55 protein-coding genes, 1 tRNA gene and 1 pseudogene (2 of these 57 only partly in view) are annotated in these 57,671 nt (G+C 34.4%); 12 read left to right on the top strand and 45 right to left on the bottom strand.

Annotated elements, in window-relative coordinates; genetic code table 11:
- Together SJY30_RS06065 and SJY30_RS06060 are read right to left on the bottom strand one after the other, a co-directional pair.
- A protein-coding gene (locus SJY30_RS06065; RefSeq protein ID WP_396634689.1) for a glycosyltransferase family 2 protein crosses the window boundary here: on the bottom strand, nucleotides 1-386 show its beginning. The gene continues 616 nt to the left of window position 1, outside the view; 386 of the gene's 1,002 nt are visible here — the first part of the coding sequence; it begins with the start codon at nucleotides 384-386; its stop codon lies off the left edge, out of view.
- 12 nt (nucleotides 387-398) lie between these two features.
- Nucleotides 399-845 carry a type I restriction enzyme HsdR N-terminal domain-containing protein gene (locus SJY30_RS06060; protein WP_396634688.1) on the bottom strand — a complete coding sequence of 149 codons (447 nt, stop codon included), beginning with the start codon at nucleotides 843-845 and terminating at the stop codon, nucleotides 399-401.
- A 26-nt stretch (nucleotides 846-871) separates the two neighbouring features.
- Between SJY30_RS06060 and holA the strand changes: the two genes are divergently transcribed.
- On the top strand, nucleotides 872-1,873 hold the full coding sequence (holA, locus tag SJY30_RS06055) for a DNA polymerase III subunit delta (protein WP_396634687.1): 1,002 nt from the start codon (nucleotides 872-874) through the stop codon (nucleotides 1,871-1,873).
- Between the two features lie 98 nt (nucleotides 1,874-1,971).
- Here the strand turns inward: holA and SJY30_RS06050 are convergent, their stop codons facing one another.
- From SJY30_RS06050 to SJY30_RS06015, 8 genes are all read right to left on the bottom strand, one after another.
- The gene (locus SJY30_RS06050; protein WP_396634686.1) at nucleotides 1,972-2,349 is read right to left on the bottom strand and encodes a DoxX family protein; all 378 of its coding nucleotides are present in this window, start codon (nucleotides 2,347-2,349) and stop codon (nucleotides 1,972-1,974) included.
- 237 nt (nucleotides 2,350-2,586) lie between these two features.
- Nucleotides 2,587-4,998, bottom strand: a complete 2,412-nt coding sequence (locus tag SJY30_RS06045; RefSeq protein WP_396634685.1) for a thiamine pyrophosphate-dependent enzyme — start codon at nucleotides 4,996-4,998, stop codon at nucleotides 2,587-2,589.
- Nucleotides 4,999-5,154: 156 nt separating this feature from the next.
- On the bottom strand, nucleotides 5,155-8,004 hold the full coding sequence (locus tag SJY30_RS06040; protein WP_396634684.1) for a M1 family aminopeptidase: 2,850 nt from the start codon (nucleotides 8,002-8,004) through the stop codon (nucleotides 5,155-5,157).
- An 8-nt stretch (nucleotides 8,005-8,012) separates the two neighbouring features.
- Entirely contained in the window at nucleotides 8,013-8,699 is a 687-nt protein-coding gene (locus SJY30_RS06035; RefSeq protein ID WP_396634683.1) for a TIGR00730 family Rossman fold protein, read from the bottom strand.
- 42 nt (nucleotides 8,700-8,741) lie between these two features.
- The gene (gene uvrA / locus SJY30_RS06030) at nucleotides 8,742-11,573 is read right to left on the bottom strand and encodes an excinuclease ABC subunit UvrA (protein WP_396634682.1); all 2,832 of its coding nucleotides are present in this window, start codon (nucleotides 11,571-11,573) and stop codon (nucleotides 8,742-8,744) included.
- Nucleotides 11,574-11,688: 115 nt separating this feature from the next.
- The gene (locus tag SJY30_RS06025; RefSeq protein ID WP_396634681.1) at nucleotides 11,689-12,525 is read right to left on the bottom strand and encodes a universal stress protein; all 837 of its coding nucleotides are present in this window, start codon (nucleotides 12,523-12,525) and stop codon (nucleotides 11,689-11,691) included.
- Between the two features lie 68 nt (nucleotides 12,526-12,593).
- Complete coding sequence (locus SJY30_RS06020) at nucleotides 12,594-13,646, bottom strand: response regulator (RefSeq protein ID WP_396634680.1); 1,053 nt, start codon at nucleotides 13,644-13,646, stop codon at nucleotides 12,594-12,596.
- 3 nt (nucleotides 13,647-13,649) lie between these two features.
- Nucleotides 13,650-15,161: a PAS domain S-box protein gene (locus SJY30_RS06015; RefSeq protein ID WP_396634679.1), complete on the bottom strand. Its 1,512-nt coding sequence runs from the start codon at nucleotides 15,159-15,161 to the stop codon at nucleotides 13,650-13,652.
- 94 nt (nucleotides 15,162-15,255) lie between these two features.
- On the opposite strand from SJY30_RS06015, the gene SJY30_RS06010 reads away from it, so the two are divergent.
- Nucleotides 15,256-15,657, top strand: coding sequence for a hypothetical protein (locus tag SJY30_RS06010; RefSeq protein ID WP_396634678.1), 402 nt, complete (start codon nucleotides 15,256-15,258; stop codon nucleotides 15,655-15,657).
- Here SJY30_RS06010 and SJY30_RS06005 read toward each other — a convergent pair.
- The 9 genes from SJY30_RS06005 to SJY30_RS05965 all read right to left on the bottom strand — a co-directional run bounded on the left by SJY30_RS06005 (nucleotide 15,654) and on the right by SJY30_RS05965 (nucleotide 24,730).
- Nucleotides 15,654-17,135, bottom strand: a complete 1,482-nt coding sequence (locus SJY30_RS06005) for a mannitol dehydrogenase family protein (RefSeq protein ID WP_396634677.1) — start codon at nucleotides 17,133-17,135, stop codon at nucleotides 15,654-15,656. The genes SJY30_RS06010 and SJY30_RS06005 overlap by 4 nt on opposite strands.
- 2 nt (nucleotides 17,136-17,137) lie before the next feature.
- A complete protein-coding gene (locus tag SJY30_RS06000) occupies nucleotides 17,138-18,856 on the bottom strand; it encodes a purine-cytosine permease family protein (protein WP_396634676.1) in 1,719 nt (572 codons plus the stop codon).
- A gap of 184 nt (nucleotides 18,857-19,040) precedes the next feature.
- Nucleotides 19,041-19,856, bottom strand: a complete 816-nt coding sequence (locus SJY30_RS05995; protein WP_396634675.1) for a hypothetical protein — start codon at nucleotides 19,854-19,856, stop codon at nucleotides 19,041-19,043.
- 103 nt (nucleotides 19,857-19,959) lie between these two features.
- Nucleotides 19,960-21,066: an MBL fold metallo-hydrolase gene (locus SJY30_RS05990; protein ID WP_396634674.1), complete on the bottom strand. Its 1,107-nt coding sequence runs from the start codon at nucleotides 21,064-21,066 to the stop codon at nucleotides 19,960-19,962.
- 28 nt (nucleotides 21,067-21,094) lie between these two features.
- Nucleotides 21,095-21,913 (bottom strand): oxidoreductase, encoded by an 819-nt coding sequence (locus SJY30_RS05985; RefSeq protein ID WP_396634673.1) that lies wholly within the window; start codon nucleotides 21,911-21,913, stop codon nucleotides 21,095-21,097.
- Between the two features lie 234 nt (nucleotides 21,914-22,147).
- Nucleotides 22,148-23,203 carry an ACR3 family arsenite efflux transporter gene (arsB, locus tag SJY30_RS05980; protein ID WP_396634672.1) on the bottom strand — a complete coding sequence of 352 codons (1,056 nt, stop codon included), beginning with the start codon at nucleotides 23,201-23,203 and terminating at the stop codon, nucleotides 22,148-22,150.
- 2 nt (nucleotides 23,204-23,205) lie between these two features.
- On the bottom strand, nucleotides 23,206-23,838 hold the full coding sequence (locus SJY30_RS05975) for a low molecular weight phosphatase family protein (protein WP_396634671.1): 633 nt from the start codon (nucleotides 23,836-23,838) through the stop codon (nucleotides 23,206-23,208).
- 21 nt (nucleotides 23,839-23,859) lie between these two features.
- On the bottom strand, nucleotides 23,860-24,327 hold the full coding sequence (locus SJY30_RS05970) for a DUF6428 family protein (RefSeq protein WP_396634670.1): 468 nt from the start codon (nucleotides 24,325-24,327) through the stop codon (nucleotides 23,860-23,862).
- Between the two features lie 73 nt (nucleotides 24,328-24,400).
- A complete protein-coding gene (locus SJY30_RS05965; RefSeq protein ID WP_303599251.1) occupies nucleotides 24,401-24,730 on the bottom strand; it encodes a helix-turn-helix transcriptional regulator in 330 nt (109 codons plus the stop codon).
- Nucleotides 24,731-25,002: 272 nt separating this feature from the next.
- Here SJY30_RS05965 and SJY30_RS05960 point away from each other — a divergent pair, with 272 nt between their 5' ends.
- The gene (locus SJY30_RS05960) at nucleotides 25,003-25,659 is read left to right on the top strand and encodes a helix-hairpin-helix domain-containing protein (RefSeq protein ID WP_396634669.1); all 657 of its coding nucleotides are present in this window, start codon (nucleotides 25,003-25,005) and stop codon (nucleotides 25,657-25,659) included.
- Nucleotides 25,660-25,739: 80 nt separating this feature from the next.
- Here SJY30_RS05960 and SJY30_RS05955 read toward each other — a convergent pair whose 3' ends face one another.
- From SJY30_RS05955 to SJY30_RS05905, 11 genes are all read right to left on the bottom strand, one after another.
- Entirely contained in the window at nucleotides 25,740-26,177 is a 438-nt protein-coding gene (locus tag SJY30_RS05955; RefSeq protein ID WP_396634668.1) for a hypothetical protein, read from the bottom strand.
- A gap of 74 nt (nucleotides 26,178-26,251) precedes the next feature.
- Nucleotides 26,252-26,854, bottom strand: coding sequence for a hypothetical protein (locus SJY30_RS05950; protein WP_396634667.1), 603 nt, complete (start codon nucleotides 26,852-26,854; stop codon nucleotides 26,252-26,254).
- Between the two features lie 9 nt (nucleotides 26,855-26,863).
- Nucleotides 26,864-27,433 (bottom strand): hypothetical protein, encoded by a 570-nt coding sequence (locus tag SJY30_RS05945; RefSeq protein WP_396634666.1) that lies wholly within the window; start codon nucleotides 27,431-27,433, stop codon nucleotides 26,864-26,866.
- Between the two features lie 35 nt (nucleotides 27,434-27,468).
- The gene (locus SJY30_RS05940) at nucleotides 27,469-28,614 is read right to left on the bottom strand and encodes an alpha/beta fold hydrolase (RefSeq protein ID WP_396634665.1); all 1,146 of its coding nucleotides are present in this window, start codon (nucleotides 28,612-28,614) and stop codon (nucleotides 27,469-27,471) included.
- A gap of 395 nt (nucleotides 28,615-29,009) precedes the next feature.
- The gene (locus SJY30_RS05935; protein WP_396634664.1) at nucleotides 29,010-29,495 is read right to left on the bottom strand and encodes a hypothetical protein; all 486 of its coding nucleotides are present in this window, start codon (nucleotides 29,493-29,495) and stop codon (nucleotides 29,010-29,012) included.
- A 286-nt stretch (nucleotides 29,496-29,781) separates the two neighbouring features.
- Nucleotides 29,782-31,344, bottom strand: coding sequence for an SIR2 family protein (locus tag SJY30_RS05930; protein ID WP_396634663.1), 1,563 nt, complete (start codon nucleotides 31,342-31,344; stop codon nucleotides 29,782-29,784).
- 672 nt (nucleotides 31,345-32,016) lie between these two features.
- Nucleotides 32,017-32,874, bottom strand: coding sequence for an IS3 family transposase (locus SJY30_RS05925; protein WP_396632138.1), 858 nt, complete (start codon nucleotides 32,872-32,874; stop codon nucleotides 32,017-32,019).
- The gene (locus SJY30_RS05920) at nucleotides 32,874-33,245 is read right to left on the bottom strand and encodes a transposase (protein ID WP_024479941.1); all 372 of its coding nucleotides are present in this window, start codon (nucleotides 33,243-33,245) and stop codon (nucleotides 32,874-32,876) included. The genes SJY30_RS05925 and SJY30_RS05920 overlap by 1 nt, the downstream gene beginning before the upstream one ends.
- 755 nt (nucleotides 33,246-34,000) lie before the next feature.
- Complete coding sequence (locus SJY30_RS05915; RefSeq protein ID WP_396634662.1) at nucleotides 34,001-34,696, bottom strand: hypothetical protein; 696 nt, start codon at nucleotides 34,694-34,696, stop codon at nucleotides 34,001-34,003.
- Between the two features lie 67 nt (nucleotides 34,697-34,763).
- The gene (locus tag SJY30_RS05910; protein ID WP_396632138.1) at nucleotides 34,764-35,621 is read right to left on the bottom strand and encodes an IS3 family transposase; all 858 of its coding nucleotides are present in this window, start codon (nucleotides 35,619-35,621) and stop codon (nucleotides 34,764-34,766) included.
- Nucleotides 35,621-35,992: a transposase gene (locus SJY30_RS05905; RefSeq protein ID WP_024479941.1), complete on the bottom strand. Its 372-nt coding sequence runs from the start codon at nucleotides 35,990-35,992 to the stop codon at nucleotides 35,621-35,623. The genes SJY30_RS05910 and SJY30_RS05905 overlap by 1 nt, the downstream gene beginning before the upstream one ends.
- 63 nt (nucleotides 35,993-36,055) lie before the next feature.
- On the opposite strand from SJY30_RS05905, the gene SJY30_RS05900 reads away from it, so the two are divergent.
- Nucleotides 36,056-36,265 carry a hypothetical protein gene (locus tag SJY30_RS05900; protein WP_396634661.1) on the top strand — a complete coding sequence of 70 codons (210 nt, stop codon included), beginning with the start codon at nucleotides 36,056-36,058 and terminating at the stop codon, nucleotides 36,263-36,265.
- 39 nt (nucleotides 36,266-36,304) lie between these two features.
- Entirely contained in the window at nucleotides 36,305-37,876 is a 1,572-nt protein-coding gene (locus tag SJY30_RS05895; RefSeq protein ID WP_396634660.1) for an IS1182 family transposase, read from the top strand.
- A 100-nt stretch (nucleotides 37,877-37,976) separates the two neighbouring features.
- On the opposite strand, the gene SJY30_RS05890 is transcribed toward SJY30_RS05895, so the two are convergent.
- From SJY30_RS05890 to SJY30_RS05865, 6 genes and pseudogenes are all read right to left on the bottom strand, one after another.
- Complete coding sequence (locus SJY30_RS05890; protein WP_396634659.1) at nucleotides 37,977-38,369, bottom strand: hypothetical protein; 393 nt, start codon at nucleotides 38,367-38,369, stop codon at nucleotides 37,977-37,979.
- A 63-nt stretch (nucleotides 38,370-38,432) separates the two neighbouring features.
- Entirely contained in the window at nucleotides 38,433-39,197 is a 765-nt protein-coding gene (locus tag SJY30_RS05885) for a PoNe immunity protein domain-containing protein (protein ID WP_396634658.1), read from the bottom strand.
- Nucleotides 39,198-39,573: 376 nt separating this feature from the next.
- Nucleotides 39,574-40,932, bottom strand: a pseudogene (locus tag SJY30_RS05880) (ABC-F family ATP-binding cassette domain-containing protein); the annotation flags it as partial.
- Between the two features lie 96 nt (nucleotides 40,933-41,028).
- The gene (locus SJY30_RS05875; protein WP_396634657.1) at nucleotides 41,029-41,187 is read right to left on the bottom strand and encodes a lmo0937 family membrane protein; all 159 of its coding nucleotides are present in this window, start codon (nucleotides 41,185-41,187) and stop codon (nucleotides 41,029-41,031) included.
- A 2-nt stretch (nucleotides 41,188-41,189) separates the two neighbouring features.
- Nucleotides 41,190-41,534, bottom strand: coding sequence for a hypothetical protein (locus SJY30_RS05870; protein ID WP_396634656.1), 345 nt, complete (start codon nucleotides 41,532-41,534; stop codon nucleotides 41,190-41,192).
- A 131-nt stretch (nucleotides 41,535-41,665) separates the two neighbouring features.
- The gene (locus tag SJY30_RS05865) at nucleotides 41,666-42,829 is read right to left on the bottom strand and encodes a DUF3095 family protein (RefSeq protein WP_396634655.1); all 1,164 of its coding nucleotides are present in this window, start codon (nucleotides 42,827-42,829) and stop codon (nucleotides 41,666-41,668) included.
- A gap of 428 nt (nucleotides 42,830-43,257) precedes the next feature.
- Here SJY30_RS05865 and SJY30_RS05860 point away from each other — a divergent pair, with 428 nt between their 5' ends.
- Complete coding sequence (locus SJY30_RS05860; protein ID WP_396634654.1) at nucleotides 43,258-44,319, top strand: endonuclease/exonuclease/phosphatase family protein; 1,062 nt, start codon at nucleotides 43,258-43,260, stop codon at nucleotides 44,317-44,319.
- Between the two features lie 299 nt (nucleotides 44,320-44,618).
- Nucleotides 44,619-45,242: a LysE family translocator gene (locus SJY30_RS05855; protein ID WP_396634653.1), complete on the top strand. Its 624-nt coding sequence runs from the start codon at nucleotides 44,619-44,621 to the stop codon at nucleotides 45,240-45,242.
- 156 nt (nucleotides 45,243-45,398) lie between these two features.
- On the opposite strand, the gene SJY30_RS05850 is transcribed toward SJY30_RS05855, so the two are convergent.
- Nucleotides 45,399-45,472: transfer RNA gene (locus tag SJY30_RS05850), tRNA-Met, on the bottom strand.
- 138 nt (nucleotides 45,473-45,610) lie between these two features.
- Between SJY30_RS05850 and SJY30_RS05845 the strand changes: the two genes are divergently transcribed.
- Both SJY30_RS05845 and SJY30_RS05840 read left to right on the top strand, forming a co-directional pair.
- Entirely contained in the window at nucleotides 45,611-45,994 is a 384-nt protein-coding gene (locus SJY30_RS05845; protein WP_036154073.1) for an START-like domain-containing protein, read from the top strand.
- 52 nt (nucleotides 45,995-46,046) lie between these two features.
- Nucleotides 46,047-46,904: an aminotransferase class IV gene (locus SJY30_RS05840; protein WP_396634652.1), complete on the top strand. Its 858-nt coding sequence runs from the start codon at nucleotides 46,047-46,049 to the stop codon at nucleotides 46,902-46,904.
- A gap of 1 nt (nucleotide 46,905) precedes the next feature.
- Here SJY30_RS05840 and SJY30_RS05835 read toward each other — a convergent pair whose 3' ends face one another.
- From SJY30_RS05835 to SJY30_RS05815, 5 genes are all read right to left on the bottom strand, one after another.
- Nucleotides 46,906-47,466, bottom strand: a complete 561-nt coding sequence (locus tag SJY30_RS05835) for a YqgE/AlgH family protein (protein WP_396634651.1) — start codon at nucleotides 47,464-47,466, stop codon at nucleotides 46,906-46,908.
- A gap of 111 nt (nucleotides 47,467-47,577) precedes the next feature.
- Nucleotides 47,578-47,853: an HU family DNA-binding protein gene (locus SJY30_RS05830; protein WP_257786218.1), complete on the bottom strand. Its 276-nt coding sequence runs from the start codon at nucleotides 47,851-47,853 to the stop codon at nucleotides 47,578-47,580.
- A gap of 170 nt (nucleotides 47,854-48,023) precedes the next feature.
- Nucleotides 48,024-48,971 (bottom strand): methionyl-tRNA formyltransferase, encoded by a 948-nt coding sequence (fmt, locus tag SJY30_RS05825; protein ID WP_396634650.1) that lies wholly within the window; start codon nucleotides 48,969-48,971, stop codon nucleotides 48,024-48,026.
- Nucleotide 48,972: 1 nt separating this feature from the next.
- Nucleotides 48,973-50,868 carry an ATP-dependent DNA helicase RecQ gene (locus SJY30_RS05820; protein ID WP_396634649.1) on the bottom strand — a complete coding sequence of 632 codons (1,896 nt, stop codon included), beginning with the start codon at nucleotides 50,866-50,868 and terminating at the stop codon, nucleotides 48,973-48,975.
- Complete coding sequence (locus tag SJY30_RS05815; RefSeq protein WP_396634648.1) at nucleotides 50,861-51,430, bottom strand: AAA family ATPase; 570 nt, start codon at nucleotides 51,428-51,430, stop codon at nucleotides 50,861-50,863. The genes SJY30_RS05820 and SJY30_RS05815 overlap by 8 nt, the downstream gene beginning before the upstream one ends.
- Nucleotides 51,431-51,517: 87 nt before the next feature.
- Here SJY30_RS05815 and SJY30_RS05810 point away from each other — a divergent pair, with 87 nt between their 5' ends.
- From SJY30_RS05810 to murA, 3 genes are all read left to right on the top strand, one after another.
- On the top strand, nucleotides 51,518-51,805 hold the full coding sequence (locus SJY30_RS05810) for a DUF493 family protein (protein ID WP_036154085.1): 288 nt from the start codon (nucleotides 51,518-51,520) through the stop codon (nucleotides 51,803-51,805).
- A gap of 81 nt (nucleotides 51,806-51,886) precedes the next feature.
- On the top strand, nucleotides 51,887-52,543 hold the full coding sequence (locus tag SJY30_RS05805) for a DUF4290 domain-containing protein (protein ID WP_396634647.1): 657 nt from the start codon (nucleotides 51,887-51,889) through the stop codon (nucleotides 52,541-52,543).
- A 16-nt stretch (nucleotides 52,544-52,559) separates the two neighbouring features.
- Nucleotides 52,560-53,867, top strand: a complete 1,308-nt coding sequence (murA, locus tag SJY30_RS05800) for a UDP-N-acetylglucosamine 1-carboxyvinyltransferase (protein WP_396634646.1) — start codon at nucleotides 52,560-52,562, stop codon at nucleotides 53,865-53,867.
- A gap of 403 nt (nucleotides 53,868-54,270) precedes the next feature.
- On the opposite strand, the gene SJY30_RS05795 is transcribed toward murA, so the two are convergent.
- The 3 genes from SJY30_RS05795 to SJY30_RS05785 form a co-directional block, all read right to left on the bottom strand.
- Nucleotides 54,271-55,269 (bottom strand): pirin family protein, encoded by a 999-nt coding sequence (locus SJY30_RS05795; protein WP_396634645.1) that lies wholly within the window; start codon nucleotides 55,267-55,269, stop codon nucleotides 54,271-54,273.
- A gap of 127 nt (nucleotides 55,270-55,396) precedes the next feature.
- Nucleotides 55,397-56,824 carry an amidohydrolase gene (locus SJY30_RS05790; RefSeq protein WP_396634644.1) on the bottom strand — a complete coding sequence of 476 codons (1,428 nt, stop codon included), beginning with the start codon at nucleotides 56,822-56,824 and terminating at the stop codon, nucleotides 55,397-55,399.
- 112 nt (nucleotides 56,825-56,936) lie between these two features.
- On the bottom strand, nucleotides 56,937-57,671 hold the 3' portion of the coding sequence (locus SJY30_RS05785; protein WP_396634643.1) for a cryptochrome/photolyase family protein. It continues 576 nt past the right edge of the window; the window shows 735 of its 1,311 coding nt (coding positions 577-1,311); its start codon lies off the right edge, out of view; it ends in the stop codon at nucleotides 56,937-56,939.

Raw genomic sequence — 57,671 nt, 5'->3', positions numbered from 1 at the left:
GCGCCCGCGTATTCAAAATGATCTTTTTTAAGTAAATCCAAAATTTTTGGTTGTATGATTGCAGCTTCTGGTACCTGATTAAATGTCTCTTTAATAGGGCTCAGCCAATTAGGTGAAACTTCTACATCTGAATTCAATAAACAAAAGATGTCTGCGTCTACATGTACCAAGGCATCATTATATCCTTTAGTAAAACCACCATTTTCTGTATTCTGAATGATTTTTACGGTTGGGTAGTTTTCTTTTACAAATGCAACGGATCCGTCTGTGGAAGCATTATCCGCAACATATATATCTGCACCGGGAGAATAATTGATAACAGAAGGCAGGTACCTTTCTAAAAGCACTTCACCATTCCAATTTAATATGACTACGGCTATCTTCAAATCGATCGCAAATTAACGGCTAAAATCAGGAATTTCCTTCATAAATTCATATTTTTCCGCAATAAGGTCTGTTTGGCAGTAATAATGAGAGAGTCCGTTCGTAACCATTAAGTAAGTAGCATTCAATTTGAAATTGTATTGTGCTATTTGATCAAATGTCATTTGAGATATAGAAACTTCGGGTGCCTTGCATTCTACAAGTATGTGCAGTTGACCGTTGGGTTTAAAAACAACCACATCATATCTTTTCTTTAATCCGTTGAGTGTTATTTGTTTTTCTACATTAATATGACTGACCGGATATTTCTTTTCTTGAATAAGAAACTGAACTACATGTTGCCGAACCCATTCTTCTGGAGTAAGCACCAAAAATTTTTTACGTATAACGTCAAAAATCAAGGTTCTATTTTCGCTATTTTTGACCCTGAAAGTGTAGCTAGGGAAATTTAGTGGCTGCATTATACAAAGTTGATGATTTTTTCTGAATGGATGAAGCTGTACAAATAGTCAATGCGATAAAGAAAGGGCAGATAAGCCCTATATATTTCCTTTATGGGGAAGAAGCATATTTTATTGATAAAATTTCCGATTTTATAAGTGACAATGTGTTGACCGAAGAAGAAAAGGGATTCAACCAAATGGTGCTTTATGGAAGAGATGTATCTATTGAAGATATTGTAGGTAATGCCAAACGTTATCCTATGATGGCAGAAAAACAAGTGGTCATCGTAAAGGAAGCTCAACACTTATCCCGTACTATAGAGAACCTATGTGCATATGCAGAAAACCCGCAACAATCTACAGTTCTAGTTATTTGTTATAAATACAAAAAGTTGGATAAGCGCAAAAAGCTACACAAGATTATAAAGAAGAACGGTGTAGTTTTTGAAAGCAAGAAATTATATGAAAATCAGGTAAGTGATTGGCTTAGAAAGCATTTGGTAAGCCGTGGTTATACCATATCTCATAAAGCCGCTTTATTATTGGTAGAATACCTAGGAACGGATTTAGGTAAAATCAGTAAAGAGCTAGATAAATTAAAATTGGTTCTGCCAAAACAGACCGAAATCAACCCTCAGCATATAGAGGAACATATTGGTATAAGTAAAGATTATAATAATTTTGAGTTGAAAAGAGCTATAGGTGATAGAGATATCGTAAAGGCGACCAAGATCATTAATTATTTTGCCCAGAATCCAAAAGACAATCCGTTTATACTAACGATTACCCTATTACATTCGTTTTTTACACAGTTATTACAGTATCACGGTCTTACGGATCATTCACCTAAAAATGTGGCGAGTGCATTACGCATAAATCCTTATTTTGTAAAAGAGATACAAACTGCCGCTAGAAATTACCCAATGAAGAAAGTAAGCGGCATTATCTCTAGTTTACGTGAAATGGACTTGAAAGGAAAAGGAGTAGGGGCTACACCAATGAAAGAGGCCGACCTTTTAAAAGAACTACTATATAAAATAGTCTAACGATTGTTCAATATTCGATATTCAAGCGATTCTACATTTGCGTAGGAATGTAATTAGGGTATTCATTTCAAAACCGTGCTGATTTAGTTTGAGTTTAGTTACTTTTTATCTATTCCAAATTTACCTGGTCCTACCAATGAAATGGTTATAAAAGCTACCAAGTAAAACAATGCTTTTTCTTTTGTACTAAAATCATCGGCACCATGAGTAATAAATGCTGCAACTGCCATGGTAATTGCTGCTGGTATTGCAGCCAAACGCGATTTAAAACCTATAATAATTAGAATTGGGCAAATAAATTCGCCTATTACGGCTAAAAATAAGGAGGGGGCTGCCCCAATACCAAAAGGATCGGCAAATTCAAAATCTCCAGAAATTAATTTTTGAAATTTAGGAAGACCGTGTGTCAACATCATTGCTGAAATTGCAATTCTAAAAAAAGCTAAACCGATATCTTTTAATAACGTATTTTTCATTTTTGGCATTATTTCCTTTAAAAGTATAGATTTTTTTTTGTTTTTCTGAAATATATTAAAGTATACAATGAGAAGATTCTATTTTTTTAACAGTAAAATATAGAGGTTGCTTAGTTTTCAGTTAGTTAAGAATTTCGTAGAAGAGTGATATCAATTCATTTATTTTTGAGGCGAATGTTAGGGAATAAAAAAATCCCATATTTCATGGGATTTTTCTTACTTAAATTTAATTGTTTTCTATCTCAATTTAGGATAGTCGTTTGGTTTAACTTCATGCATAATTGCATATACCTTCTCAAAAATATCTTCTCTATTAGGTTTTGAGAAATAATCACCATCAGAACCATATGCAGGTCTATGCGCTTTTGCACTTAACGTCTGTGGTGTACTATCTAAATATTGAAAAGCACCTTGTTTTTCTATAATTTCATTAAGCAGATACGCAGAACATCCACCAGGTACATCTTCGTCAATTACCAATAAACGGTTTGTTTTCTTTACACTTTCCAATACTTCCATTTCAATATCGAATGGTAGTAATGTTTGTGCATCTATAACTTCTGCATCAATACCAACTTCAATAAGTTCTTTGGCAGCTTTTTCAACGATACGCAAGGTAGAACCATAAGAAACCAAGGTGATGTCGCTACCTTCTTTAATTGTTTCAACTTTACCGATAGGTGTACAAAACTCACCTAAATTTTTTGGCTTCTTTTCTTTTAATCGATACCCGTTTAAGCTTTCGATAACCAATGCAGGTTCATCACTTTTCAAGAGTGTATTATAAAATCCGGCTGCTTGGGTCATATTTCTAGGCGCTAAAATGTACATACCTCTAAGTAGATGTATTAATCCGCCCATTTCTGATCCAGAATGCCATATACCCTCTAGCCTGTGACCTCTTGTTCTAATGATTAACGGAGCTTTCTGTTTACCTGCGGTTCTATACAGTAAAGTCGCTAAATCATCTGTTAGGGTCGATAAAGCATAAAAAATATAATCTAAGTACTGAATTTCAGCAATAGGTCTAAGACCTCTTAATGCCATGCCTATACCTTGACCAATAATTGTTGTTTCACGAATACCCGTATCTGCAACTCGTATTTTACCGTATTTCTCTTGCATACCTTCAAGACCTTGGTTTACATCACCAATAGCACCGGTATCTTCTCCAAAAATCAACGTATTCGGATATTTTTCAAATAGTTTGTCGAAATTATCCCTAAGTATAACTCTACCATCTACTAATTCGTTATCATCACTGTATTCTGGTGTAATGCCGGTAACGTTTGTGGCCTTGTTGTCATTCTCACTATAAAGATGAGAACTGTATTTATGTTGAGATTCTTTTAAAAAGTTGGCTGTCCAGTTTATGATGTCTTGCTTTTCCGGTGTATTCTCTCCAAGTAAATAGCGTAGAGATTTTCTAGCGGCAATAGCCAAATCTTTACGAAGGGGCTCTTCAATAGCAATTAAATCATTTTTTAATTTATTGAGAAAATTCTTGTTCGGACTCTTAGAAGCTGCTTTTTCAATTAGATTTATTAAAAGTGATTTATCTGATAGATTATCTTTTAAATACTCGTCCCAAGCTTGTTTTTTTGCTTCTCTGACCGAGCGCTTAATTCTCTTTTCAATAGATGCTAATTCTTCTGTTGTGGCAATACCAGAATCTAAGATCCATTCTTTAAAACGTTTGTTACAATCATGGTCACGTTCCCATTCTAAACGCTCATTGTCTTTATAACGTTCATGTGATCCAGATGTAGAATGACCTTGTGGTTGTGTTAATTCATTTACATGAATAATGACCGGTACATGTTCTTGTCTAGCTATATCAGCAGCATTTTCATAAGCGTGCATCAATGCAGTATAGTCCCAACCGTTTACTCTTAAGATTTCATATCCTTTTTCATTTTCAGTTCTTTGAAAACCAGATAAAACCTCCGAAATATTTTCTTTTGTTGTATGGAATTTAGCAGGTACGGAAATGCCGTATTCATCATCCCAAATACTGATAACCATGGGTACTTGTAAAACACCGGCTGCATTTATGGTTTCGAAGAACATGCCTTCACTAGTACTTGCATTACCAATGGTACCCCATGCTATTTCATCTCCGTTTACCGAAAATTTAGCACTGTCTAGACCTTCTTGGTTTCTATACACTTTAGATGCTTGAGCAAGTCCTAATAGACGAGGCATTTGCCCTGCGGTACATGAAATGTCTCCGCTACTGTTTTTTTGTTTAGTTAGATCTTTCCAACTTCCGTCGGCATTTAAACTATGTGTTAAAAAATGACCGCCCATTTGCCTACCGGCACTCATAGGTTCTTTTTCTATATCTGTGGTAGCATACAATGCGTGAAAGAATTCTTTAGGCTGTAAAAGACCTAAAGCCATCATGAAGGTTTGATCTCTATAGTAACCACTTCTAAAATCGCCATTTTTAAATGAACGGGCCATAGCTAACTGAGGTAACTCTTTACCATCGCCAAAGATGCCGAATTTAGCTTTACCTGTTAGTACTTCTTTTCTTCCCAATAAGCTACAAGTTCGGCTTAAAAAAGCGACTTCGTAATCATTTATAATTTGTTCTTTGAAATCTTCAAAGGAAATATCATTACTGGTTTTAGAAGAAACATCCATGTATTATCTAGTTTTTACAAAATTACCGAATCAAGTACTTTTTAGCAACGCTGTAACCAGTTAATTTATTCCATTTTTTTCAACAAAAGTGATATTATTTTGAAAATTTCTTAATTTTAACTAAAAATTCTAAGGGTCGTATTAGAATTTCTTAGTTTAAAACCATTTTCTTGTGAATAATCCTGTAAGGGTTTTTGGGCTTACGGTGATAATAAATCTAATTCTCTCACCGTAATTAGGCTGTGAAATTTCCCAACCATTGTTTGAGTGTAAGGGTAGGTACAATTCAAAGTAATCTGTTACCAGATTTAAACGCACCCCAGAATCATAAACGAATTTGCCATCGAGACCTTTATTCTTTACCCAGCCGGCATCCCCATATAATTCAATCCATTTCCAAATATTAAAACTACCGTTTACGGTTGCCATCCAATCATTAGAAAATCTATAGCGCTGATCTAAGAAAGACTTAAAGCCGCCTTCTGCAATAATAATCTGTTGGCTATAAATACCCGAATCTTCTGAACGACCTAAATAACCATAATCAAAAAGGTAATCTGTTGGTCTATCCAAAGCAAAACTAAAAAAGTCTGTCTTTGTTTTATTACTTAAAAACTTACCAGCGAAGAATCTTAAGTTCAGTTGTCTATTATTCTCAAATAATTTTCGATACTCATATTCAAATGATAATTTGCTGAAACTACCACCTAATTGAAAATCTGCAAACCAAGAATTGTAATCTAAAATGCCATTATTTCTACTTGAATAACGTGCGTTGAACACGCTATAATCTGGATTTTCTGGGTCATTCGCCAAACTTAAAAGTGCAGGGTCAAAATCTCTAAAAATGTTTACATATCTAAAAGATAAAAACTCTCTTTTGTTCGATAATAAATCTGCTGGTCTAAAGCCAAAGCTTACCGAGGGAGTTATGGATGAATATCTAGAGTTTACATTAAAGTGGGATGTGCCGGCACCTATATTATATTGAGCTACATACAATCCGCTTTTGCTTAGGTATTTTCTATAACTGAATTTTCCAGATCCTACAAATGCTTTTTCTTTAAATGAATAGGAGGGTGAGAAATCATATACAAATGGTCTTTCTAGTAAGGTTTTGTTATATAAACGCATACCAGGAGTCCAACCATCATACACATTAAAACTTAACACGGGAACATAGAAAACCTGGTTGTAATACGGGTTTTCAGCATCTTTAAAGAAGGTGAACTTCAATTTTTTGTTACTTGATAAAAATCCTTTTAATGATTTCCAATTGTCGCGCTGGTTAAATTCCGGTATTTTTTGGTCATAGTTAAGTACCAGTCTATCTTCTTTCTTATTAGGTATAGTAAAGGTTTTTTCTAGCTCGATATCTTTGAACCAATATTCAGAAACTACAGAATCTTTTTTAAGGCCGAAAACTGAAATGGGTACATTGGTACCTTCTTTGTTTTTAATGGTTACGTGTAAAGAATCGGTTTCTTTTTTTACCTTCTTTATCTTAAAGTCAATTTTACGGTCTGTTGAGACATAGTCTTTAAAAAACCAGTTGATATCTTGTTGGGTAGAGCGTTTTAAAATAGACTCAAAATCATCAACCTTAACATTGTTCAGCTTATAATATTTGAAAAACGTCTTGATGCTTTCATCTACATGCTCCTGGCCAATATAATCGGCCAAATATGCTAATCCTAAACCAGCCTTATATTTATTAGCGATTTTTTGATTGAATTTTATCAGCGAATCATTAGATGTTTGTAATGCTTGATCTAAATTTTTACGAGCAGTAAGATTGTACAAAAAGGAATACTGATCGTTAAAATCCATTTTTGCCAATTCAAAACTTCTAAAGCCCCAAATTTTTGAAAGTTTACCCATTAATTTTTGGTCTGGGTAATATTTTTCAACGTAAGCAATCATTAGATAATTTGCAATAGCGCTATTTAACCATTGTTCTTTTCGTGGATTTAGGAACATGGTTTCTCTTAGAATACTATTGATCGCCGTTTTCAAGAATTTCATTTCAAACTGAAACTGCTCTTTGTAGGGTCTTATAAAAGAAGGAAGTTGATTTATACCGTAAAGAGGGTCTTTACTATAATCTAGCTCACTGACCAGAATTTTCTCATGAGGATAGTCACCTAGGTTATTATGAATAAAATTTGCGACTTTATTTATGGATAGTCCTTGACCGATTGGGCTGTACCTTGGTGCATTGATGTCGGTCAAAAAAGTCATGTAGGGAGTTCTGTGGGTATAGAAATTTTTCTGTGTATTCAGAATAATTTCCCCACCGCGCTGTAAGTTTCCTTTTAATTGCGCAAACTGCCCATTGGGGAAGCTAGATTCGGTTTTAATATCAAAATTAGAGGCAAGATATAAACTATCAGGGTATTTAAAATTAATGATAGTATTGGTCTCGTTCATATAAAGATCCTCTAGATTTTTATTTGAATACAGATGCCATTTGCCGTCGTATACAGCTGGCGTTAAATACCAATCTTTTAAATAATAATCTCCTCTGCTACCATAACCGTAACGGGTGTATTTATTTGGTGGTAATTTTACTTTATAGGTAATGAAAATTTTAGTTGATGTTTTGGGTGGTAGAATATCATCTAAAGTGACCTTTAAAATGTCCTTTCCTTCGGTTCTGCTCCACTCAAGACCATTATAAGAGTCATCAACAACACTGATAATAGTAGTTTTACCACGTTCATCTGCTTTTGCAAGGTGAAGCGATTTTTTAAATTCTTGAGCAAACCTTTTTGCTAATCCGCTATTTTTATCTGAATAAGCATTAGCCCAGTCATTAAAGTAAATAACACCTAAATTATAATTGGAATTGTTGTAATAGGTGAACTCTTGACGAATATCCAATTCTTTGGTATACTCGTTTAAACTAACGGTAAGGTCAGTTTCATACTGTGCATAACAACTACTTGCATTAACAACAAATGTTATTATGCACAGATAGAAAAGTAATTTTAATCGTTTCGTCAAGGTATAAATTAAAAATTAGGACTCATGCTGTGCCCTTTGTAAAATGAATCTATAATTTCAACTACCTCTTCTTCTGTATCTACTATTTTAATAAGATTAAGATCTTCTGGGCTAATAGTACCCATCTTTAACATGGTTCCTTTGATCCAGTCCATTAGTCCAGACCAAAATTCGCTACCTACCAATATTATTGGGAACTTACCGATTTTATGCGTTTGAATAAGGGTGATGGCTTCAAAAAGCTCATCTAATGTTCCAAAGCCGCCAGGCATTACAACGAACCCTTGAGAGTATTTTACGAACATTACTTTTCTCACGAAAAAGTAATCGAAATCTAAACTCTTGTCATTATCGATATACGGATTGTCGTGTTGCTCAAAAGGTAAATCAATATTTAGACCTACAGATGTACCACCGGCAAGATTTGCGCCTCTATTACCAGCTTCCATAATACCGGGTCCACCTCCGGTAATGACTCCGTAACCTGCTTCTGCAATAGATTTTGCAATAGATACGGCTAGCTTATAATATGGATCTTCTTCTTTTGTTCTAGCTGAACCAAAAATAGATACACATGGTCCTATTTTACTCATACGCTCAAAACCGTTGACAAATTCGCCCATTATCTTGAAAATGGCCCAAGAGTCATTCGTTTTAATTTCGTTCCAGCCTTTGTGATGTTTTTCTGATCTCATTCTTTATTTTGTATGTTTTTTAGATAAATTTATATCTAATTATTATTTTAATTCTCTCTTTAAAAACTTTGCAGTGTAGCTTTTCTTGTCTTTTGCAACTTGTTCCGGAGTTCCTTTCGTTACTAATTGTCCTCCAGATCGCCCACCTTCATAACCTATATCAATGATGTAATCCACCATTTTGATTACGTCCATATTGTGTTCAATTACCAATACGGTATTACCTTTGTCCGCTAATTTATTCAAAACTTCCATTAAAACCCGAATATCTTCGAAATGGAGTCCGGTTGTAGGTTCATCTAAAATGTAGAATGTATTACCTGTATCTCTCTTTGATAGTTCTGTTGCTAATTTAATACGTTGCGCTTCACCACCTGAAAGGGTAGTGGATTGTTGCCCAAGAGAAATGTAACCTAAGCCCACATCTTGTATGGTTTTTAACTTACGATGTATTTTAGGAATAAGTTCAAAAAATGAAACCGCTTCGTTAATGGTCATTTCTAGAACATCTGAAATGGACTTGCCTTTATAACGAATTTCTAAGGTTTCTCGGTTAAATCTCTTTCCGTTACATGTTTCGCATTCTACATAAACATCTGGTAAAAAATTCATTTCTATGACACGAAGCCCACCACCTTGGCAAGTTTCGCAACGACCGCCTTTGACATTAAAGCTGAATCTACCGGGCTTGTAACCTCTTATAGATGCTTCTGTAGTTTTGGCGAACAAGGAACGTATTTCACTGAATACACCGGTGTAAGTAGCCGGGTTTGATCTTGGTGTTCTACCTATGGGCGATTGGTTAATGTCAATAACCTTATCTATGTGCTCAAGACCAGTAATTTTCTTATACGGCATAGGTTTTTTAACGCCATTGAAATAATGGGCGTTCATGATCGGATAAAGCGTTTCGTTTATCAAAGTAGATTTTCCACTACCTGAAACTCCTGTAACCCCGATCATTTTTCCTAAAGGAAACTTAACCGTAATGTTTTTTAAGTTATTCCCTGTACAACCAGATAATACAATTTCATTGCCATTACCGGGTCTTCTCTTTTTAGGAACTTCAATTTCCTTTACACCGGTCATATAATCCGCGGTCAACGTATGTACATGCTTTAGCTGCTCTGGAGTACCTTCTGAAATGATTTCTCCACCGTTTTTGCCAGCTTTGGGTCCAATATCAATAACATGGTCTGCACGTTCTATCATATCGCGGTCATGTTCCACTACAATTACCGAGTTGCCTATATCTCTTAAAGATTCCAATGACTTGATCAGCCGTTCATTATCTCGTTGGTGTAGACCAATACTTGGCTCATCTAAAATATATAACACACCTACTAGTTGCGAACCAATTTGTGTAGCTAATCTAATACGTTGCGCCTCACCACCTGAAAGTGATTTAGAACTTCGGTTCAGAGATAAATAATCAAGCCCGACATCTAATAGAAACTGAATTCTAGTACTGATCTCTTTGATAATTTCTTCGGCAATCTTAAGTTGGTTACCACTAATTTTTTTATCTAAACCTTTAAAAAACGAAGCAAGTTCAACAATATCTAAATTTGCCAATTCGGCTATGTTCTTGTCTTCAATTTTAAAATAGAGTGATTCTTTCTTAAGTCGAAAACCTGTACATGACGGACAAGTAATTTTGTCCATGTATTCCTTGGCCCATCTTTTAATAGAAGTGGATGCGGCCTCTTCAAACTGATTTTTAATAAAGTTGGAAATACCTTCGTAATCAATTTTATAAGTGCGCTTAACTCCTAAGGATTTAGAGTCTACTTCAAAACTTTCTTTACCGCCATTCAGTAGAATTTCTATAGCTTCTTTAGGTATTGAATCTATAGGGGCGGTAATCTCAAAATTATAGCGTTCTGCAATGGTTTCTATCTGCTTAAACGCCCATGATTTTTTATAGTCTCCCAAAGGTGCAATTCCGCCTCCTTTAATGGATAGTTTCTTGTTTGGAAAAATTTTCTTCTCGTTTACTTCATAAACATGACCTAAGCCCTTGCAATTGGGGCACATGCCTTTTGGTGAGTTGAACGAAAAAGTGTTAGGTTCTGGCGTAGGGTAGGAGATACCTGTTGTTGGGCACATTAAATCCCTACTAAAATATCTTGGTACCTCAGTACCTTCTTGAAGAACCATTAATACGTTATCACCACTGTACATGGCCGTATTTATACTTTCAGATAATCGTTTGTGAAAGTCTTCACTTTCTGCAACCTTTAGACGGTCAATTACAATTTCTATATCGTGGGTCTTATAACGATCCACCTTCATTCCCTTAACGATATCCTTTACTTCACCATCTACCCTAACTTTTACAAATCCCTGTTTGGCAATTTGTTCAAAAAGTTCACGGTAGTGACCCTTTCTAGACTTAATTACTGGAGCTAGTATGTTTATTTTTTTATCTAAATAAGACTCAATGATCAAATTTTTAATTTGCTCATCGCTATAGCTTACCATCTTTTCTCCCGTATTGTAACTATGTGCATCTGCAGCACGGGCGTAAAGCAATCTTAGAAAATCATAAATTTCAGTGATAGTACCTACAGTAGATCTTGGTGATTTAGAGGTCGTCTTTTGTTCAATGGCTATTACAGGAGATAGTCCGTCTATCTTATCAACATCCGGGCGTTCTAATCCACCTAAAAATTGTCTTGCATACGCAGAAAAAGTTTCTATGTATCGTCTTTGTCCTTCGGCATAAATGGTGTCAAAAGCCAAAGAAGATTTACCACTACCAGACAAGCCGGTTATCACAACCAATTTATCTCGGGGAATGGTAACATCAATATTTTTAAGGTTATGAACGCGAGCGCCCTTAACTTCTATATTTTCTTCAAAATTAATCATGTATTCACAGTAAAGTTGCAAAAGTACGATTTTGAAGGTTAATTACATATGTTATGTTATTGTTTGAAATGTTGTAGAAACTTAAATTTTAACCCAAAACATTAAAATTCAAACATTACTCATGCATTACGAATAACGGTACCGTAGTTTCATAACTTAATTGCTCTATTGAGTTGTTGAAGAACAATTGCTGAAACAGGTTTAAATTTTTAGCGACCATGGTCAGCATTTCAATTTTGTTCTCACTGATATAAGTTACTATGGTTTCTCTAATGTTCTTGCCAAGTATGTTTTCGAAGCTATGGCTTTCAGTGCATATTTCTTTTAAGTAATCATGTAAATATGCTTTGTTTATTACTTGTGTGTTGGAAAAGCTGGGTCTTGATTGCGACATATGAATTACTTCTAAGTCTGCGTTAGAAATTTCCAGTATTTCCGTTATAGAATTTAATATTGGGTAGGTGTAGAATAGATTAAAATCTGTTGGGAAAGCTATTTTAGAAGGTTTTTGAGCAATGATATTATCAGGTATTACAAGTACGTTACAGGCTATTTTTGTGATAACATTACCCGTGTTGCTACCCATTATACTAGCCTTTATACCAGAGGCACCTTTTGTGCCCATGACTATTAAATTTATCTTTTTCTCCTCTACCGTCTTTCTTGTAATGTCAATGAAATTACCATACTCTTCAAGTGAAATGAATTTATGATCAGGATTTGGACAGCACAATCCTATTCGATCAATGGTTTCGTTCAGTTTATCTTTAGCACAAAATTTTTCTTTGGTATTTAATGTAATGAAAGAATTGCCGGTGATGTCAGAATTACTTAAATCATTTACATGCAATACATAAAAGGAACACTTTATGTTTTCAAAAAAGCACGCAGCATATTCAAGGGCATTCCAAGAATTTTCAGAAAAATCTGTGGGTATTAAAATGTGTTTCATTTATGTAACTTACGTTACAAAAGTAAATGCATAAAGAAGGGTAATAAATGATATTTATCAGATTTCGATTAATTTACGTACTGTAAAGCTTTCAGTTCCATAATTTGTATATTTCTTCCTTCAATTGCAATAAGCCCTTCTTTTTTAAAACCTGATAATGTACGTATTAAACTTTCGGTGGCAATACCTGCAACACTTGCCAAATCATTCCGTGAAATTTTAATGGGTTCATCTGGTTTGGTATTCATGATATCAGCGAATTGTAATAAAGTCTGTGCCGTTTTTCTGCGTACGGAACTGTATGCCATTTGTAATAATTGTGCTTTAATGTTAGAAATATTTGCAGACAAAAGCTCCATTAGTTCTAATGAAATGGTCTTGTTTTCATTTAATATCTCTTTAAGGTTATCTTTTGATATACCTGCCAGTTCTACATCTACAAGTGCTGTAGCAGATTCTTGATAGGGTTCATTGTTTAAAAAAGATGTAAAGCCCAAAAAGTCATCAGCCTTAGATAATGAGGTAATTAATTCTTTGCCGTCTGGGTCCATATTATAGCATTTAACAAGCCCTTTTAAAACGAGATAAATTTTATTTGAACGAGCACCTTCTTCGTATATAATTTCTCCTTGTTTAAAATTAGACAGCTCTCCATTATCATCAAAAAAGTTTTTAAGTTCATGAATGGTGCGCATTTCATTTTCTGAAACACCGTGTTCTTTAGATGTTTCATCTTGCATACGCTTCAGTAGTTCAGCTTTAGCCAATCTACTTTCAATGGCACTCATTAACTCTTCTTCTTCAAATGGTTTGGTTAGGTAGTCGTCTGCCCCTAGATCCATACCTTTTCTTATTTCTTTATGTTCTGTCTTTGCAGAAAGAAAGATAAACGGTATTTGTTTTGTCTTTTCGTTGTTAGACAGGCTTTCAAGAACCCCATAACCATCTACCACCGGCATCATAATATCACAAATTATAATATCCGGTAAGTTTTCAATTGCGGTTTCAATACCTATTTTGCCATTGGGTGCGGTTGTTACATTATAACCAGATAATTCTAAAAGTTCTTCAGTATTCTCACGCAAGGCTTTGTCATCCTCAATCAATAAAATTCTTTTCATCTTCTAGTTGGTTTTTAATTTAGGTATGAATAAAGTAAACGTTGATCCCTTATTTTCGGCACTTATAAACTCAAGACTGCCTCCTAAATTTTCTATATGTTGTTTCGCAATATTTAGACCTATACCAGTACCTTGGGTCAATAAAGCATTCTCTGCTCTAAAATAACGATTAAATATGTGTTTCTGCTCTTCTTCTGGTATGCCTATACCTTGGTCAATGACGTTAATGGAGTAACCATTATCTAAAATTTCTACTTTGATGTCAATAGTGGTATCCTCTGGCGAATATTTTATGGCATTGTGTATTAAATTTGATAACGCTAGCTCTAACGTTTTTTCGTCAAAATTTATATTTAGCTCATCTATATTATCGGGGTAATGAATCTGTTGTCCGGATTTAAGTAGCATATTGCTATTGTATACTACTTCATTGACAATTTTACTTAATGGGAATTCTACTACTTTATAATTCACTTTACCGGATTCTAGGCGCTCTACAGATAGAAAATCATTAAGTATGGTGTCTAAATATTTCACCTTGTTTTTTATGGTGGTAACGTGTTTGTCCCGTTTTGGCTGTTGCTCCGTTTCTGTGTATTTGCCAAGTAACGTAATAGAGGTTAAAATACTGCTTAGCGGTGTTTTAAACTCATGGGACACTAATGATAAAAACCTGGTTTTTAATTCGTTGAGTTCTTTTTCTACCGCTAAGGCTTCTGTAAGTTGATGCGTGCGTTCTTCAACTGTTTTTTCTAGGTTTTCAGTGTAATTTTTACGTTCTGTAATATCCAGTATAAAGGCTACATAAACTTTCTTTTCACCTAAAGTAGATAATTGCAGGTGTACTTCTACGGGGTACGTAGTGCCATCTTTTCTACCGTGCTTGGTTTCGAATTTAACTTTAGAGGTCTCGTCTTTTAATAGAGGCGCTATTAGCTCTTCAAATTGAGAAATTGATACATCTGGTTTAATGTCAACCGGTGTCATATTATACAATTCATCGAATGAATAACCAATATTTCTTTGAGCCTCTTTATTTATGTTTAAGAATTTTAAAGTTTCGGCATCAAATACAAAAATTTCATTCAGCGATTCATCAAAAATACGTGCCCAATGACTTAATTCTTTTTCTCTATTCTTACGTTCGGTAATGTCAATAATCAATGCCATAACGTAAGTGGAACCATAAAATTCAAACGGATTTAATCCGGCTTCCACAGGAAATTCTTTACCATCTTTACAAATTCCGTACAGATTTCTGCCATGACCCATTTGGCGTTTATCACTTTTTGCAATAAACTTTTCTACATGTGTATCATGATTGGCATGGAACCTTTTAGGTATGAGAACATCCAAGGGTTTTCCTAACAGTTCTCCTTTTTCATAACCGAACATTTGGTCTGATGAAGAGTTAGTGGCTACTACGATTTGATTAGAGTCTACCACGATAATTCCTTCAGAAACACCTTCTGAAAGTAAATTAAAAATATCACTGTTTTTTTGAAAATCCTGCATGTATCAAATATATTGATTAACACTGATTTTTGTCATATTAAAACAGCAGGTTACTTCATATTTTTACATAAACATCAACTAAAAAACTGCTAAAATGGAAAATACAGCGAAAACAATAAACGGACTATATGAAAATTTAGGGAAGCTTTTTTATGCCGTAGCCATTAGTGACGGTACCGTTCATAACAATGAATGGGAAAAGGTTAAAGAGTACGTTAAGGAGGATTGGTTATATGTAGATGATTTTACCGACCGCTATGGTACAGATGCTGCAAACCAAATTGAAATTGTATTCGATGTTTTAATGGAGTCTGAAAAAAGTAGTGAAGAATGTTTTGATGAGTTTAAAGAGTTCTATAAAATTCACCCTCATGCATTTTCTGAACAAATAAAAGCCTTGACCAAAAAAACGGCCAAGGCTATTGCAGATTCTTTCTCAGGAAATAATAAATCTGAATTAATTATGTTAGCTAAAATTGACCTTCTGTTTATTTAAAGTGTTTTCATTATTTCTCTAATATTGGCATTAGCATAAATTTTTTGAACTAAGTCGCTATATAGACTAGTGAATTTATCTTCGTTGATTAGATTACCAAATAATGATTCTTGTTTTATAAAGGCTAGTGGGTCAGATTGAGTTTTACCGGCAGCTTGGTGCAACTGCTCCTGCATAGCGTCAATAATCTCAATAGGGTTGCCATTTTTATCTTGTTCTTTGTCACTATAATAACACCACGCGGCAATTACTAAGGTGGCAAATTTTATACTACCACCGTTAGCCAAATTATCTTGAATTGTAGCAATTAAAAATTTAGGTAATTTAGCGGAACTTTCAGAGCAAATACGACTAACGCTGTCCTTTATGTTAGGGTTGGCAAAACGTTCTTGTAAGCTGTCTTTGTAAGCTGTTAGGTCTATGCCTTCTAACTTATCTAAAACGGGTGTAGCTTCCTTATCCATAAAAGCTCTTAAGTAGGAAACGAACAAATCATCTTCCATACACGCATTTATAGTTGGGTGACCATGTATTGCTCCTAAAAGCCCAAGAACGGAATGACCTGCGTTTAAAAGACGCAATTTCATTTTTTCATAAGGCTTCACATCTGGTACAAACTGCACGCCTACTTTTTCAAATTCTGGTCTACCGTTAGAGAAATTATCTTCAATGACCCATTGAATAAATGGTTCGCAAGTTACTGGCCATTCATCTTTAAGACCGTATGTATTCTCTAAATAATCAATATCTGCTTGCGTAGTAACGGGAGTAATACGATCCACCATACTGTTGGGGAAACTTACTTCCTTTTCTATGTATGCCGCCAGTTCTTTATTCTGCCTTTTTGCAAATGTCAATAACATCTCTTTTGCAACATCTCCATTATGTTGAATATTGTCGCAAGACATTACCGTAAAGGCAGGTAACCCGTCTTCTTTTCTTTTTTTAATGGCAGCGGTTAAAAATCCGTATATGGTTTTAGGGTCGTTTGGATGCTGTAATTCGTGCTGTACATCTGCATTTTCAAAATCGAATTCACCCGTTGCTGGATTAAAGTTATAGCCACCTTCAGTAATGGTCAAGGAGACTATTTTTGTATCTGGATGCGCCATTTGATCAATTACCACCTTGGGAGTATCATACCCTAATTTAAAGTCGATAATGGAGCCAATTACTTGAGAATCTATGTTACCATCCGGATGCTTTATGATCAAAGTGTACATGCCATCTTGTTTCTGAAGTACGTCATGGATTTTTTGATCTCCCTTTCGTAACCCTATACCGCAAATACCCCATTCAGATGCATTTTCTTTTTCTTGAAGCAAGTGTGTGTAAAAAGCTTGGTGAGCTCTATGAAAACCACCAACACCAACGTGAACGATACCTACTTTAAGAGAAGTTCTTTCAAATGTAGGGGTAGGTAATTGTTTGCTTATTTCTGCTAAATTTTCATTATTCAGCATGATTTCTTTTGTCATTTTTAGCTTAGTTTTTTTGATTTGCCACGTAGTAATGCCCAATAAGCAGTAACAAAATATGTTACAGTACATATAAAGGCGTAACGATAAAAGGTTTCTCTATTTTCAACATAGATATTTTCGTTAGCACTGTCAAAAAGTACAAGGCCTGCCAATACCAAGGTGATAATAAGTGCCACTATCGAAACCATTTGTATAACTTTAGTTAGTAGCGAGGTGTCTTTTTTAGGTTTTGTCTCTAATTTGCTTTTTTCTTCTTGATATGCTTCAATTTGCTGGTTTCTTAACTTTTCATTTTCCTCAGCTTGCGGGTACTTATTTTTAGCTCCGTATTTGCCAGCAAGAACTGTGTAAATAACAATAGTAAAAATCCATGTAGGTATAAATAGATAAAAGAAAGACATCACGTTCAATGCGTTTAAACCAAAACCGAATACTAACCCTAATCCCCATGAAACAATTGCGGGTGTACTAAACGTTAAATTTCTATATTGAGACCAATAACGTGTATATCCTATTCTTGGAAATATTTGATGTTCAGCAAACACAATACCACCAACAGGAACAACCAATAAACCTGCATAGGTTAATAGCGGTAAAATCTGTGAAAATACAAATGGGAAACAGGCTATGGCAATCGTGATTAAACCAACAACAATTGTTGTCTTTTTACGTGAATGATTATAGAAAATAGCTTGTGCCGCTAGCCCGGCTCTGTATAAATTTGTTATTGCTGTTGTCCAACCTGCTACGATTACGATTACGAAACCAGACCAACCTAAAGCATAAAATGCAACATCGCCCGGATCTAGTTCTACAATAGTCTTACCAATTATTACAGCAGCACCTGCTCCCATAATCCCTGCTGCTATCCAAGCAACATAGTGCCCAAACATCATACCTGTACTTGTGGCAAGACCATAAGACTTCTTTTTGGCAAAACGTAACAATGCCATATCTATTAATCCAAAATGAGTGATTGTATTCGCAGCCCATGCAAAACCTATAACTTCTACGAGCCCAATACCGGGTTCTCCGGCACTATCTACTCCGGTCCATATAGATTGGTCACCGAGCGATATCAGATCGTTCCATCCGTTAGGTAATGTTGTTCCTAAGACATCTAAAGAAAGAGCTGGCAGTAATACCATGGCACCACTTGTAAACATTACAAAAAGCCATGGTGCGCAAATACCTGAAAATTCAGATACTGCATTAAATCCGTATAAGGCTATAGATACCACAACGAGCCCAACACAAAATACGATAACTACAAACCACATGTTGGTAGGGTACCAGTTTAATTGAGCGGGAATATCAAAAGCAAAACGGACTGCGGTAGCGGAAACGGTAATCATTGCAGCGGATATGACCGAAAATATAATAACGTTTGCCCAGTTATAGAGCTTTGTCATAGAATCTCCTGCAATTTTATTTAGGTATGTATATAAACTTAATCTAGTTTCTACTGCAATAGGAGATGTGATGAATGTCCAGCTAAGTACTGCTAAGATATTTCCGATCAGCAGACCTAAGATGATATCCATTGTTTTAGCTCCAAGGGCTACAAATGTAGCACCAATTACAAATTCTGTTGCTGCAACGTGTTCTGCGGCATATAAGCCCGCAAAATGCGTCCAATCATGTAACTTATGTTTTGCAACGGGTAGTTGTTCTTCGTTTAAATTATCAAACGTGGAGTAGTCGGTTTTTGTTGACATATGTTGAGTTGTTAGTTAGGTTCGAGTTGTTTGTTGTTTAAAGACATCATATGTCTTCGTTGAGTTTAAAACAGAGGTTGCAATCTATTTAAATTATAGAAAAACCGCATAGGTTTTAACAGATTTTAGTACTGTTTTATAGTATATGCGGGTTTAAAATTAATAATGAACCAAAATATAAAGCTTATTTTTCGAAATCAGCAGGTGTTAAGCCGTTATTGAACTTAATATTGGTCCAATTTACTTTAACCCAAGGGGCATCGCTTACAGTGGCTTGCCAAGTAGATTTCTTGTATTTACGCTTGGTAGGTATCAGTATGCTATCTACTGCTTCGTATTCTAAAACCATTAGATTAGGAGTTTCCATTGCTCCAAAATCTGCAACCGTAAATAGAAATTGATCTACCAAATGAGTGTTTTTATTAATATATAACTGATAGACGTCCGTTGGTTTGGAGTTGTCAAAATCAAAGGAAACCTTAACGATTTCATATATAGTTTGGTTCAACGTTTCTTCGCCTAGGTATTCGTAGGATACACCTTTGTCCATTAGCTTTTGAAACATGGTAAACCAATAAAAATTAGTGGGTCTATTGAATCCAACTCTTTTTAGGGCACTACTATCTAAAATGATTTCCCCATTATTTTTAAGCCAAAACTCTTTGCCATCATAGCCTTGTTCAATAGTACCTTCAAAATTGCTTAATGTTCTTTGGTGCTTGTTGTATTTGCCATAAGATAGTTCACCATCAAAAATGTATTTTTCATTGGAAATATCTGTTTTGCCATCTGGGGTTTGATAGCTGTAAGAGTATATTACATCTTTTTTACTTCTTAACGTTTGGTAAGTACCTACTTTTTCTATCATTTTCATAACTAATTCTTGACCTTGATTCTGAAATTGAGGCGTTTTGTTATTTTCTTTTTTGACAGATTGCTTTTCTTGGCAAGAGAATAGTAAAAGGCTTGTTAGAAGAAAAATCAGTGTTTTAGATTTCATAGGTAATTGTTTTGCTTTGAAAGTATTCATATGCTTGACTTATTATGAATGCAAGTATGATGTTGTTATTTTCATAATAAGGTAATTTAACCAAATGTGTAATTTATAAGTCTTTCCACCAATTCTTATAGTTATCAATGCTGTCTTTTACCATTATTTCTTGCCCAATTTGTGGTGCAATTACTTTAATATTCAGTTCGGCAGCTTTTGCTTCCACTCTTTTGATGGGATCTGTCCATTCGTGCAAGGCTAATTTGAAACCTGCCCAGTGAATAGGCATTATCTTTTTTGCTTTTACGTCTATGCCGGCTTGCGCAGTTTCTTCTGGCATCATGTGAATATCTGACCATAATTTGTTGTATTGACCACATTCCATTAACGCAATGTCAAAAGGACCATATTTGTTTCCAATTTCTTTAAAATGATCTGCGTAGCCACTATCTCCGCTAAAAAATATATTTTCGTTTTCTGAAGTAATCACCCAAGAGCTCCAAAGTGTACTTTGTGCGTTGTTTAAGCCTCTGCCAGAGAAATGTTGCGCTGGCGTACAAACAAATTTTAGCGAACCAAATTGTGTCTCTTGCCACCAATCCATCTCTTTGATTTTGGCACCAGAAACTCCCCATGCGGTCAAATGATTGCCAACACCAAGAGGTGTATAAAAGTGATTTGTTTTATCCTTGATTTTTAGAACAGATTCGTAATCTAAATGGTCATAATGATCATGAGAGAAAATAACTGCATCAATATGTGGTAATTGTTCAATTGCAATTGGAAATTCTTTATTAAAACGCTTTTCACCTAAAAGTGGGTGAGGGGCTGCCACCGCGCCAAACATTGGGTCTATTAAAATATTTTTTCCTTCGATCTGTAATAAAAAAGAGGAATGCCCAAACCATATCAATCTTGCTTCTCCTTTATAATCAGCAATATCGGTTGAATCTATTTTACGTGGCTTTAAATCTTCTTTGGGGCGGCCATTGGGTACATTGGTGGTGAAAAAAGTATACGCTAAACTTAGCTTGTCAGAAAAGCTTAAGTCTTCTGGAACAGGTTTTACATTACGGAATTTACCGTTGTTAAACTGGTTAGATTTTTCATAAATTCGTTTTTGCTCTTTAGTGCTGTTACCTCCAAAACTTGGGTAAAAATTGGTGAACGCCAGAACGGCGATAGCCAATATACCTATTATTGCTAGGGTTGTTATCATTATTTTTTTTAAGATTCTTTTAATCATTCTATTTATATTGACTCATAATCACTTTATCAAATATACGGTCACCTAACCATTTACGTGCCGTTATTGCTAACTTGGCAGAATAGCCTTTAACGTATCTAATTTTCGGTTTTTTTACCGTAGCCGCCTTGGCTATCGTTTTACCTAATACGTTGACATCTGTAAAACGATTATTTGTAAAATCTTTTTTCATGGTGTCTGCCACTGAATTTGCAAATGTAGCATAAGCGCCCTTACCTGAAGTTTCTCTCAAACTTTCTGCGGCAATTAATCCCCAAGGAGTTTTTATTCCGCCAGGTTCTACAATGACTACATCAATACCAAATGGCTTTAGCTCTAGTCGCAGGCAATCGCTCCATCCTTCTAAAGCATGTTTTGTGGCAAAATACCAAGCTCCTAATAGTAAATACACTTTTCCGCCCATAGAGGATATGTTTACAATTCTACCATACTTTTGTTCCCTCATTTTTGGTATGATCAATTGTGTAATACGTGCCAAACCAAATAAATTCACTTCAAACTGTCTTTTGGCTTCTTCTAACGGAACATCTTCCACCGTTCCGTATGATCCGTAACCGGCATTATTGATTAAGATATCTATTCTACCTTCTTTATCAATTATGGTATCTACACACGATACAATGGAATCATCTTTGGTTAAGTCTAAAGGCACGATATGTATTCCTTGCGCTTTTAAATCCTGCATTTCTTCCATCCTTCTTGCAGCTCCATATACAATGTAACCCTGACTTTTTAATATGTTGGCTGTAGATTTTCCCATGCCCGATGATGCCCCTGTAATTAATGCTACTTTACTCATGTGTATTTGTTAGAATATAGAATTAATTATACTTTGACAAAATTAAAGGGATACTTGCTGATAATAGTATGCTAATTGCCGAATGTTGATTACTTTTTACATATTATATTTATTCAGGTAACATTATGGAACAAATAAGCCTCTATGTACAAAATTTGTAGATAGAGGCTTTAATCTATTATAATTTACCGTTATGTATTAGTTTCTTGGGTGATTTCATACACACAAACTATTTTAGACTGCTGGTTCTTTAGTAGTGTTAAAATACTTTTTCTTCAACCAAAAAGAAACCTTCACTAAAAATATAAGTGCAGGTACTTCAACTAGCGGACCAATAACACCTGCAAATGCCTGACCGGAATTAAGACCAAATACGGCAATGGCTACAGCTATAGCAAGTTCAAAATTGTTTCCGGCTGCCGTGAAGGCTACTGATGCTGTTTTGTCATATGCTGCACCGGTTGCTTTGGTAAAAAAGAATCCGATAATGAACATTAAAGTGAAGTAGATTAGTAACGGAACTGCAATAATTAATACATCCATAGGTATTTCAACTATTAATTCACCTTTTAAGGAGAACATGATAACAATGGTAAATAGCAGTGCAATCAATGTCATAGGTGAAATTGTTGGTATGAATTTGTTGGTATACCATTCTTCGCCTTTTAACTTCACTAAAATCAACCTGCTTAATATTCCCGTTAAAAAGGGTAAACCTAAATAGATAGCTACACTTTCGGCAATGGTGCCAATAGAAATATCTACGATTGCGCCTTCAAACCCAAAATAGGGTGGAAGTACCGTAATAAATATCCATGCATAAAAGCTATAGGCAAATACCTGAAAAATACTGTTCAGTGCAACTAACCCTGCCCCATACTCGCTACTACCATCGGCAAGGTCGTTCCATACCAAAACCATGGCTATACAACGTGCAAGACCAATAAGAATAAGACCAACCATATATTCTGGATAATCTGATAAAAAGGTAATGGCCAGTATGAACATTAAAACAGGACCTATAATCCAGTTTAAAATTAGACTTATAGATAGTATTTTGGTATTTCTAAACACCTTAGGTAACAAAGCATAATTAACTTTTGCTAGTGGCGGATACATCATTAATATCAACCCAATAGCAATAGGAATATTTGTGCTGCCACTGCTAAATGAATTAATGAAATCAGGGAAGGTGGGGAAGAAGTATCCTATACCGACACCAATAGCCATGGCGGCAAAAATCCACCAGGTTAGGTTTTTATCTAGAAAACTTAATTTTTTAGAAGCCATTTTTACTTGTTGATTTGTGAGAATATGTAAAATAATTCCGTTGCAATCTGTATACTTCTTTCAGCATATTTTTCTGCTTGCTGAGGAGTATTATCAAAAGCCTTAGGGTCTTCAAAAGTGATAGGAACTCTTTTTTCCGCACCAGCAATAAAGGGGCAACCGTCATCTGCTTGAGAGCATGTCATGACTGCTGCAAATTGTGCTGACGGATTGAAAGGATCTTCATATGATTTAGAAAAGCCAATTACCGGATACTCGTTCTCAGAAAATTTAATGGCATAAACAGGATTACTGGTTTCTGATAATTTTTGAATCTGGAAACCTTGATTTTTTAATGTCTCTGCAACCATAGGGAATAGGGCAGTAGCTTCTGTACCACCAGAATAGCAAAATACATTTTTAATACCATAATAGTTTGCCATAGTCTGTGCCCAAACTTGAGATAAATGACTTCTTCTGGAGTTGTGGGTGCAGATGAAATTTATTCTGATTTCTTCATTAGCATTCGTTTTCTCTTGAATGTAATCTACCAATGGTTGTAAAACAACTTTACGATCTGCTGTAATGGAATCGGTATTCAGTTCTTTTATTAAACTCTCAATTTCTGGTAACATATTCGTTTTTGTAGTAATCATTTTCTTAGGTTAATTTAAAGGTTAACAGCAATTGCCATCAGGTGTACAACATGGTTCATTATTGATATCCGAAAGTTTTACTTTTTGCTTTTCTTCAGGAATGCCACAATTATCTTTAGCCAAACAGTCTGTTTCCTTAGAGGTTAATTTGAAATTGGTACCGTCAAAATCTAATCCGAATTTCTCTATGGTTTGCCCCTGGTATTCTACCTCAATTTCCAAATCTTCTATTTTCAATACCTTCTCAGAAAGTTCAATAATATTGATCAACTTTTCTGGGTGTAATCTATGATTATAATCGTTGGCATTCCAAAGTTGAAAATTTACTACTTCTTCGTTTCTGACCGTACCACCGCAATCGATAAAATTCTTGGTGATCTTACCTACTTCGGTTACGTGAAAATGGTTTGGCACTAACTCGCCATTTGGTAATTCAAATGCTATAGTGTCCAGTTTTGTCAAATGATTTTTAATTTCTGATAGTTTCATAATGCTATGTTTTAAATTTTTGCTTCTTAATATTATTATATCGCAATAAAACGATTAATTAAGTTAAATTTTTTTAACAGCAACTGTTGCTAGAGATATCTTGATCTAGAAATTGCGCCATAATATCTTTCATGCTAGACCAGTTGTCTTTATCTATACAATAACAAACGCTAGTACCTTCTACATTACCTTTTATTAATCCTAAATTCTTCAATTCTTTAAGATGTTGAGATATGGTAGGTTGTGCTAAGCCTATTTCGCTGACCAAATCGCCACAAATGCAGGTGTCTATCTTGAACAAATGTTGTAATATAGCAACACGTGCAGGGTGACCAAAGGCTTTTGCGAACATTGAAATCTTGTTCTGCTCATTGGTAAACATCTCTGTCTTTGCTAGTCCCATTCTTTTAACTTAAATGTTTCATTGCAATATTACGATAATATATTTTATAAATTAAATAATTTTTTTTTTAACTGGTTCATACCAATGCTGTCTGTATTAAAGTAATAATCATAATATAGATTTAATAATTAGTTGTTGTCTTTTTAATTAAAAGACATTTCAATAGACCAATCTTATCCAATATTTTAAAATCTTCTAATATTTTAATGCAAACTTTTGAAAATGAGTAATTTCTATGTAACTTTTATCTAGAATTAAAACACTACAGAAAAATGGCATTAACAAAAGAGACAAAAGGAAAGGGTACGCATACTACGGTTACGTTTACAGTTGGGGCAAATGAAGCTCCGAGTGAGGCGAATGTGATATTGTTGGGAGACTTCAATGATTGGCAAACCAACGATAGTTCTTACCAAATGGAAAAAAAGAACGGATCGTATGTAAAAAGTATAAAACTGGAAACAGGTAAAAGTTATGAGTTCAGATACTTGAGCGAAGACAAAGGATGGTTCAATGACCATGCTGCTGATGCTTATGTTCCATCTCCGTATGCAGGTATAGATAATAGTGTTGTTGATTTAACCGCATTACCGGCGAAAAAGAAACCGGTTAAAAAGGCGGCTGCCAAAAAACCTGCAGTTAAAAAGCCTGTAGCAAAGAAACCTGTAGCCAAGGCTAAGAAAGATGATTTAAAGAAAATTGAAGGTATAGGACCTAAAATTGCCTCTATATTAACAGAGAAGGGGATAGGTACTTTTGAGAAATTAGCAGGAGCTTCTGTAAAAACGCTTGAAGGAATTTTAAAAGAAGCAGGACCACGTTATACTATGCATAAACCAGGTAGCTGGCCAAAACAAGCTAAATTAGCTGCTTCCGGAGATTGGGATAAATTGAAAGTATTACAAGATAAATTAGACGGCGGTAAATAACACTCTAATTCATACAAACAAAAAGCCCTAAGGTATATTCTTAGGGCTTTTTCTTTACTAAACAATCGTTTAATTAGAAGCTACTTTTTCATTGCAGTTTGATAATCTATAATAAATTTCTGCATCATGCCTTGTAATGTAGTTTTATCTTTCTTGCTCATTTTAATAATATTAAGCCAAGCTGTGCCAATGTCTTTAGGAGCAAAAGTTGAAAAGTTTTTAATCACAACCAAGCCTTTTTCTTTAGGATAAAATGTGAGTCCTTTTTTGGTGATCTTTATATTGTTCGCATCCATTTTTAGAACAGGGAATGTGAGCTGCATTGCATGCTGTATTTCATTATAAAAGTACACGTTACCTTGTGTGGCATTAATTTTTGCGTAGTAATTTCTATTACTTTCACTATGTTCTTCTATAAAGGCATTTATAGTTTCTACTTGTGTTTGTAATTCTTGAGCGTTACTTGTTTTTACAACTGCGACTAACAAGACAATAGCTAAAAGTACTTTTTTATACATGATAATTAATGGGTTAAGTTGAGCCTTAATAACGTAAATGGTACTGTTTTGTTATCTGTAATAATACTAAAGCGTTAGCCTGCACAATTATTGTATTCTTCCACAACTCTTATGATATCATCTTTATTAAGAGTTTTATTTTTTAATTTGGATACTACTGTAGGGCAATTACTGAAGTAGTCAATTGCGCGATTCTTAAATGATTTTGAGGGTCTTGCAGTTTGTAAAGCTGTGGCAATTTTTTCATTGGCTCGTTGAGCATAAAATTCATTAAGGTTGCGAAAGGTGATCATGCCAGGGTAGCTTGAAGTCATTCCAACCGCTCTGCCATAAAGGGTAACAGAACCAGTGGTAATAATGCAAAATATTTCTTTTTTCTTTTTAGAAACAGGTATGTATGTGAAATATGCGACTTCGCTATCAGAGTAGATAAATTTAATCAACTCTACTTCATCTTCGTTAAACACGTATTTTCTACCGTTTGATTCGTCTTTTACTCTAACCTTAGATTTACCGTTAAAATGTATTAAGTCTTTTGAAACTACAGGAATCTTAACTTCGCCTGAAATAGTTTTACCATTTTTAAGGATGACCTCGCCGATGGTCCAAGTATATTGAGAAAATGAAATAGTTGTAGTTATGACTAATAAGAGCGTCAATACTATCTTTTTGGTCATTGTAGCTAATTATTTGGTTATCGCCCAATCTTGACCTTCGTATACCTTCCAAGAACAGCCTACAGGTTCTTTTAAAATATTCTTGACCATTTCCATAAGTTTTGGGTCTTCGTCTTTAAAAATTGGCTCTCCTGCCATTATTAAGGCTCTGCTGAGTTCATCATACATTTTGTCTTTATTGTTCTGCATTTTGCATAATTGACCTAATCTAAGATGTAAAAACGGGTTACCGATAGAATCTTTAAATTGCATGGCAAAATTATAATTATCAAAAGCATCGTCTGTCCATTTTTCAGAAAAGAGAATTTCTGCAATGTGTATAATGATGTATCTGCCTTCTTTCGTTTTTTTTTGGTCGTCAGCTAACGATTCATAAATTTTCATGAGCTGATTGATTCTGGTTTCCACATCTAAATCTTTATTAGTGGTAATTTCATCAATTTCGGTCACTTTATCCGCTAGTGATAGTGGTGTATCTATATACCTTTTTATTTTTTCAATGTTCGCGTCATTACTAATTTTAAATTGTACAATCTCTTGTTTTTTATCGCTTTTGTTTAAAAAATCAAATAGCCCCATAATTTTGTTTTTTCATTAGTCATATCTACTGCATTTTATTGTTCTCCCCTTAAGCTTTGCAGTATTTTTTTTCCGTTTTCGTTTTTTGGGTTTAACGCTATAGATTTCTCATACATTTTAATAGCTGCATCTTTCTTGTCTGCCATTAGTAAAGCTTCACCATAACTATCATAAGCATTGGCACTTTCTGGAAATAATATGGTGGTTGTTTTAAATACGTCTAGCGCTTTGTCCAATTCTTGGGTTTGTAAAAGGGAGTAACCCAATGTATTTAAATCTTCTTCTGAGCGATTATGGACCTTTGTTACAATTGATAGGTCAATTGCATTGTCCAAAGCCTTTTGTAAGACTACGTTTTGTTGGTTCTCGTCTAGTGTTTCTACATAGGCTTTAACTATAGCGTTGATTACTAAACTAGGATTGTCATAAAAAATAGCATGACCACTGCTTTCAGCTATAATGTTGGTTACATTGTTTTTATTATTACCTAAATCTATATGAACTTTTTTCCATCTATTTGAATATTCTTCTGGATATACTGGAGCGGATTTATCTGGAAAAATATTTGTAACAGGAATATTTTCAGGAAACTGCGTGTTTCGTAATGAACGCATAATTTCATTGTAATTAAAATTCAGGTAATAATCGCCGGTACCCTTTGGTATGGTATTTATGTCAACAAACATATCTCTCATAGCTAAGAAATCATCATTCCAAAAATCACTTAGCGTAGCATCTATTAAAACAATCGATTTTACTTTCTTAGGATGTTTATTCGCATATAATAGATTATAGAGACCGCCATAGGAATGTGAAACCAGAATAATATCATCATCGTATTCTAATTTTGCAAGTCCGGTTTCTAATTCCTTTATTCCGTTTTCAATATCGAAATCTGAATCGTTCTTCAATTTCGGATTCAATTCACTTTGTCCGAAACCTGATCTGTCATATGTAATTAGAGTTGTACCGGTAACTTTATGTATCCTTTCTAAAATAGGTGCCCAAACAGAACTGTCATCACCGCCACCAGCTTCAAAAAGAATAGGGGTTCCTTCTCCTTTCATAATATTGAAATGCATGTTATAGCCACCAATATCTACTAGGGTATCTGCTGTTTGAGAATGTATCGTGAACGATAGAGCGAAAATGGTTAAGAAAGTAAAATAGAAATCTTTCATTTATGTACTGTGAGTCTATAATTGGTAAGTTACAATATTTCAGTCACTTACAAGGATGTGGTTGTGGAAATCTTACTTAAAATTTTCTTGGTTAAGATTAATCAAATAGAATTACAAGTGGTTTAAAAACAAACAATTATGTAATTATTAATGCTACTGATAACCAGGTAAAATCGATAAAAAAGAATAAAATATCAATTATTAAACAATAGGTATTAATTGGTTGTGTTGCTGAAATAGACCACGCAATAGCATTTTAAGACCCAACCAGTAAAAATTGAGAAGACTGAGTAGCTGATTTGCTTTTTTCTTGTTATTACAAATCAATATGGTTGATACTACTTACAGGCTAAGGTTTTCTCTAAAGGCATATTTTTGCTTTATTTTTGATGTAGCTATGTTTTCCTTTTCATTACCTTATATAAGAGAAAAAAGTTGACAATTAGCCCAAATATTCCAACATATACGAATACCATTTGACCTTCTTCGTATTCCTCTTTTTTAAAAATAATTACTTTTTCTTTTTGGATCTGTACCAAATCTAAATTGATGTTTTCATACGGTACGTACCTATCATAATAATTTATAGTAACTGTATCGCCTATTTTAAGGCTGTTGATTAAATTGTCATAACCATCAAACAACCTTTTTACTCCAATTTTATGGTCTAGATTATCTAACCTTATAAAGAAACATTTTGTTTTTTTTCTTTTGGAGCTTAAATGGTAATCAATTCCCTTATCGGTAACAACACCTGTAAGTTCAAGTGTTTCTTCTAGTTTAATATTTTGTTGGCTCATACCTCCCCAAATCACTATGATATAAATTATGGAAAGGAAGACTAGAACAGATAGTTCAAATATTTTTTTTCTTTTATTCAAAATTCTGTTGTAACGGTTTATTTTGGTTTTGTTCGGATTTTGGCACTTACAGGCATTTTAATGCGAAGCAGCATTGTCGCCTATTTCGTTTAGTATAAGAAACGTAGGGCAGGTGATAAGCACTTTCGTTTCGGTTTATAACTTAGCTAAATATTAATATTAATATTTAGCTTTTGTCTTTTCAATTATAAACTTCATATTTTATATTAGGCAGACCTTGTTAATATGTACAAACATTCGGTTAAACACAAACATCCTAATGTTTTTTATACGATTTTAGCTGTAGTTATTTTTTATACTTCAGATAATCGTAGAGACAAATTAATTTTCTAAAATGAGTTCCATATTTACTATCATCAAGAAGCTTTTTATTATCAATTAAATAATTAAGAAGTTCATCTAAATTTATCTTATCACTTGATAATAATGGTGTATATAATAAGATGTGTAGCTGATTATTCGCAGACTTTAACTCAGTAAAAGATGAATATTTATCATTAATTTCTTTTGTTTTTCTTATGTAATTAGCAGACGGATAAAAACTTTCAGGTTTAACTTCGTTTACCTTTTTTATAAATTCTGGGGAAAACTCAACTATTTCGTTGTCTTCATCAATTTCATTGTTGTCATTTAAATAACTAGCGCTTCTTAAATGTTTAAAATACGGGATGTATTTTGCATTTAGGTAAGGTAAACACAATTCGGATATTTTATCAGATTCCCAATTCCTGGACTCAATAGCGTCTAAGAGAACATCTTTAAGTTCAATACCTTTGATACCAACTTCTGAAAACTTGTCTTTAAGACCTACGCCATATACAAATTCAGCATTATGAATGTTTTCTATATTTTCCAAATTGTCTGTAACGTATATTTTGGATTTAGAATTATTAGATTTAACAAAGTCATAAACCATACCTTTCATTTGCCTAAGAATTTTAATGGGCAATTTTCTTTTATTATTAGCTAAGACTGTGAAGATTTCTATAAAATTATTAGTACTGATTAATTTTATTGGTATTACTGTGTCAGAGATTAATAAAGTGCTATCGATAATGCTCGTTTGAATTGGCTTTGGATTCCATTGGCAGAAAATTAGTCTATCTTTTAATTTGTCAATTTTTTCTTTAGTTAGACATTTAATTATAGATTTTAATATAGACTGAATGTTTTTGTCATCTAAACTATATCCGATGAAAATTATTGGATTTTCAATAAATATAGTTAATAATTTAGCTGCTAAATATGCATTTCTATCCTCGTAATTATTGTAATCTTCCTCTGTTAGAATTAGCGAATTAGGTTTTGAAGAGCAACCGTGAATTTTGTATATTTCTCCTATTGAATATAATTCTGAAAATATTAATTCTTCTTGACCAACAAACTTATTGAATTCAGGAAAAATATTTTCTAAAAGCTCGTCCCAATTTGTCGTTATTGCACCATCTATATTTATCTTTTTAAGAAGTTTTAACTCTTTGTCAATTATATCATCTTTAATTAATTGGTTCTGTGTTTGTATCTTTTTTGCAACTTCAAATTTTAGAGGTGAATATTTTGTTTCAGCGATAGCAGAAAATTCTTTACGGCTTTCCTCAAACTTTTCTCCGCTCCACCATAGTTCATTAAAATCTTCTCCAATTATTGATGCAACTTTAGGTAGTTTTGAGTCTGCATTAGATTTATAGAAGTTATAAGGTTTTGTTAGTCCAAGTTCTTTACAAATTTCCATTAGTAATAATTCCCAAGTCGGTAGTCCTAAATATCTTCTAGAAAAACCCGAACCAATAAATAAAAATGGTGATGTTGAAAATTTTGAGATGTGCTTTTTAAATTCTTCTTCAAACATATTTTTTGGTGTTTGTTTTTTGGGTTTGAGTGTTAATTACAGTTAACGGTTGGGCTAAGCGTAGTGCGGAGGCAATGAAACTTTTCGTTTCCGTCTGCGCACTAAGCTAAAGCTTATTGTTTTGCTTTTTCTTTTTTTGTTCCAAAGCTAAATCCATAAGATTTAGCGGCATCATAAATATACACAGACCTTTCGGTTTTGCCCTATTGTCCGCATTACGTTTAGGTTGTGTTGTAGCAAGTATTTGTTTTACGCAGATTTGACCATCTAGGAGTTAAATCAGACTATTTATTTGAATCCAATTTATCCACAATTTGAAATACTAGCGCTATATGTAATATTAAAAGACCAGCCGAAATCGGATTAATTCCGAAACTTCCAAATCCAACTTTGAAAGTTGAATAGTAAAAATCTAACAGCCCGAAAATCCCAACTAGCAGAGTTATGCCATAAACGACATAGTAAGTCATTCTGTTTTTAAAATAGAAATAGATTGAAATTATTACGCATCCAATTCCGATGTAGTGTTTTAAGCTTAGAGCATAATTGGAAGTAGAAATCACCACTATTGAAACTAGAATCAGTATAATTGAAATTCCTAATGGTATAAAATCGAAATCTAGTTTTTTCATATGTCACGTCCTAAAATACGGCTACAGGTTAATATTAGTTTTAGGCGGCATATTGATGCACGTAATTAGGTGTTTTATAATCTAAAGATAAATGCAATCTTTTAGAGTTGTATAGTTTGATTGCATTTTTGGCTGCTTTTTTAGCATGAACCACACTGGTAAATGTCTGGTCAAGAAAAAATTCATCTTTTAGAATACCGTTTACCCTTTCGGCCAGGGCGTTTTCGTAGCAATGGTTTTCTTCGGTCATACTGATCTTGATTTTCTTTCTTTTTAGTATTTGGGTATAGACATTACTGCAATATTGAATACCTCTGTCCGAGTGATGAATAAGTCGGTCAATGTTCTTGGCATTGTAAATAGCCTTATTTAAAGCTCTGACACAACCTTTTAGTTCTAGGCTATCACTTAGGTCATATCCAACGATTTTACGTGAGTACATGTCCGTTATCAATGCTAGGTAACAGAATCCTTTAATGGTTCTGATATAGGTTATGTCGGAAGCCCATACTTGATTGGGTCTATTGATTTTCAAGTCTTTTATGATATTGCCATACTTGTAAAAGCGGTGATATGAATTGGTGGTTCTAGAGGAGTATTTCTTTCTTCTAATGAGCAATCGATTTTCTCTTAGGATACGGAACAGCTGGTCTCTGCCTACTTTTAAGTCGTACTTATGAAACTCATCTTTTAATGATCTCATGAGTTTCCTGGTACCTTCTCTAGGTAGTGTTCTTCTGCTTTTCCGAACAAGTTCGATTATATCCCGTTCTATCTGTTTTTTGATAACAAAACGTTTTTGGTATTTGTAATAGGCATCTCTTTTCAGATCAAAGGCATTACAGATAGTACCAATTGAATACAGCCTTTCATTACGGTTTATCGGTGCTACTTTCATCAAGGCTTTATGTTTAAGTTTTTTTTTAATTCTTCAACATCTCTATAGCCCAGGTTCTCGGCAGCTACCTCGAGATAGCTATCGGTCACCAGTTTGTCCAGGTCCTTTTTAATAAGAAGGTCCTTAAGTTGTTTCAACTCTTTTTGAAGGGCTTTGATACGGGAAAGTTCGTCGTCTGTTTGCACGGTTACACGGGTGTTCATTAAATCTTTACGGTCATACTTCTTGATCCATACGTTTATAGTACTGGATTGTATACCGTAAGTTAATGCAATTTGTCTTTTTGAATGGTTTCCTTTGGTAAGTTCTGCCAAGACTTTGAGCTTGAAGCTCTCACTATAGCGTTTTACATATCCATCATTTTTATACATATACTTGAAGTGTTTTGTATACATATTTCAGGACGGGTCAATATTTGCTACAACGGTTAATGTATGATCTGTACGGCATTGAAATCCGTAGGATTTCCCGCCGTACGATAAGGTTCTAAATATACGTAGATTTTCCGACGGAAAATCGGACAGTATAGATTATACATATTGTTAGCAAACGTGTTGCAGCGCAAACCTTTGCCTTGTCGCAGATCACTGATAGATTTCCCGAACTCTTTTAAAATGGTTTCTTTTTTTAAGTCCGTCGAAACCAAATAGAGATGGATTTATGTATATCGTTTTTATGCAGACTTATCCAAGAAATTGACAAGTCCGTCCACGCAACAGTTGCGTCTGAGTAAAGTCCGTCCGAGCGAGAACTTTGGCAAGGTAATTTTTTGATTAGATATCTGAAGTTTGAGAAAGAAACAAGCCCAAAGAAACCATTTTAAAAATGCGGATTTGCCCGAACCAAACTCTTATTATTTTTTAGATATTCAGGCTAATTGCGAACCGATTTGTCTTTTCCTGCAATATGTTTGCTAACGGTTTGGCTATGAACAGTAAGGGAGCAAACTAGCGTTTGCTTTCCGCCACGCACATAGCGAAATCTTTTGGTTTTGTTTTTTCTTTTTTTCTGTCAAAGCGAAATCCCAAAGATTTCGCGACATAATAAATATACTCAGACCTTGGCGTTTAAAATCTAAGCCCGTATTGTTTATAGGTATTGTTGCCATTTCGTTATTTTTTAAGACTCAATTATCGTACTTTATTTGATTATAATTATCACTTTTATCTAAATATGCTATTAAAGAAAGAAAGCTATCATATGATGATTTCCACATTGAAGAATTTTGATTAACATAAAACTTATATTCTTCATTTTTTGAGATTTTATATTCCTCATAGCGTGGGTTGCCATACATTTTCATTATTATCAAAGTTTTGAGAGTACAATTTCCAGTTATATAATTAGGAAACTCTTCGAAACTTAACTTTTCAAATATTTGATTGTTTACTGATTTAAGAGTAGGGAATTTGCTGAAAAAAGGAATTATGAAAGAGTCAATATGATTTATAATTTCATTTTCAAAATATTCAATGTTTGAAATTGTTTTAAGATTCAATGTTCCAAGTCTCTTGTGCATTTTAATCCAATCTTCTTTGTTTTTGTATAAATCATAATTGACTACTATAGCTTCGTAAATATTTGGTCTTAGTTCTATATATTCACTTAATATTTCTATTACATTTAAAAAGGAAATTCTTCCATAAATATTAACAAATCCTATTTTAGAAACACCTAAATCAAGAGTAATTCTATGGTCTATGTTATCATCTGATTTATAAAATTCTAAACCTCCATTATGTTCAGTGTAAATTGATTTATCAAATCCTCTGTCTTTTAATTTTGGAATTAAAGAGTTGAAAATATTTTGATTAAATCTCATATTAATGTATATGTATAATTTTTCTTAATGTCACGTCCTAAAATACGGCTACAGGTTAATATTAGTTTTAGGCGGCATATTGATGCACGTAATTAGGTGTTTTATAATCTAAAGATAAATGCAATCTTTTAGAGTTGTATAGTTTGATTGCATTTTTGGCTGCTTTTTTAGCATGAACCACACTGGTAAATGTCTGGTCAAGAAAAAATTCATCTTTTAGAATACCGTTTACCCTTTCGGCCAGGGCGTTTTCGTAGCAATGGTTTTCTTCGGTCATACTGATCTTGATTTTCTTTCTTTTTAGTATTTGGGTATAGACATTACTGCAATATTGAATACCTCTGTCCGAGTGATGAATAAGTCGGTCAATGTTCTTGGCATTGTAAATAGCCTTATTTAAAGCTCTGACACAACCTTTTAGTTCTAGGCTATCACTTAGGTCATATCCAACGATTTTACGTGAGTACATGTCCGTTATCAATGCTAGGTAACAGAATCCTTTAATGGTTCTGATATAGGTTATGTCGGAAGCCCATACTTGATTGGGTCTATTGATTTTCAAGTCTTTTATGATATTGCCATACTTGTAAAAGCGGTGATATGAATTGGTGGTTCTAGAGGAGTATTTCTTTCTTCTAATGAGCAATCGATTTTCTCTTAGGATACGGAACAGCTGGTCTCTGCCTACTTTTAAGTCGTACTTATGAAACTCATCTTTTAATGATCTCATGAGTTTCCTGGTACCTTCTCTAGGTAGTGTTCTTCTGCTTTTCCGAACAAGTTCGATTATATCCCGTTCTATCTGTTTTTTGATAACAAAACGTTTTTGGTATTTGTAATAGGCATCTCTTTTCAGATCAAAGGCATTACAGATAGTACCAATTGAATACAGCCTTTCATTACGGTTTATCGGTGCTACTTTCATCAAGGCTTTATGTTTAAGTTTTTTTTTAATTCTTCAACATCTCTATAGCCCAGGTTCTCGGCAGCTACCTCGAGATAGCTATCGGTCACCAGTTTGTCCAGGTCCTTTTTAATAAGAAGGTCCTTAAGTTGTTTCAACTCTTTTTGAAGGGCTTTGATACGGGAAAGTTCGTCGTCTGTTTGCACGGTTACACGGGTGTTCATTAAATCTTTACGGTCATACTTCTTGATCCATACGTTTATAGTACTGGATTGTATACCGTAAGTTAATGCAATTTGTCTTTTTGAATGGTTTCCTTTGGTAAGTTCTGCCAAGACTTTGAGCTTGAAGCTCTCACTATAGCGTTTTACATATCCATCATTTTTATACATATACTTGAAGTGTTTTGTATACATATTTCAGGACGGGTCATAATTAAGCACAACGTTTTAGCTATGAACAGTGCGGGAGCAAACTGGCGTTTGCTTTCCGCCACGCACATAGCAAAATCTTTTTGTTTTGTTTTTTCTTTTCCTTGTTTAAAGCAAAATCCCAAAGATTTTGCGGTCTTCATAAAAATACACAAACCTTTCGGTTTTGCCCCAAAGTCCGCATTACGTTTAGGTATTGTGCCTGTTGCACAAGTTAACGAAAAAACCATATAGGGCCAACGTGATCTTAACGTTGGGTCGTTAACTTTAGGTATGCAGGGAAAAAAGGATTACCAGGAAAAACTGTTCGCCCGTTTCCAATTGAGCGAGCGCATACCGAAGAACAATTTCTACAGGCGTTTAAAAGAGGTTCTGGACTTGGATTTTCTCTATAAGCTGACCAAAGGATATTACGGTGAAAGCGGTCAAAAAAGTATTGACCCCGTGGTCTTCTTCAAGTTATGTCTTGTCGGCTACTTGGAGAACATCATCAGCGACCGTAAGCTTATCGACCATTGTTCGATGCGTTTGGATATACTATTTTTCATAGGCTACGATATCGACGAGGAGCTGCCATGGCATTCTACCATAAGCCGTACCCGCCAACTTTACCCGGAGTCGGTATTCGAGGAAGTATTCACCAATGTCTTGAGTATGTGTGTAGAAAAAGGGATGGTTTCCGGTCATACCCAAGCAATAGATTCCGCACCTGTCAAGGCGAACGCGAGTATGGATACATTGGAGCTGAAGGTGCCCGAAGAAGATTTGGAAGAGCATTTGAAAAAAGTACGTGCTATAAGCGCAATGGACAAAGAAGTGCCACACCGCAAGAGCAAGGGCGATAGGTCGGACAAGGGTCAGCGAAGTGTGACCGCCAACAAGAAGGAACTCGATGCGATAAAGGGTAGGAACAAGAAATGGGCAAAAGATCAGGATCAACGACCTGGCGCCGGTATCAAAGGAGCAAAGTATACGAGCAACAAGACCCATTACAGCCCTACCGACCCCGATGCCAGGATAAGCGTAAAGCCGGGCAAGGCCAGAAAGCTGAATTACCTCAGTCAGTTGAGCGTGGATACCGCCCATCATGTAATTACCGATATCAGGGCGTACCATGCCGATGGCAAGGACAACCAGCAGTTACAGGATATCGTACGGCGCTTACAGAGAAGATTATGGCAACAGGGCTTCGTCTTTGAGAACTGCGTTGCCGATACGGGCTATAGCAGTGGCGAGAACTATGCCTTTTTGGAAAGCAGGGGACTCAAGAGCTTCATACCCGCCCACGGGACGTTCAAGGGCGGTCCCGATGGTTTCGTTTATGAACAAGAAACGGACAGCTACCGCTGTCCCCAAGGGAAAACGATACCGTTCACCAAGGAGTTCAGGGATCATCGCACGGGAACAAGAAAGAAGGAATACCGTGCAAGAAAGCATATCTGCACCGGGTGCCCCTTACGCACTAGCTGCCTGGGCAAAAGCGCACAGGAGAAGAAGTTCAGCGTTACCTATTACCGTGCGGAATATTTGCGTAACATCGCCCGGGTGGAGAGCCCACTGGGGCGGTATATGAAGGGCAAGCGGCAGAGCACGGTAGAGCCCGTTTTTGGAACCTTGACCCAGTTCATGGGACTGAGGAAGATAAATACCATCGGGCTTGCACAGGCGAACAAGGTAATGCACCTCTCGGCAATCGCCTACAATCTAAAGAAATACCTGAAATTCGAGAACAAATACCCGATAAGTGGGGCAGGAAAGCTCGCCCTGCCATTATTCGTAAAAATCATGGTCCATTACGTGAAAAGCCTTTCTCCAGTGCATCTAAAATTTAGGTTCATCTTCTGACATGGCATAAAAAAAGCCCCTTAAAGAGGCTTATATCGATAGTGATTATCTCTAATTATAGGCTTGTGCAACGGTTACTATTGTTGGCAGTAGTATTTTTCTACAAACTAGCTATTCCAACTAGAGTAGATATTAGTCCTATTATTAAGAGAAAAATACAACTTTTTAAATAATGAGCTGAAGATTTTAGTGTTGAGATTTTGGGATTTTTTTTTCGAACCATAATAGCAATAGATTCGCCTTCCATTGACTGAGTTTTGAATAAGTATTTTTTCTTATCGCTTATTTCTGTATTAATATATTCCTTTTCATTTATTTTGTACTTATAAGTGATTTCTGCCATTGTCATTCTTCTTCTCACTCCTTGGTCCTTACATACAGCTTTAATTACTGTCCCTTTAATTTTAATTCCAGTAGTAAAAAAAATATATTTTTTAAGATTAATCCCACCCCAGATTAACATTCCAATCCCAAACAGTAAAGCTAGAATCATTTTATCTATTAATATTTAATGTTAGCTTCTTAAAACTATATTGCCTATTTATTATATTCATTTTTAACTTCTTGTTCTCTCACGGTATTTCACTACTAGGTCATAAGGATAATTTTCATGTTCTTTAAATGCACTATCATCTATGTTTAATAAGGCAACTATTGCAGATGTTTCAAATGACCAGTATCCAAAATAAAAATGTTTTTCAGGTGTAGAGTTAATGTAATTATGCCAAGTCAACAATTTTGTGTTTTTATACCAAGATTTTAAATACATATATAAAGAAGATTTATCTAAGATAGTTAAATCAGTTTTTACAAGGTTTTTAAAAGGGTTATATGTAGTTTTCTTTTTTTCTAAATATGTTTTTCCATTTAGTCCAGAAAGAAGAAATAATATTAGTTCATCCTTAATGTTTCCTTTCTCTATAAGTCTAGTTAGGATGTTTATTTTATGGCTATCTACTCCCAATAATATAGATATTGATAGCACCCAAACCATATAGCAATAAGAGTTCAACCAATATTGGTCATAACTAGTTTGCATTTTTCCTTTTTTAAACTTGGTTGCCTCATCTTCCCATTCTTTGTTTATGTTTTCGAATATTTTATTAAATTTTTCATGTAATTCTTTTATAGAATCACCTCGACCGTAAGAAGCAATAAATATTTCTAATTTTTTAAAAAACAATCTATGATGTACTCTCGAAATATTATCTGCAGGAATTTGATTGTTATCTAATCTATAATATGATTCCGAAAGTAATTGGTTTTGAAGTTTAATGAAATCATTGTAATAACTTAAATCGGAAATTAAGGTGTCTCTCATTTGATAATATTACTGCCAACAACCGAATAAACGTACTTAGGTACGTTTATATCTATTTTATTATGAATTTAATTATTTACTTAACAGAAAGGAATAATTACTTCATTAAGTTAATTTCAGCAATACTTTTTATTCTATTTCGCTCTAAGAAAGCGTCAATAGTCTCAAAATGTTCGATAACGCGTTGTTCTTTAAATTCAAACACTTTTTGAGACAGGCCTTGTAAAAAATCTCGATCGTGAGAAACAAGAATAAGTGTACCATCGTATGTAGATAGCGCTTCTTTTAATACATCTTTAGATTTTAAATCTAAGTGGTTGGTTGGTTCATCTAATATTAAAAGGTTAACCGGCTCTAATAATAATTTTACCATCGCCAATCGTGTTTTTTCTCCACCGGAAAGCATACTTACTTTTTTATCAATATCGTCACCATTAAACATAAAGCGACCTAATATATTTTTAATCTGATTTCGAATGTCGCCAAAAGCCACTTCATCAACCGTTTGAAATATGGTAAGATCTGGGTCTAATAAAGAAGCTTGGTTTTGGGCAAAGTACCCTACCTTGACATTGTGACCTAGCTGACATGTGCCCTCTACGGGAATTTCACCCAATATGGCTTTTATCATGGTAGATTTACCTTCTCCGTTACGTCCTACAAAAGATACTTTTTCGCCTCTTGCAATAGACATATTGGCATCTTTAAAAACGACATGATTGTCATAAGATTTAGAAACTTCTTTTACGGTAACAGGATAATCACCTGATCTTGGAGCGGGAGGGAAGCGCAATTTTAAAGATGATGTATCTATCTCATCTATCTCGATAATGTCTAACTTTTCTAACATGCGCTCTCGCGATGTCACCTGATTTGTTTTAGAATAGGTGCCTTTAAATCGCTCTATAAAAGCCATATTTTCGGCAATGAACTTTTGCTGCTCTTGGTAGGCTTTTATTTGATGAGACCTACGATCTTCTCGTAATTGTAGATAATGGCTGTAGTTTGCTTTATAATCATAAATACGCCCCATAGTTACTTCTATGGTGCGGTTAGTAATATTGTCGATAAAAGCCCTATCGTGAGAAATCACCATAACAGCATTGGCTTTATTCAATAAGAAATCTTCTAACCAAATTACCGATTCTATATCTATGTGGTTTGTAGGCTCATCTAAGAGAATAAGATCCGGCTTTTGTAATAGAATTTTAGCCAATTCTATACGCATACGCCATCCACCACTAAACTCATTGGTTTGTCTTGTGAAATCTTCTTGTTTAAATCCTAATCCCTTTAATGCCTTTTCTACTTCTGCATCATAATTTACTTCGTCTAAAGCATAGTATTTTTCACCAAGGTCAGATACTTTCTCGATTATGCTCATATAGGCATCACTTTCGTAATCTGTTCTGGTCTCTAGTTCTTTATTAAGCTTATCCATTTCATCGCGCATGCTGAAAACATGCTTAAATGCTTTAGCAGCTTCTTCAAAAACGGTACAATTATCTTCTGTAAGTAGATGTTGTGGTAAATAAGCGATAACAGCGTCTTTTGGTACCCGAACATTGCCACGCGTACCTTTTTGCTCACCGGCAATAATCTTCATCATGGTAGACTTACCGGCTCCGTTTTTACCCATTAAGGCAATTTTATCGGTTGGGTTTATGACAAAGGAAACGTCACTGAATAGGGTAGTGCCACTGAATTCTACGGCTAGGTTATCTACTGAAATCATGCTTTTTATTTAAAAAAGCAAAACTAGTAATAAGATGTGGTGCTTGGTACTTACTATAGTAAAAAGTTATAGTAATAAATTCTACTTAAGTTTTGTTTAAATACTAGTTTTATTGCTCAACCAATTATAGATCAATAATAATACAGCTAGTAACAATAGTAAATGAACAAGTGCTCCCATAACCTTAAATACCACAAAGCCTAATACCCAACTTATGACCAATGCGGCAACTAAAAAATATATGATTTTTTTCATATCTATTTATTTAATGACCAGTTCATAATTTCATCGTGAATCTCTTGTTCAGATTTTTGTCTTCTTTTGGCGATATTACTTATTAAAGACTCTAAGCTATCTTTTTCTCCGTTGGTGTCAATATCTTCGGTTTCAGGGAAATTCGCTAAATATTCATCTTTTACTGCCAACCATTGTTTTTCTAAATGCAAATCATATTTTGCAGTAGCAACTCCGCCATTATTAACGGGTTTTCCAATAGATGGTTTTACTCCTTCGTTTTGAGATATACTATTGTTCTGAGGAGTATCGTTTTCTAAACCACCAGTACTTTTTGTTTTGTGAATACTTTTATCTTCTGTGATCATCTTTATAATTTTAATTATTTCTAATGACAGCAAGGTAGCCACACAATCAGATATAGATTTGCTCTAACATTTTATTAATTGACCTAATAAAACTTACAACGCTATAGTTAGAAGATATTTTGGGTTAAAACTTATAGGGTTTTTGCTTTTCTCTTGATTTTTAGCATTTTCGCCGCAGACGTGTATCCGCCTTCGGTACCGTCTACAAAATGGGAGTGACTGGTTTTCATATCCAATACATAGCAAGACATTACAGAGGCGTGCGTTACGTGAATACCATATATTACTTTATGTTCTGCCTCTAATTTATCAAGAAAGCTAGTAAACCGATCTATTTTATCTTGATCTGCAGTAAAAATGGTGTTGATCATACCGTCTAACATAAACGAGTGGGATAATTGACCAATTTGCTTTAAATACTGCTTGCCGCTTTTAGAAAGACTAAAGTATGCACGACCAATATTGGTTTTGATCCAATTTTTTAAAAAGTACGACCAACTTTTATCCGCGAGGCTTACTTTCATTTCTTCCCATATTTTGTATAAGCTGGCATCAAGTTTTAGGCGTTCGCTTTTTATGGGTTGCCGATCGTTAAAGGTTCCGAAAATTTCATCCATTTTAGATAATACCTCTTTATATATTTCTCGTTGTGCTTTTTCTTCAACGGCATCTAACAGCAGGCAAATCACTTTGGCTTGATTTTGATCAGGATTCACTTCTTCCCATCTACATTCCATTCCTTCCAAATTCAATAAGCTTTCATTGAAAGTAGCATGTGGTAGTTCTTTAAAATTAGATTTAATGATTTCTTCAGCTTTGTGTAAGCCGTTCCCCAATACGATGGGGATAGTTAAGCGTTGTGTTAATTGGAGTTTTGCAATCTTAAGGTGACATTGGTCGGATAATAGATTTTTTACAGGAACATGACCTACTCTTAATACTAAATTGGTCTTTCTTTTAATATGTAAACTATAATTGTCTAGTACGGCTATTACTTTATCTTTTAAGCTATACGGTATAAGGAAGGTGGCACCATCACCACCAAAAAAATAAGGAATCTCTATGTTTTTCTTTAATTTGCGTACTGTATTCAGAACTGAAATAATACTACCGGTCGCCGTTAAATTTACTTGATGATGATTACCATCTACTACGGCTTGCGTAGAGTTTTGAATATCTACTACGACAACGTGCCAAGTTTGGGGCACATCTAAAAAGTCAGATTCAGTAGCGAGAAGTTCTACTAATGGTTTCTTCGACTTTTTAAGCTCGGTATAGAATTTGGTATTTTTCATTCGCTATTTAGCTAGTCGCATTTAATAGTGAAAGTACGGGTTTATTCTTATAATACTGGTTTATTTAATTACTAGAAGATTATAATTGTTTTACACATTTGCTGTATTCGGTACAACTATATCTAGTAGATATTTTTGGTGCGTAACAAATTGTTTTTTTGTGTATCATCAATTAGACCTCACATCTTATACTAAAATTTTATTCGATTACGTGGTAAAATCAGGTGGTATAACCTTGAATTTCTAGCTGTAAAAAGTTAAAGCAACCTATGTTTCAAAAGCTTATTATATATAAAATAAGTAACATTTAATCTTATGAAATAAGGATGACGGGTTAACATTTTGTTTTATTGAAATAATAATTTGTAATTATTTCAAATACCTTGTGATCAACTAGATGACAACCAACTTTAATCACTATTCAAAAAATGTCGATATTAAAAATTATACTTCGGGTATTTGGGCTTATTGCAATTGTACTTACTATTTTTCCATACATTCCTTTGGATACTTGGGTGATTAGAGTGTTTGATTTTCCCCATCTTCAACTTACCGTTCTTACGGTGCTGGCATTTCTTACTTATTTTTTTAGGTTTGAAATTAAGAATCGGTTGGATCAAGTCGTAATCGTTTTTCTACTCGGCTGTATTATTGTTCAAGTCCAAAAGATATACACGTACACTCCTTTGGCTCAATATGAAATTTTAAATGCCAATGAAGATGCTGAGACTACTATTTCAATTTATGCCGCGAATGTGCTTCAAAAGAACGATAAGAAAAATTTAGTTGTTGAAGATGCTCAAGATAATTCTGCAGATGTGCTTTTATTTACGGAAACAAACGAAGAATGGATAACCAGTCTAAACAAAAGTTTTGGCAAAACCTATAAATATAAGGTTGAAGTTCCATTGGATAATACCTATGGAATGTTGCTTTATTCAAAGTATAAATTAGTAGATCCTAAGGTGAAATATATTGTAGAAGATACGATACCTTCGATACATACTAAACTAATTTTAGCATCTAAGGATACCGTTCAATTATTTGCTATACATCCCGCTCCGCCAACTCCTCAGCACAATCCTTCTTCGGTCGATCGAGATGCTGAAATGATGAAAATAGCACTAATGACAAATAGTTCAGATTATCCGGTTATTGTTTTGGGCGATTTTAATGATGTTGCATGGTCAGAAACTACAAAATTATTTCAAAGAGTCAGCGGTTTGTTAGATTCTAGAAAAGGCAGGGGACTATATAATACTTATAATGCCAAAAGTTATATTATGCGATGGCCATTAGACCATGTTTTCTCATCTGCCGAATTTAGGGTAAAAGATATTCAGGTAGGTAAAGATATTGGTTCGGATCACTTTCCTTTTTTTACAAATTTTACATTTGAACCATCTTTGTCTGTATCGCAAGAATTGACAGAACCAACAGAAGAAGAAATGAGAAATGCTAAAGACCAAATTGAAAAAGAGAATTCCTAATAAATTAACTTGCAATTCTGTTTAATTCAAATCACCTTTTGTGCTGAACTAAGTCTTATCAATCGATTTAGTATACATTAATGAAAATTAGATAAGAGTAAGTACACTCCATCCATCTAATTCGAATAACTAATTCTATATTTTACATGTTATCGATGCTTGAGCATTACTTAGTAAATAACATAAATATCAGACTCTGGTTTTTCTTTTTGATATAATTTTTAAGAGTTACAATTAGGTTGTAATGTATTAACAAGAACTGAGGTTTATGTATTTCTTTGTCAAAGAATTATAATTTCATGAGTATTTTCGTTTATATCATATTAGGTTTCATTATTGCATCTTTAGGAAGTATTACTCCAAGTTTTTTAAACTTAACTGTAGTAAAATATAGCTTAAGAAACGGTAAGCGAGCCGCAACTTATATTATTGCCGGCTATGCTACAGTGTTGTTCTTTCAGGCTAATGTAGGGGCGTATTTGGCAAACGTTCTTATGAAAAATTCAGAGTATATTACGTTGATTCAGCAAATAGGAACTGGTATTCTATTTGCCTTATCTATTAATTTTTTTAGACTTCATTTCAAATCAAAAGAAAAAGCGGCAGTTAAAGAAATTCCAAAATCCAAATCTTATTTCTATGGTGTTTTTATGTCTTCACTAAATATGATGGCAATACCGTTTTATTTTACTTTTATATCTCTTTTAATAGGATTTAATTATTTTGAGTATAGTTTAGCCAATGCGTTTTATTTCTCCATAGGTTCCACAATAGGTTCATTTTCCTTATATACTTTATATGCGATCATTGCTAAAAAGATTGAACATAGATTAAATTTTATCGCTTCGAAAATGGATTTAATATTAGGAATTTTAACTGCTGTGGTTGCTATAGCTAACTTAGTTTATTTGTTTACTAAATAGCGGTTTGGACATCTTTTCAACTTGCTAGGCTTTAGTTTTTAAGTTTTTTAAATGAAGTTGGTTAATAGAAGCCAATTGTATAGATATTTATTCACTTATGTAAATAAAAAACGATTTAGCGAAAGCTAAACCGTTTGTAATGTGCCTGTTATTCTGTAGCGAGAGGGGGGCACGATCCCCCGACCTCCGGGTTATGAATCCGACGCTCTAACCAACTGAGCTACCTCGCCGTATTATTTTTAAACGGCTGCAAATATAGTGGTAATTTATTTGTTCTTCAACAAAAGTTGATTAAAAAAATAATACGGGTCATTTATTTTTTTATCATTTAGAAATATATATATTGCCCGTATTAAAGTAGCATGAACATGAGCGATAAAATAAAATTTGAAATAGAGTTTGTAATACAGTCTTCACCACAGATGTTATATCAATACCTTGCAACACCATCTGGACTGTCAGAGTGGTTTGCGGATAACGTGAACTCAAGAGGTGAAAAGTTTACATTTATATGGGACGGAGCTGAAGAAGAAGCTAAGTTGTTAAAAAGAAAAACAGATGAGTTTGTACGTTTTGCTTGGGATGAAGCAGAAGATGATAGCTTTTTTGAAATGAAAATAATTGTTGATGAAATAACGAAAGATGTTTCATTGTTTATAACTGACTTCGCAGAAGATGATGAAATAGATGAGTCTAAAATGCTTTGGACCAACCAAGTGTCAGATTTAAAACAGGTGTTGGGATCATCCTAAAAATAGCCTTATTTACAGTATCTTTGAGCCTTAATTTTTTAAGGCTTTTTTTATGTTCAATTTTAATGGCGAACTTCTAGAGGATAACACTACATTCTTAAACGAAAAGAATAGGGGAGTACAGCTTGGTGATGCCGTTTTTGAAGAATTACGTGTTCTAAACGGTGACATAATTTTTTTAGAAGATCATTATTTACGGTTAATGTCTTCCATGAGAATTTTGCGAATGGAAATTCCTATGAATTTTACAATGGAATTTATGGAAGAAGAAATTCTAAAATGTATCTCTGAGAACGATTTAAAAGAAGCCAAACAAATAAAATTTACGGTTTTTAGGAATAGCTTAGATGATTTTTCTATTTCTGATAATACCATTTCTTATTTTATTACCAGTAAAACATTAACCGATCCTTTCTTTATTCTAAATCAAGATGATTACGAAGTGGAGCTTTTTAAGGATTTCTATAAGAACTCCACTATGCTCTCTAATCTAGATTCCAATAATAAAATACTGAGTGTCGTAGGGGCTATTTACGCTAAAGAAAATGATTATCAAGATTGTTTGTTGCTTAATGAGAGAAAACAGGTTATTGAAGCTCTAAATGGTAATTTATTCGTTGTAAAGGGTAATCAAATAAAAACAGCACCTATAACAGATGGTTGTATACATAGCATTTTAAGAAAAAAGCTCATTGAGATAGTATCTAAATTAAATGACTTTGAGTTTTTGGAAGATAGTATTTCGCCTTTTGAACTGCAAAAAGCAGACGAACTGTTCATTGTAAATAATATTGATGGTATTATTTCGGTATCAAAATATAGAAAGAAAAACTTTGTCAACACAATTGCAAAAAACCTTATCGGTAAGCTAAATGCTGCGGCAAGAATGTCTATAACTAAAAATGTTTAGTTTAATTTAAACTAGGGTTTTCAGGTGCGTTAGACCAAAGTAAGTAGTTGCCGCCCAGTTGAATCATGTTTTCTTTCCAGATAGCTTTAGCGGCTTTTTGTATGATTCTGCTTTCATGTTCATTTTCAACGACAATCCATGATTTAGAGGTCAACTCCTCATTTAATTGTAAAGAAGACCAGCCAGAGTAACCTAAAAAGAATCTTATATCATCTTCTGAAATAATCTCTCTGTTAATTAGTTCTACGGTTGTTTCAAAATCACCGCCCCAGTAGATACCATCAGATATTTCTACGCTATTATCTATTAGGTGGGGCACTTTATGTATAAAATAAAGATTGTCTTGCTCTACAGGACCACCGTTATATACTTGAAAAGGTATTTCAATTTCGGTAACAAGCTCGTTTATCTGGTATTCCAAAGGTTTATTAAGAATAAAACCAACAGAACCTTCATTGCTATGTTCTGCTAACAATACAACGGACCTGTTGAAAGAAACGTCTCCTGTCAAAGACGGCTCGGCAACAAGTAATTTTCCTTTGGTTGGCTTTAATGCTATCATATATTTACTATGATTATATACCTAAAGTAAGACAAATCTGTCTAAACTCAAAAACATGGAAATAAAAAAAGCGCCAATTAAGGCGCTTTTAATAAATTTATCTGTGTAAAATTAGTTTACAGCTTTACCTAAATCAGCACCTGCTTTGAACTTTACTACATTTTTAGCAGCGATTTGGATAGTTTTTCCAGTTGATGGATTTCTACCTTCTCTTGCATTTCTTTTAGATACGCTCCAAGAACCGAAACCTACTAAAGAAACTCTATCTCCTTTTTTAAGAGAATTTTCAACATTTCCCAAGAAAGATTCCAATGACTTTTTAGCCGCAGCTTTTGTGATGCCAGCGTCAGCTGCCATTGCATCGATCAATTCTGTTTTGTTCATAATGTGATAATTAATTGTGATTAAATAATTTATACCTACTAACAAATTTATATGGATTTATGAGCAACACAAGTAAAACGGGCGGAAATCCCCTATTTTGTTGATAACTCAGCGTGTTTGTTGATAAAGTAGGTTTTTTTTTACGTTTCTCGCAGCCCAACAAACACGGGGTCTCACCCCATTTTTGCATTTTTCTCCAAATTGAGGCCGTTCAATAAATCTCTTACCAACATCCTTTTCTTGCCTTGAAGTTGTATTTCATCGAGATTTAGGTACCCACCTTGCACGGCAACTTTCATCTCTTTTTTATTAAAAATCAGAGATCCCGTTGGTAATTCATGTTTTTCGACTTCTACATTTGCCTTGTAAATTTTGGTAGTTAACGATTGTTCTCCATTCGTTAACGTAGTCCATGCGGCCGGGTACGGACTTAAACCTCTTATAAAGTTGTAAATATCTTCTGCAGGTTTGTTCCAATCTATTTTGCAAGTTTCTTTAAAAAGTTTTTGGGCATCTTTTAAATCATCTGAATCTGGTTGTTTTGTTGTCTCAAAATTTCCTTCTTGAATACGTGCTACGGTTTTTACAACGGTGGCGGCGCCTAAATGCATTAACTTGTCATGCAAGTCTTCTGCATTATCTGTTTTATCAATAATGGCTTCATCTTGCATTATAATGGCACCTGTATCGATCTTCTCATCAATAAAGAATGTAGTCACTCCAGTTTTTGTCTCACCATTTATAATAGCCCAATTAATAGGCGCGGCTCCTCTATATTGTGGTAATAAAGATGCATGTAGATTAAATGTACCGTATTCTGGCATATCCCAAACAAGCTTAGGTAGCATTCTAAAAGCAACTACTATTTGTAGGTTGGCATTTAAAGACTTCAAGCTACTTAAAAATTCAGGGTCCTTTAGATTTGTAGGTTGTAAAATATTAAGGTCGTTTTCAACGGCATATTTCTTAACCGCGGATTCATTTAATTTTCTACCTCTTCCTGCAGGTCTATCTGGTGCAGTTATAACGCCAACTATATTATATTCTTCTTTTACCAGTTTGTCTAAAATGCCCATGGCAAAATCTGGCGTTCCCATAAATACAATTCTCAATGCTTTCATATTATAATAGTTGGTATTCGTTCGTTGCGTTTAATGATATATAATTCTCTTCTAATAGTTCTTGTAAACCAGCAATAAGTATTTCTTGAGCAATGTTCAAGCGATTTTGCAATTCGCGAGAATCTGCCTTGCGCTCTTTTAAAATTTGAATGATTTTAATTTTAGCATGCACAATATCGGTATTACCTGCTTTTTGATTCATACAGACATCGCATATACCGCATTCTTTTTCTTGTATCTCTCCAAAATAATCTAATAATTGAATGCTTCTACAAACAGTGTCATTTTCAATGTAGCTTAACATTTTAGTCACTTTCTCAATTTTGAGTTGATTTTGCTCTTCAATGTTCTTTGCAAACATGTTTATGGTACGGTCATCATCACGTGGTACTAAAAACAGCATTTCTAAATCACTTGACACACTCGTGTATTCAATGATTTCATCCTTTTCTAACACCTCAAAATGCTGATGTATCAATGATTCTGATAATGATGTTTTCTTAGATAGTAAATAGGTGTTTATTTGAGTGTCGAATTCAAAGAGTCCGCCATAGGTGCGCAATACTACTTTAATGAAGTCGGCGAGTTTAGAATTTTTGTCAATATATCGATACAAGGTATCCTTATCCGTAATAAATTTAATAGTGATTTTTTTAGAGAAATTTTCAGATAATGACACTACTGAATTTCTATCTAGCAGTTGTAATGCGTTGTAGGTTAAAAATGTGTTCAGTTTATAAATGCTACAGAATTCATTGAAATTTAGATGAAACTTTGCTTCTGTAAATTCTCCATATCCTATTTGAAAGTATGTATTTAACTTTCTGTATATCATTTTTACATAAGCTACATCTGGTAGGATCTCAATAAATTGCTTTTTTACTAAAACCTTATCTGTTGTATTGGTTAGTAATATTGCTTTTGCAAAGTCTCCGTTTCTACCACCTCTACCTGCTTCTTGAAAGTAATTCTCTAAACTATCTGGTATTTGATAATGAACAACCAATTCAACATCTGGTTTGTCTATGCCCATACCAAAAGCATTTGTAGCAACCATGATCTGAATTTTATCTTCTAACCAGAGATTTAATCGCTCGGTTTTCATTTTCTGATCAACACCACCGTGATAGAATGTTGCCTTTAAATTATTGTTTACAAGAAATTTAGATAGTTCTTCTGCCTTTCTCCTGCTTCTAACATATACAATAGCACTGCGTTTAATTTGCTGGCAGTATTGTTTTAAACGCCCATTTTTATCTTCGGTCAATAGGACTCCAAATCCTATATTTTTTCTAAAAAAAGAATCTTTAACAACAAAAGGATAGGTAAGGTCCAATGATTTAATGATATCATCACTAACTCTTTTTGTTGCAGTTGCCGTTAAAGCAACCATAGGTGGGGTGGGGTGTAGTTCTCGCAATATGGAACAACTTAAATAAGCTGGTCTAAAATCGTGACCCCATTGAGAAATACAATGCGCCTCATCTATAACGAACATAGAAACGTTCATTGCCTTAATACGTTCTTGTACCAATTCTTGCTGTAAGCGTTCTGGCGATAGATATAAGAATTTATAATTGCCGTAAATACAATTGTCCAATAGCTTATCTACCTCGGCAAATTTGAGTCCGCCTTTTAGACCTATGGCTTTAATACCTAGTTTCTGTAGATTGTCTACCTGATTTTCTATTAATGCAATTAACGGAGAAATAACGATACAAATACCTTCTTTCATTAATGCAGGTACCTGAAAACAAAGCGATTTACCGCCTCCTGTGGGCAACAAACCTAAAACATCTTGACCGTTAGATATGGCATTGATGATTTCTTCTTGAGAGCCTCTAAAGCTATCAAAACCCCAATATTTAGATAAAATTTCTTTTGGTGTATTAATCACCCGCTTTATTTATAAAATCTACTACAAACTGCATACGATTTTCAATAGTATCAAAAGGAACTTCTATTGGAGTATAACCAAGGTCAATATACGTTTTTTCGAGCTTTTCGTGAATTCCACAGGCTTGTTCAAAATTTTCCATTCGTTCGTTGTCTTGAACATAGATTTCTTTCCACGGTGGTAATATCAGTACTTCGTCATACCTGTGTTCTAGGCATAAATCGGTATAATGTTGCTCGGCGGACTGACCGAAATAGTCCATGTATGCAAGTACATCCGGTAAGCCGCGATCATAGAACAGATGATCTTTTTCGATGTTTTTGCCATTAATGAAGTGCTGTAAACGAGCGTTGATCAATTCATCATTAAAACTCTTTGAGTCTTCAACGAAATCAATAGGGTTTACTAATTTATCATCTAAGCCAACATCGCCCAGGGCATCTAAAGTCATTGTTCTAATTACTTCATGAAAACAATGATATCCATTTTCTTCAAGTGAAGATATCAATACCGTTTTGCCTGTTCCCGGGCCACCTGTTACAACAATTCTCTTGCTTTTCAAACTCTTAATTTATAAAAGCAAAAGTACAATAATCGTTAGTATTAAAAAACTGGTACATTACACTTATCTTTGCATAAAATACTAGTGATGGACGAAAATAACCCAGAAGAATTTTATAAAAAATTACACGAACAATTAACAGAAACATCAAAGTGGCCTTCTGACTATCTTTATAAATTTATTGTTGAAACAGAATCGGATAAAATCGATAAGATAAATACCATTTTCGATAATACGGGAGCGGTTATTAATTTAAAAAAATCTAAAAATGGTAAATATACCAGTGTTTCGATAACAGTAAACTTAAAGAGCCCAGACGCGGTTATAGAAAAATACAAAGAAGTAGGTAAATTAGAGGGTGTAATATCCCTGTAAAATAGCTTTTCATCCATAATTTTCTTAATTTGGCATCGTTATAAGAATACTTCTCAAACACATTAAGCTAAAATTTTCAATTTGCAATTAGTAGAAAACCTAGAATATAATACGGAGCGTGAGCATTTGATTATACCAGAGTACGGTCGTCATTTTCAAAAAATGGTGAACCATGCGATATCAATTGAAGACCGTGAAGAAAGAAATAAAGTTGCACAAGCAATCATAAGTGTAATGGGTAATATACAACCCCATTTACGCGATGTGCCTGATTTTCAGCATAAATTATGGGATCAATTGTTCATTATGTCCGATTTTAAGTTGGATGTAGACTCTCCTTTTCCTATTACTTCAAAAGAGGTATTACGAAAAAGACCTGATGCTTTAGAGTATCCTCAAAATTTTCCAAAATACCGTTTTTATGGAAACAACATCAAACGTATGATCGATGTTGCCGTAGAGTGGGAGAAAGGTGATAAGCGTTCTGGTTTAGAATATGCGATTGCCAATCACATGAAAAAATGCTACTTGAATTGGAATAAAGATGTAGTGGATGATAAAGCTATTTTCAAACATTTATTCGAATTAAGTGATGGTCGTATAGATTTAGCCGCTGAAGGCGAAAGCTTAACGGATAGCGGTCAGTTTCTTAAGAACAGGGTAGCAAAATCACATCGTTCCAATAATTCAGGAAAGAAAAATCAAAGAAATAATAACCGCGGTAAAAAACGCTATTAAATTTCCACTTCTCTAGATGGGGACATTCAAAATTGAAGGAGGGCACCAGTTATCTGGTGAAATAACGCCTCAAGGAGCAAAGAACGAAGCACTTCAAATACTTTGCGCAGTATTACTTACAGATGAAAAAGTAACAATCAACAATATTCCTGATATTGTCGATGTAAATAAACTAATAGCTCTTTTAGAGGATCTTGGTGTAAAAATTCAAAAGAAAGGTAAAGGCTCTTATACTTTTAAGGCCGATGACATTAACTTAGAATATTTGCAGTCTGATCAGTTTAAACAAGATGGTAGAGGCTTAAGAGGCTCTATTATGTTAGTTGGACCGTTGTTGGCACGTTTTGGAAAAGGGTATATACCTAAACCTGGTGGTGACAAAATAGGTCGTAGACGTTTAGATACACACTTTGAAGGTTTCATTAAACTAGGTGCCAAATTTCGTTACAACCGCGAAGAATATTTCTACGGGGTTGAGGCTGATAAGTTGAAAGGTACTTATATGTTGTTAGATGAAGCTTCTGTAACCGGTACTGCGAACATTGTTATGGCTGCAGTCTTGGCAGAAGGACAAACAACAATTTACAACGCGGCATGTGAACCATATTTACAGCAGTTATGTAAAATGCTAAATAGAATGGGTGCCAAAATATCTGGTGTTGGTTCTAACCTTTTGGTTATTGATGGTGTTGATAAATTAGGTGGTACGGATCACCGTATGTTACCTGATATGATCGAGATAGGTAGCTGGATCGGTTTGGCAGCAATGACTAAAAGTGAATTGACTATTAAAGATGTTAGTTGGAACGACTTAGGTCAAATACCAACCGTATTTGAAAAACTGGGTATTACGTTGGAAAGAAAAGGTGATGATATCTACATTCCTGCTCATACCGACGGATACGAGATTCAAAACTATATAGATGGCTCTATTTTAACTATAGCAGATGCACCATGGCCAGGATTGACTCCTGATTTATTGAGTATCATTTTAGTTGTGGCAACACAATCTAGAGGTGAGGTTTTAATTCATCAAAAAATGTTTGAAAGTCGTTTGTTCTTTGTAGATAAATTGCTGGATATGGGAGCAAAGGTTATTCTTTGTGATCCGCATAGAGCAACAGTTATAGGTCATGATTTTCAATCTACTTTAAAAGCGACAACAATGACATCGCCAGATATTAGAGCGGGTGTTTCATTGTTGATTGCGGCGTTATCAGCAAAAGGAACTTCTACTATTCATAATATTGAACAGATAGATCGTGGTTATGAAAATATAGATGAAAGACTGCGCGCAATTGGTGCTAAAATTACCAGGGTTTAAAAGTACTATATATCGTAAGTATAAAAATTAAACTCCATAAAACGGTTCTTGACCAATTATGGAGTTTTAATTTTTTAATAGATAAGTCTGTTTCTATTTCATTAGAAATGTTATGGTGCAACGGCACAAATATAATAAAGGTCAATAGCCACGCGCTTATAACCATAATGCTATATAATATACTGTATATATTAGGGTTTGTATAAACTTGTAAAAGACTTATTATTAATTGTGTAACCATTAACGGTATTACCACAAGAGCAATTCTTTTGGTATATATTTTATGCCATGTAAACAGATTTTTGTGACTGTAAAATGCAAAACTTGGATATATAATTAATTGCACGATCCAAATTAAGACCAACAAACCACTATCACAGACCAAACGAAGAGTCGCTATCATTTACTTTTCAATTAAAGTTCCGTCAGGATATTTAGCAAACCTTCCTCTATTATTCTCGTGAACATTGTCAATATGCCTCCATGGCCAACCGCCGAATCGGGTAGTTCTAAATTCGTTCATGGCAATTTCTAATTCTTCATCTGTGTTCATGACAAACGGTCCGTATTTGGCAACAGGTTCGTTTATTGGTTGTCCTTGTAATACAAGAATATTTGCCGGTTTGCCTAGAGCCTTAATTTCAATTTCTTCGCTAGGTGTAACTTCAATACCATGGTTAGATGGTATTTCTTTATCTAAAACCTTAATAGTATCGCCTTCATAAAAATATACGGTTCTTATAGTTCTATTATTAGCTTTAGGTAGTGTTATAGTTCCATTGGTACGCACATTAATATTCCATATAGCAACATCGTTATTTGCATCTGCCGCCCATGAATTTGGTGCTGGTGCCAAAGCATTTAAAGAGCCAAAATTACCGGCAATAACCGTAACGGTGGATTGCTCTAGTTTTAATACTGGAATATCTTCATGCCAAAGCATTTTAAAATGTGGATCTGCAAATTTGTTTTTAGCGGGTAGATTCAACCATATTTGAAAAAGCTCTAATGTATTTTCTTTATCGGTATAAATCAACGGAAACATTTCTGAATGTTGTACGCCACTACCGGCTGTCATCCATTGTACATCGCCTTCTCCAAATCGGCCCGCGGCACCTAAAGAATCTGAATGGTCGCAATACCCCTTATTTGCTATGGTAATAGTTTCAAATCCACGATGTGGGTGTGCCGGAAACCCTGGAACATTAGTGCCATGGTACATGCGATAACCATCTTTTAATTGAAAATCATTCCCTAAATTCCTTCCATCTAACGAATCTGCAGGTCCAAGTTTGCCATCTCCTTTTGGATATTGATCTAAGTGGTACGCACAGAATAAAAATGGGTCTTGTGTTCGCCAAGGAAAACCTAGTTCGAATATTTGCTTAATCTTGTCATTCATAAGAGTTAATTGTAAAATTAATAAGTAGCATTGTTCATTTGCACCCTGTTTCTATTGAATATTGAAGTATCAAGTTACCTGAAATTGAAAGAAGCTACCTATTAAGATAGCTTCTTTATTATAGTAATCATTGCTCACCTATTGGTGGTGGACCATCGATCATTGGTTCATAAACTTCATCACCTTTACGTGTTTTAAATTCTTCTTTTACCTTAGTTACCAATTTAGGATTTTGAAATAAATCAAGCATGGTCATGCCCATAGCTTTAGATGCATGAATCATACCTTTATGACCTATCGACATTCCGCCGCAGGCAACAACTGCCCATGAATGCCAAGGTGTACCTGTTGGTGCTACAGAAACACTTAAATTAATGTTTGGTACATTCCAACTAACATCACCTACATCAGTTGATCCCCCACCTGGGTTTTCAAGAGTTTCTCTTAATGGATGAACCGTGCCGTCAAAACCAACTTCTGGTTTACCTGTAGCTTTTTGAATTGCTTTACCAAAAACAGTTTCTTCTTCGGTATATGTAATGGGACCTAATAATTCTAGATTGTTCTGCATGATTTCTCCACCAGAACGATTTACCAAAGTTTCGTAGATACCAGAAACTAAAGAAATTTTATAATCTACATTCGCCATAATTGCCGCACCTTCTGCCATAGCTTTTACACGCTCGTAAGTAGGTAGCATTTTCGTTCTTTTAGGATCTCTTACACGAACCCATAGTTTTGCATAATCAGGTACCACATTTACAACCTGGCCGCCATCTTGTATATGGTAATGAATTCTAGAAGATGGTAAAATATGCTCTCTGTAATAGTTGATACCTGTAGTGTATAGCTCTAATGCATCAGACGCACTACGACCATTCCAAGGGTCCATTGAGGCATGTGCCGCTTGACCATAAAACTCAACCACAAAATCAATTAGTGATAATCCACTTTGCACATCGGCTTCGATACCAGCACCTGGGTGCCAGCTTACATTGACATCAACATCATCCCAAAGTCCGGCTTTTACCATCCATACTTTTGCAAAATATTTTTCTTCTGCCGGTGTGCCTAAGAACTTAACAGTTCCTTTAATTTTTCCAGCATCCATTAGTTCTTTTATGGCAATGGCAGAGCCTAAACTAGCTGTACCGAACATGTTGTGTCCACAACCATGACCCGCAGCTCCTTCTTTAAAAGGCTCTTTAACAGGAGATGTTTTTTGAGAAATTCCCGGCAAGGCATCGAATTCACCTAAAATACTGATTACAGGACTTCCAGACCCGTAAGTTGCCGTAAATGCTGTTGGTATATCTGCCACACCTCTTATTACGGTCATTCCGTTTTTCTCGGCATAATCCGCTAAAATTCTTGAAGATTCAGTTTCGTCAAAAGCAGTTTCAGCAAGTGCCCAAATAGAATCACTAATTTTTATCAATTCTTCTTTGTGTTTTTCAACAGAAGAAATAATTAGATTTTTGTCTTTGCTCATTTTTTGAGCAAAAACCGATGCGCTAATGCAAAAGCATAGCGCAAGTAGAAATGTTTTTTTCATTTTAAAATTAGATTAGGTAGTTGTTCTCATTAGTTCTTTTAAAGATACTCAACTTTAAACTAATTCAAATTAATGGTTTTTCTATTATTGAATATAATTGCGATAATCTTAATTAGGAGACTGCTTCTTTGTAAGTTTCTAAGCATCTTTCTCTAGCCATTTTGTGATCTACCATTTTTTCTGGGTACTTATCAGTACCGTATTCAGAAATCCATTTTTTAATATACTCCTTATTTTTGTCAAATTTATCTATTTGGGTCATAGGGTTGAATATTCTAAAATATGGTGCAGCATCAACACCACTACCTGCAGCCCATTGCCAATTACCAACATTAGAGCTCATTTCGTAATCCAGTAGTTTTTCAGCAAAATAGGTTTCTCCCCATCGCCAATCGATAAGTAAGTGTTTACATAGAAAACTAGCTACTAACATACGAACGCGATTATGCATGTATCCGGTTTCGTTTAGTTGACGCATACCGGCATCTACTAAAAGATAGCCTGTTTCACCATTTTTCCATTTTTCAAATTCTTCTTCGTTGTTACGCCATTCTATACGGTCATATTTTGCTCTAAACGCATTATTCACAGTTTTTGGAAAATGATATAGAATAGTCATGAAAAATTCTCTCCATATTAATTCGCTCCAAAAAACCTTGTTGTCTTCAGCAATTGCCTTTTTCATCATTTTACGTACAGATACTGTTCCGAATCGTAAATGTGGACCTAGTCGTGACGTTCCGTTTTCTTTAGCGGGAAAATTACGAGTGTCTTCATAATTATCGATTAGGGTAGGGGTTACATCATATTCCGGCACCTCTATTTTTGATTTTTCAAAACCAATATC

This window comes from Maribacter sp. R86514, from assembly GCF_044597005.1.
Lineage (GTDB): Bacteria > Bacteroidota > Bacteroidia > Flavobacteriales > Flavobacteriaceae > Maribacter.
The sequence above is the reverse complement of the archived record's forward strand: the minus strand, read 5'-3'. Positions and strand labels throughout refer to the sequence as shown.

What these genes read in the sequence shown, in the direction of transcription:
- SJY30_RS06060 (WP_396634688.1), bottom strand. Translation starts at nt 845, where the DNA reads ATGCAGCCACTAAATTTCCCTAGCTACACTTTCAGGGTCAAAAATAGC.
- holA (WP_396634687.1), top strand. Translation starts at nt 872, where the DNA reads ATGGATGAAGCTGTACAAATAGTCAATGCGATAAAGAAAGGGCAGATA.
- SJY30_RS06050 (WP_396634686.1), bottom strand. Translation starts at nt 2,349, where the DNA reads ATGAAAAATACGTTATTAAAAGATATCGGTTTAGCTTTTTTTAGAATT.
- SJY30_RS06045 (WP_396634685.1), bottom strand. Translation starts at nt 4,998, where the DNA reads ATGGATGTTTCTTCTAAAACCAGTAATGATATTTCCTTTGAAGATTTC.
- SJY30_RS06035 (WP_396634683.1), bottom strand. Translation starts at nt 8,699, where the DNA reads ATGAGATCAGAAAAACATCACAAAGGCTGGAACGAAATTAAAACGAAT.
- uvrA (WP_396634682.1), bottom strand. Translation starts at nt 11,573, where the DNA reads ATGATTAATTTTGAAGAAAATATAGAAGTTAAGGGCGCTCGCGTTCAT.
- SJY30_RS06025 (WP_396634681.1), bottom strand. Translation starts at nt 12,525, where the DNA reads ATGAAACACATTTTAATACCCACAGATTTTTCTGAAAATTCTTGGAAT.
- SJY30_RS06020 (WP_396634680.1), bottom strand. Translation starts at nt 13,646, where the DNA reads ATGAAAAGAATTTTATTGATTGAGGATGACAAAGCCTTGCGTGAGAAT.
- SJY30_RS06015 (WP_396634679.1), bottom strand. Translation starts at nt 15,161, where the DNA reads ATGCAGGATTTTCAAAAAAACAGTGATATTTTTAATTTACTTTCAGAA.
- SJY30_RS06010 (WP_396634678.1), top strand. Translation starts at nt 15,256, where the DNA reads ATGGAAAATACAGCGAAAACAATAAACGGACTATATGAAAATTTAGGG.
- SJY30_RS06005 (WP_396634677.1), bottom strand. Translation starts at nt 17,135, where the DNA reads ATGACAAAAGAAATCATGCTGAATAATGAAAATTTAGCAGAAATAAGC.
- SJY30_RS06000 (WP_396634676.1), bottom strand. Translation starts at nt 18,856, where the DNA reads ATGTCAACAAAAACCGACTACTCCACGTTTGATAATTTAAACGAAGAA.
- SJY30_RS05995 (WP_396634675.1), bottom strand. Translation starts at nt 19,856, where the DNA reads ATGAAATCTAAAACACTGATTTTTCTTCTAACAAGCCTTTTACTATTC.
- SJY30_RS05990 (WP_396634674.1), bottom strand. Translation starts at nt 21,066, where the DNA reads ATGATAACAACCCTAGCAATAATAGGTATATTGGCTATCGCCGTTCTG.
- SJY30_RS05985 (WP_396634673.1), bottom strand. Translation starts at nt 21,913, where the DNA reads ATGAGTAAAGTAGCATTAATTACAGGGGCATCATCGGGCATGGGAAAA.
- arsB (WP_396634672.1), bottom strand. Translation starts at nt 23,203, where the DNA reads ATGGCTTCTAAAAAATTAAGTTTTCTAGATAAAAACCTAACCTGGTGG.
- SJY30_RS05975 (WP_396634671.1), bottom strand. Translation starts at nt 23,838, where the DNA reads ATGATTACTACAAAAACGAATATGTTACCAGAAATTGAGAGTTTAATA.
- SJY30_RS05970 (WP_396634670.1), bottom strand. Translation starts at nt 24,327, where the DNA reads ATGAAACTATCAGAAATTAAAAATCATTTGACAAAACTGGACACTATA.
- SJY30_RS05965 (WP_303599251.1), bottom strand. Translation starts at nt 24,730, where the DNA reads ATGGGACTAGCAAAGACAGAGATGTTTACCAATGAGCAGAACAAGATT.
- SJY30_RS05960 (WP_396634669.1), top strand. Translation starts at nt 25,003, where the DNA reads ATGGCATTAACAAAAGAGACAAAAGGAAAGGGTACGCATACTACGGTT.
- SJY30_RS05955 (WP_396634668.1), bottom strand. Translation starts at nt 26,177, where the DNA reads ATGTATAAAAAAGTACTTTTAGCTATTGTCTTGTTAGTCGCAGTTGTA.
- SJY30_RS05950 (WP_396634667.1), bottom strand. Translation starts at nt 26,854, where the DNA reads ATGACCAAAAAGATAGTATTGACGCTCTTATTAGTCATAACTACAACT.
- SJY30_RS05945 (WP_396634666.1), bottom strand. Translation starts at nt 27,433, where the DNA reads ATGGGGCTATTTGATTTTTTAAACAAAAGCGATAAAAAACAAGAGATT.
- SJY30_RS05940 (WP_396634665.1), bottom strand. Translation starts at nt 28,614, where the DNA reads ATGAAAGATTTCTATTTTACTTTCTTAACCATTTTCGCTCTATCGTTC.
- SJY30_RS05930 (WP_396634663.1), bottom strand. Translation starts at nt 31,344, where the DNA reads ATGTTTGAAGAAGAATTTAAAAAGCACATCTCAAAATTTTCAACATCA.
- SJY30_RS05925 (WP_396632138.1), bottom strand. Translation starts at nt 32,874, where the DNA reads ATGAAAGTAGCACCGATAAACCGTAATGAAAGGCTGTATTCAATTGGT.
- SJY30_RS05920 (WP_024479941.1), bottom strand. Translation starts at nt 33,245, where the DNA reads ATGTATAAAAATGATGGATATGTAAAACGCTATAGTGAGAGCTTCAAG.
- SJY30_RS05915 (WP_396634662.1), bottom strand. Translation starts at nt 34,696, where the DNA reads ATGAGATTTAATCAAAATATTTTCAACTCTTTAATTCCAAAATTAAAA.
- SJY30_RS05910 (WP_396632138.1), bottom strand. Translation starts at nt 35,621, where the DNA reads ATGAAAGTAGCACCGATAAACCGTAATGAAAGGCTGTATTCAATTGGT.
- SJY30_RS05905 (WP_024479941.1), bottom strand. Translation starts at nt 35,992, where the DNA reads ATGTATAAAAATGATGGATATGTAAAACGCTATAGTGAGAGCTTCAAG.
- SJY30_RS05900 (WP_396634661.1), top strand. Translation starts at nt 36,056, where the DNA reads ATGAACAGTGCGGGAGCAAACTGGCGTTTGCTTTCCGCCACGCACATA.
- SJY30_RS05895 (WP_396634660.1), top strand. Translation starts at nt 36,305, where the DNA reads ATGCAGGGAAAAAAGGATTACCAGGAAAAACTGTTCGCCCGTTTCCAA.
- SJY30_RS05890 (WP_396634659.1), bottom strand. Translation starts at nt 38,369, where the DNA reads ATGATTCTAGCTTTACTGTTTGGGATTGGAATGTTAATCTGGGGTGGG.
- SJY30_RS05885 (WP_396634658.1), bottom strand. Translation starts at nt 39,197, where the DNA reads ATGAGAGACACCTTAATTTCCGATTTAAGTTATTACAATGATTTCATT.
- SJY30_RS05875 (WP_396634657.1), bottom strand. Translation starts at nt 41,187, where the DNA reads ATGAAAAAAATCATATATTTTTTAGTTGCCGCATTGGTCATAAGTTGG.
- SJY30_RS05870 (WP_396634656.1), bottom strand. Translation starts at nt 41,534, where the DNA reads ATGATCACAGAAGATAAAAGTATTCACAAAACAAAAAGTACTGGTGGT.
- SJY30_RS05865 (WP_396634655.1), bottom strand. Translation starts at nt 42,829, where the DNA reads ATGAAAAATACCAAATTCTATACCGAGCTTAAAAAGTCGAAGAAACCA.
- SJY30_RS05860 (WP_396634654.1), top strand. Translation starts at nt 43,258, where the DNA reads ATGTCGATATTAAAAATTATACTTCGGGTATTTGGGCTTATTGCAATT.
- SJY30_RS05855 (WP_396634653.1), top strand. Translation starts at nt 44,619, where the DNA reads ATGAGTATTTTCGTTTATATCATATTAGGTTTCATTATTGCATCTTTA.
- SJY30_RS05845 (WP_036154073.1), top strand. Translation starts at nt 45,611, where the DNA reads ATGAGCGATAAAATAAAATTTGAAATAGAGTTTGTAATACAGTCTTCA.
- SJY30_RS05840 (WP_396634652.1), top strand. Translation starts at nt 46,047, where the DNA reads ATGTTCAATTTTAATGGCGAACTTCTAGAGGATAACACTACATTCTTA.
- SJY30_RS05835 (WP_396634651.1), bottom strand. Translation starts at nt 47,466, where the DNA reads ATGATAGCATTAAAGCCAACCAAAGGAAAATTACTTGTTGCCGAGCCG.
- fmt (WP_396634650.1), bottom strand. Translation starts at nt 48,971, where the DNA reads ATGAAAGCATTGAGAATTGTATTTATGGGAACGCCAGATTTTGCCATG.
- SJY30_RS05810 (WP_036154085.1), top strand. Translation starts at nt 51,518, where the DNA reads ATGGACGAAAATAACCCAGAAGAATTTTATAAAAAATTACACGAACAA.
- murA (WP_396634646.1), top strand. Translation starts at nt 52,560, where the DNA reads ATGGGGACATTCAAAATTGAAGGAGGGCACCAGTTATCTGGTGAAATA.
- SJY30_RS05795 (WP_396634645.1), bottom strand. Translation starts at nt 55,269, where the DNA reads ATGAATGACAAGATTAAGCAAATATTCGAACTAGGTTTTCCTTGGCGA.
- SJY30_RS05790 (WP_396634644.1), bottom strand. Translation starts at nt 56,824, where the DNA reads ATGAAAAAAACATTTCTACTTGCGCTATGCTTTTGCATTAGCGCATCG.